The sequence below is a fragment of the Streptomyces sp. NPDC058240 genome (genome assembly GCF_042882135.1).
Lineage (GTDB): Bacteria > Actinomycetota > Actinomycetes > Streptomycetales > Streptomycetaceae > Streptomyces.
In genome coordinates, this window is the sequence record NZ_JBHVWT010000013.1 from 151,874 (window position 1) to 195,096 (window position 43,223).

Here is a 43,223-nt window from a genome sequence, read left to right on the forward strand (position 1 = left end):
AGAAGGGGGGGGGGGGGAAAAGCTTGGGGGGGCAACGCTGGCGCCAAACACCCCGGTTTGTGGGGGCCTCCCCCCGGTACCCCCCCCGCGCGACTGGTCCCCCCCGAGTCCCCCCCCGGCCGGACTCAGGCCTCCAGCGCCGCGGAGACCACGGCCCTGGCCTCCTCCTGCACCCGGCCGAGATGGTCGGTGCCCAGGAAGGACTCCGCGTAGATCTTGTACACGTCCTCGGTGCCCGAGGGGCGGGCGGCGAACCAGGCGTTCTCGGTGGTCACCTTGATGCCGCCGATCGGCGCGCCGTTGCCGGGCGCCCGGGTCAGCACGGCCGTGACCGGTTCACCGGCCAGGGTGTCGGCCGTGACCTGCTCGGGGGAGAGTCGCGCGAGCACCGCCTTCTGCTCGCGGTCGGCGGGGGCGTCGATCCGGGCGTACGCCGGCTCGCCGAACCGGGCGGTGAGCGCGGCGTAGTGCTCGGACGGGGTCTTGCCCGTCACCGCGAGGATCTCCGAGGCGAGCAGCGCCAGGATGATGCCGTCCTTGTCGGTCGTCCACACCGATCCGTCGCGGCGCAGGAACGAGGCCCCGGCGGACTCCTCGCCGCCGAACCCGAGCGAGCCGTCGACCAGGCCGTCCACGAACCACTTGAAGCCGACCGGCACTTCGACCAGCTCACGGCCCAGACCGGCGGCGACCCGGTCGATCATCCCCGACGAGACCAGCGTCTTGCCGACCCCCGCGGAGGCCGGCCACTGCTCGCGGTGCGCGTAAAGGTAGTCGATGGCGACGGCGAGGTAGTGGTTCGGGTTCATCAGCCCGGCGTCCGGTGTCACGATGCCGTGCCGGTCGGCGTCGGCGTCGTTCCCGGTCGCGATCTGAAAGCGGTCGCGCTGCCCGATCAGCGAGGCCATCGCGTACGGCGACGAGCAGTCCATCCGGATCTTTCCGTCCCAGTCCAGCGTCATGAACCGCCAGGTGGGGTCGGTCAGCGGATTGACCACCGTCAGATCGAGCCGGTGCTGTTCGGCGATCCGGCCCCAGTACGCGACCGACGCGCCGCCCAACGGGTCGGCGCCGATGCGCACTCCGGCCGTGCGGACCGCGTCCAGGTCGAGCACGGACGGCAGGTCGGCCACATAGGTGCCGAGGAAGTCGTACGTCCCGGTGGTCGACGCCGCCCGTGCGCGGGCGTACGGCAGCCGGCGTACGTCCTTCATCCCGGCGGCGATGATCTCGTTGGCCCGCTCCTGGATCCAGCCGGTGGCATCGGACCCGGCTGGGCCGCCGTTCGGCGGGTTGTACTTGAACCCGCCGTCGCCGGGCGGGTTGTGGGACGGAGTGACCACCACACCGTCGGCGAGCCGCGCCGTCCGGCCCCGGTTGTGGCCGAGGACGGCGTGCGAGACCGCCGGGGTCGGGGTGTAGCCGTCGGCCGGATCGATGAGCACGGTCACGTCGTTGGCGGCGAACACCTCGACGGCGGTGATCCGGGCCGGCTCCGACAGCGCATGGGTGTCGGCACCGAGGAAGAGCGGCCCGTCCGTGCCCTGGCGCGCCCGGTACTCGCTGATCGCCTGGCTGGTGGCGGCGATGTGGTCCTCGTTGAACGCGGTGGCCGTGGACGACCCGCGGTGACCGGAGGTACCGAACGCCACCCGCTGGTCCGGCTCGGCCGGGTCCGGGTGCAGCGCGTAATACGCCGTCACCAGCCGGGCCACATCGATGAGATCCTCCGGCCGGGCCGGCTGTCCAGCTCGTTCGTGCGGCATCTGCCCACTCCTCCGTATCGGTCGGTCGCTTCGGTCTTCCCCCGCCACATTTTCGCGGGTGGCCCGCGCCGCCCCGCGACTGCCCCGCCCGGACGGACCGGCCGAAACCCGCTGGCGGCCGCGACGGGGCCCGGCATAGGTTCGTCCACGATCATGAGCAGTCCACCGCGGACTGCGCGAAGCGGCGGGTTTCCGGCCGGACCAGGAGAGACGAGATGGCACCGAACGATCTTGCACCGGACAGCCGGGTGGAGCTGCGCGGGGCCACCGCCGAGGACGCCGGGCCGCTGACCCGGCTCTTCCTCGCCTCGCGCGCCGCGTCCATGCCGTACCTGCCCAAGGTGCACAGCGACGAGGACACCCTTGCCTGGATGACCCATGTCGTCCTGCCCGGAACGACGGTGCGGATCGCCGAGACCGGTGCCGGGGAACCGCTGGGCTTCGCCTCCCTCGACGGAACCGAGCTGGAACACCTCTACCTGCGCCCCGACGCACGGCGCCGGGGCATCGGCTCACTGCTCCTGGCCGAGGTGCGTGAGCTCTCGCCCGAGGAGCTCACGCTGTACGTCTTCCAGCGCAACACGGACGCCCGTGCCTTCTACGAGCGGCACGGGTTCACCGCGGTCGGGTTCGACGACGGCAGTCGCAACGAGGAGCAGGAACCGGACGTCAGGTACCGGTGGACGGCGCACGGCTGACACGGTCCGCCGTCCGGGACGAGGATCCGGCCGAAGGACGAGGTGTTGATCTCCTCAGTGCGTGGTGGTTGAGTGTGCCGCGTCCCGGCGGAGCCCCTGCCGAGGGCGCTGTGTCAGCTCCCCGCGAGAGGAACACGTACGTGGCAGTCGGCCCCGCGCCCCGGGACACCGTGGACTGGTGGCGGGACGCCGCCATCTATCAGATCTACGTACGCAGCTTCGCCGACGGCGACGGGGACGGAACCGGCGATCTCGCGGGCGTACGCGCCAAGTTGCCCCACCTCGTCGAACTGGGCGTGGATGCGATCTGGTTCACGCCCTGGTATCTGTCGCCGCTCGCCGACGGCGGATACGACGTGGCCGACTACCGCACCATCGACCCCGCGTTCGGCAGTCTCACCGAGGCCGAGGGACTGATCGCGGACGCCCGTGAGCTGGGCATCCGTACGATCGTCGACATCGTCCCCAACCACGTCTCCGACCAGCACGCGTGGTTCCGCGCCGCCCTGGCCGCCGGGCCGGGCAGCCCCGAGCGGGAACTCTTCCACTTCCGGCCCGGTCGCGGCCCGGACGGCGAACTCCCGCCCAACGACTGGGTCTCCGAATTCGGCGGCGTCCCCTGGACCCGGCTCGCGGACGGCGAGTGGTACCTCCACCTGTTCGCCGCCCAGCAGCCCGACCTCAACTGGGCACATCCGGCGGTCCGCCAGGAGCACGAGGACGTGCTCCGCTTCTGGTTCGAACGGGGCGTGTCGGGCATCCGGATCGACTCGGCGGCCCTGCTCGCCAAGGACCCCGCACTGCCCGACTTCGTCGCGGGCCGCGACCCCCATCCGTTCAGCGACCGTGACGAACTCCATGACGTCTACCGCTCATGGCGGGCCATCGCCGACGAGTACGGGGCCGTCTTCGTCGGTGAGGTCTGGCTCCCGGACAGCGAGCGCTTCGCCCGCTATCTGCGCGCCGACGAACTGCACACCGCCTTCAACCTCAACTTCCTGGCCTGCCCCTGGGACGCCGGGCGGCTGCGCGCCACGATCGACGACACGCTCGCCGAGCACGCCGCGGTCGGCGCCCCCGCCACCTGGGTCCTGTGCAACCACGACGTGACCCGGACCGCCACCAGGTACGGCCGCGAGGACACCGGATTCGCCTTCGGCGCCAAGACCTTCGGCACGCCGACGGACCTGGCACTGGGCAGCCGACGGGCCCGCGCCGCGGCCCTGCTGTCGCTCGCCCTGCCCGGCGCGGTCTACCTCTACCAGGGCGAGGAACTGGGACTTCCGGAAGCCGACGTCCCGCGCGACCGGATCCAGGACCCGATGCACCTGCGCTCGGGCGGCACCGACCCGGGACGCGACGGCTGCCGGGTACCGCTTCCGTGGTCGGCGCAGGCACCGTACGCCGGATTCGGCTCCACCACGGAGCCATGGCTTCCGCAGCCGGCCGGCTGGTCCTCGTACGCCGCCGACCGGCAGAGCACCGACCCGGAGTCGATGCTCAGCCTCTACCGCGAGGCGCTGCGGCTGCGCCGGACCGAGCCCGGCTTCCGTGCGGCGGGGGCCAGGGGCCGGCAGCTGACCTGGCTGCCCTCCGCACCCGGCGTGCTCGCCTTCACCCGCACCGGCGGACCGGCCTGTGTGGTCAATCTGGGGGAGGAACCCGTGGAGCTGCCCGAGGACACGGACACCCTCCTCCTCAGCGGCCCGCTGGACGAGCAGGGTCGGCTCCCGCGGGACACCGCGGCCTGGCTGCGGCCGTACGACCGCCCCTCCGGGCAGGCGGACGGATGATCCGCGCGGCAGGGCGGGCGGCAGGATCGCGGGGGGACGGGCACTGCGGCAGAGTGGGCACATGGACGATCTCAATGCCCTCGCCGACGAGCATCTGGCCGCGGCCCGCGCCTCCGCGCACGGCCGCAGCGCCCACCGCCTGCTGCACGAGGAACCCCTGAGGCAGACCGTCATCGCCCTCACCTCGGGTTCCGCCCTCGACGAGCACAACGCCCCCGCCGCGGCCTCCCTCCAGGTGCTCCGCGGCAGGGTCCGTCTCACGGCGGCCTCCGGCGATGTGGAGCTGAGCGCCGGAGAACTCCAGCCGATCCCGCAGGAACGGCACGGGCTGCTGGCACTGGAGGACGCCGTGGTGCTGCTGACCGCTGTCAACGACTGACGGTGACGGCGCCGGGACGTGCGGCGGAGGCCGCCCGTACGCGCTCCAGGATCCACAGCACCAGGCTGCCCGCGGCGAGCGCACCGCCCAGGAGGCAGATGCCGCTCCAGCCCGCCCGGGACCAGACCACCGAGGCGAGTGCCGCTCCGGCCGCCCCGCCCATGAAGAAGAGCGTCATGAACGCGGAGTTGATCCGGTTGCGGGCCTCCGGGCGGAGCGCGTAGATCACGTTCTGACTGCTGTTGAGTCCTGCCTGCTGGGCGATGTTCAGCAGGATCACGCCGACCGTCAGCCACAGCAGGGACGACTCACCGGCCAGCAGCGGCAGCCAGGCGAGCGTGAGGAGCGCGGCCGCCGTTCCCGATACGGCCTGCACCCGGCCGCGGTCGCTCAACCGGGCCGCGATGTTCATGCCCACCACACCGATGACGCCCACCAGACCGAAGAGCCCGATGGCGGCCGCGTTCCAGTGGAAGGGCGGCCGGGTCAGCAGGAACGTCAGCGCGGTCAGCTGCACGCTGTACGAGGCCATGGAGAACGCGCCGACGGCCGCCCGGCGGCGCAGCAGGGGTTCCTCCCGCAGCAGGGCCAGGGTGGAGCGCAGAAGCCCGGTGTACGACATCGTGGACGTGGAGCGCGGCCGGGGCAGGCGGGGGAGCCGGTTGTGCAGAAGTATCGCCATGGCTGCCATCAGCAGCGCGTTCACCCAGTACACGGTCCGCCAGCCGCCGAGCTCGGACAGCGCGCCGGCGGCCAGCCGTCCGAACAGCCCGCCGAGCAGCACGCCGGACATGACGACGCCGACGATCCTGCCGCGCTCGGCCGGAGCCGCGAGGGCCGCCGCGAAGGGCACCACGACCTGGGCACCGACGGAGGTCAGCGCGGTCAGCAGCGTGCCCGCGATCAGCCACGGGCCGGTGGGAGCGGCGGCCGTGACCAGGAGGAAGAACGCGGTGAGCGCGAACAGGCCCACGGCGAGCCGTCGTCGGTCCATGACGTCCCCGAGCGGGACGAGCAGGATCAGCCCCAGCGCGTATCCGGCCTGGGCAGCGGTGACGATCAGCCCCGCCGCGGTGACACCGATGTGCAGATTCACCTCGATGATGTCGAGGAGCGGCTGCGCGAAGTAGTTCCCGGCGCAGGAGAGGGCGGCGGCGAGAGCCATCAGCAGAACCAGACCGCGCCCGAGCGACGGCGGCTCGGAGAGTGCGGCGCGGGGCACGGCCCGGCTGCGGGTTTCGTGAGTGGAGTGAGCCATGTGCCCCAGCGTCCGGGATCGACCATCCATGAGTCCAACACATGTTTTTCATTTCATCGATCGTGGTTCACGATGGATGGATGGAACTTCAGCAGATGCGGTACGTCGTCGCGGTGGCGGAACTGGGCAGCTTCACGCGCGCCGCGAAGCGGTGCCTGGTCGTCCAGTCGGCCCTGAGCCATCAGATCGCCCGGCTGGAGAAGGACCTGGGGGCCAGGCTCTTCGACCGCACCAGCCGTCAGGTACGGCTCACCGCGGCGGGCGAGGCCTTCCTGCCGGAGGCCCGGCAGGCGCTGGACGCGGCGGAGCGGGCCCGCGCCGAGGTCGCCGCGACGGCGGGGGAGGTCCGCGGGCGCCTCGCGGTGGGAGCCATTCCTACCGTGGCCTCGGTCGACATCCCGGCGGCGCTGCGGGTGTTCCACCTCCGCTATCCGAAGGTGCACATCGTCCTGCGGGACGGGGCGAGCAAGGACCTCGTCCAGGAGGTGCGGGACGGGACGCTCGACGTGGCGTTCCTGGGCGTGCTGCCCAGCTACCGGCCGAAGGGCGTGAGCGATCACGAGCTCGCCACGGGCGAACTGGTCGCCGTCGTGGCGCCCACCCACTCCCTGGCCGGGCAGGCGGAGGCGGGTCTCGACCGGCTGGCGCAGGAGATGTTCGTCGACTACCCCGACGGCACCGCGGCACGGGCGCAGTCGGAGGAGGCGTTCGCGGCGGTGGGCCTCACCCGCGAGGTGGCGTTCGAGGTCAGCGGCACCGACTTCATCGTCCGGCTGGTACGCAGTGGGCTCGGCATCGCCATGCTGCCGGCCGCCTTCGCGGCGGAACTGACCGGCGTGCACGTGCTGCCCGTCCGCGACGCCCCCGCACGCACGGAGCGCCTGGTCTGGAGCCGCTTCCGCCCCACCCCGGCCGCCGCGGCGTTCCTGACCGGACTCGGTGTCGACCCCGGTGCCGGGACCGGCTGACGGGCCCTGTCCCGGTGACCGGAGCACGGCTCAGTGGCGGGGAGCCGCCGGATGCGGGAGCAGGCGCAGGGGAGCCGAGACGGCGACGGCCGCTGCGAGGTCGAGGACCAGGGCAGCGGTCAGGGCGTGCCCGTAGGCCGCGACACCCGTGTGGACGCCCTCGCCCAGCGTGCCGTAGAAGATCACGCCGAGGAGGGCCACCCCGACCGAACCGCCGATCTGCTGTCCGGTCGACAGCACGCCCGAGGCGATGCCGATCTCGGCCGGGCGTACGCGCGAGAGCACGGTGTTCAGCAGTGGCGTGACCAGTACGCCGGTGCCCATGCCGGTCAGTACCAGCGGCACGGCGAGGTGCCAGGCCGTCAGCGAGCCACCGGACGCCGCCCGCACTGGCATGGCTCTCCGAGCAGATGGCGCTCCCGCGGTGAAGAGAGCCGACCCGGCACCCGGAGCCCGGGACGCCGCGCCGCCGCAGGGTGTCGCGGCGCGGGCGGGGCGGCGCACGGCTGAGCCACCGGTGCTCAACCGCGGAGTCGTACGGGACCGGACCGGCCTATCCCTGGAGCGCCGCGCGCAAGCGCTCGCCCATTGCCGCGGCTTCCTCGTCCGTGGGGGACAGCACGCCGTTCTCGGCCATCAAAGCGTGAAACTGCTGTTGCTGGTACGGAGTTCCCGCAGGGAGGCCGGCGATGTGCCAATGGAGATGCGAGTTTCCCTGCTGGCTTCCGAGGGACATCAGGTACGTGCGCTCGGGCTTCACCACCGCTTCCACCGCCAGGGCCACCTTCCGGACCACGGACATCAGCCGCAGGTATGCGGACTCGTCCAGATCGCGGACGGCGTGCTCGATGTGGGCCTTCGGGGCCACGAGCACCTTGCCCGGCACCGTCGGATACCGGTCGAGGAACGCGATGTGCTGGTCGTCCTCGTACACCGTGACGTGCGCGGAACCAGGGGCACCCGCCACGAACTCGCAGACGAAGCAAGGGCCGTTGCGCACCCGGGCCTCGTAGGCTTCGAGGTCATGGGATCGCTGTTCCGGTGACACGCTCTTCCTCTCTGCCGGTCCGCTGGCACCGCAAGGTGCAGGTGGCCAAGCATAGGTTCCACGGGCAACGCCACCGCGCCCGACGCGATCAGGCCCGGCATGCGCCGGGGTGCCGGCCGGGCCGACAGGTGGGGTGTGGCCGGAGTCTGGTGGGCAGGTACTGGTGTACGACCCCGGAAAGCGGGGCGCAGTGACCGGTGGCGAGAGGCGTGTGACGTGAGCGAGCGGACCGTGTGGCAGTTCTCCGACGATCGTGGACAGTTGTCGACCGCCGGGCGGCGCCCGGAGCGGGTGCTCGCCTATGTCCAGGCCGGAGCGACCCTGTGGGACCACGGGATTCGCCCGAGCGCGATATTCGGCTCCGATCACGACGACCGGGCCGTACCGGACGCGGCGAAGACCGGTTCGCTTCCGTTGGCCGAGGTCGGCTACCTCGGTGCGGGCAGCACCCTGGACGTGGCAACCCTGCTGAGCGGTGAGCCGGATCTCGTCGTGGCGGTCAGCTACGGCGGCGGCCATGTCTACGGGATCGCCGCGGAGACCGCCAAGCATCTGGAGGAGCACGTCCCGGTCGTCGTCATCGACGTGGGGCAGGCGCGCACCCTCGCCGAGATCGGTGACCGGTTTGCCTTGCTCGCCCGCTCGCTCGGTGCCGAGGAGCCCGAGACGGCGACACAGGACCTGGACGCCGCGCGGCACCGGCTGCGCACGCTCGTGGCCGGTGGGGGCGGGCCCCGGGTCGTCGCCCTCTCCCCGGCCGGGCAGGAACAGACGCATCTCGCCCGCCCCCGGATGTGGCCCGAGCTGCGTGTGCTGGCCGAGCTGGGCGTCGGCATCGTCGAGCCGGCCGAGGGGCCCGGCCTGAACTGGTCCACGGTCGGCTGGGCGGAAGCGGTGGCCCTGCGCCCCGCGGTGGTTCTCGCCGATGTCCGGGCCAACGCCACGCCGCTCGGCGAGCTGCGGACGAACGCGGACTGGTCGGCGATCGAGGAGGCCGCCCGGGTTGTGCCGTGGAACCCGGAGCCGGTGTGCAGTTCGCGGGCCCACGCACGGTTCCTGACGCTCGTGGCCGAGGCGCTGGAGGCGGCCGGGCGCTGAGAGGCTGTCGGTCGGCGTACGCCCGTACGCGTGCACGGCGACGCCCCCGTACGGACGTGTCCGATCGCGCGGGCCGCACGGGTTCGCGAGGCTGGACACGACCGCCCCGCGCCGACCCCGTACGTCCCCAGGAGCAGGCATGCAGCAGGACAAGCACCCTTCCTACCGTCCCGTCGTCTTCCGTGACCGTTCGGCGGGCTACGCCTTTCTGACCCGGTCCACCGCGTCGAGCGAGCAGACGATCGACTGGGACGACGGCAACAGCTACCCCGTCATCGACGTGGAGATCTCCGCCGAGAGCCACCCCTTCTTCACCGGGAAGGCGCGCGTCGTCGACTCGGAGGGGCAGGTCGCCAAGTTCGAGCGCCGGTACGGGGGCGAGGACGCCTCCTGACCTGCTTGCGGACCCGAGTCCCCCGGCCCCGTCGAAGGGGCGGGGGACTCGGTCCGTCACAGCTCCTGACACCGCCGGCCAAACCCTCGTAACTTGCCTGCAACATCGAACTAACGCGCGTTACTAAAGCGCGGCGCCAACCCGCTCTCGGCACTGAGCGGCCGGTCCTACGAGATCCGGGCCGAGATCGCCCTGCCGGGCACGGGCGCCGCCACCGAATTCGGCTTCCGGCTCCGCACCGGCGGAGACCGGCGGACGCTCGTCGGCTACGACGTCGGCACCGGCAAGCTCTTCGTGGACCGCGGCGCCTCGGGTGCCGGCGACTTCACCGAACACTTCGCCGGACGGACCTCGGCAGCCCTGCCCCTCGCCACCGCCGACGGTGAACGGCGGCTGCGGGTAAGGCTGTTCATGGACACCTCCTCCGTCGAGGTGTTCGGCGGCGACGGCCTGGTCACCATCAGCAGCCTCCTCTTCCCCGAACCGGACGACCGGGGCATGGCCTTCTACGCCACCGGAGGCGCGGCCCGCATCGTGACGCTGACCGTCCACCGGCTCCGCGACGTCTTCCGGGTGACGGACATCGGCCCCGAGCCGCCTCCGGGCCCGCGGGGCGGCGTGTTCCGCAGCGGTGGACTCGGCGACCTCACCGCCGTGCCGGTCGGGCACTGGACGACTACCGGCGCCGGCCGTACCGGAGTCTTCGACCGGGACTCGACCGCCGTCTCCAGCACCGAGTACGGCGATCTGGAACTGACCTCGGTCGTCCGCTTCGGCGGCCCGGACGGGACCGGCGGCGCCGGATCGGTGCTGCTGCGCGCCACGCCCGACACGGCCGACGGATACGCCCTCAACCTCGACCCGAACCTGCGGACGGTCAGGCTCTTCGGCAAGGACGGCGGACGGACGACCGTGCTCGCCGAGGCACCCCTGCTGGTCCGCGCGGGGGTGAGCCTCCCGCTGCGGATCAGGGCCCGCGGCGGGCGGATCGAGGCGTTCGTCGACGGCCGGCAGGTCATCGATGTGACCGACACCCACCACACACGCGGCAGGATCGGGCTCAATGTGTTCGGGGGCCGCGCCGCCTACCAGGACACGTTCGTCACCGCACTGTAGGAGACTCCATTCCCATGCTCGAAAGACTCGACCTGCTGGTCATCGGTGAATGCGTCGCCGACGTCGTCCGGCTGCCGGATGCGGCCGATCAGGTCCACCCGGGCGGCAGCCCGGCCAACGTGGCGTACGGTCTGGCCCGGCTCGGGCACGGCGCCACCCTGCTCACCCAACTCGGCCCCGACGACAACGGCCGGCTGATCAGGGACCATCTCGCCGGCGCCGGCGTCGAGGTCCGCACGGACGAGGCCACGGCCCCCACCCCGTCCGCCGCCGTCACCCTGGACGGCGCCGGCCGGGCCGCGTACACCTTCGAGATCGGCTGGACGCTCGGCCCGGTCGCCCTGGACCGGCCACCGCACCACGTCCACACCGGCTCCATCGCGGCGGTGATGGAACCGGGGGCGGCCACTGTCCTCGGCGCCGTCGAATCGCTGCGGACGGCCGCGACCGTCAGCTACGACCCCAATGTGCGGCCGGAGCTGATGGGGGACCGTGCGTCCGCCGTCCGCCGGGTCGAACGATGCGTCGCGCTCAGCGATGTGGTGAAGGCCAGCGACGAGGACCTGGAATGGCTGTACCCGGGCCAGGAGCCGGAACAGGTCGCCGAGCGCTGGCTGGCCACCGGTCCGGCGGTCGTCCTCGTCACCCGGGGCGGCGACGGCGCGCTGGCCGTGCTGCCCGGCGGGCGGGTGACGGTCGACGCGCTGCCCACCGAGGTCGTCGACACGGTGGGGGCGGGCGACGCCTTCATGTCGGGCACCCTGCACGCCCTCGCCGCGCACGGGCTGCTCGGCGCGGACGGCCGGGAGCGGCTGCGCTCGCTGGACCGGGCCGGGACGGCCGACGTCCTGCGGCACGCGGCGGCCTCCGCCGCGGTCACCGTCGCACGGGCAGGCGCCAACCCGCCGTCCGAGGCGGAGCTGGAGGCGGCACTCGCCCGGAGCTGAACACGCCCCGGTCGGGGGAGGGGGCGCCCGGGAGCCCTTGCTCACCCGGGCGCCACCAGGTGCGGGCGGCTGTCGTCGTCGAGGAAATCGACGACGGCGAGAACGAACAGCGCGCACAGCGCGATCCACACGGTGACCAGACCGGTCGGCCGGTCCCACACCACCAGGACCGCGGCGGCCACCACGACCACCGTCCAGTTCAGCGGGCGCCTGGCGCGGTGCACCCACCGGCCGACCGGGCCGCCGGTGAAACCGGCCGCGTCCCGTACCGCACCGATGCCGCCGCTCCACATCGCCATCACGCGGGTGGCGGCGCGGCCGTCACCGGTGAGCCACGCGGCGAGGGCCACCACGATGCCGAGCGTGACGACCATACGGACCAGGGCACGCATCCGGCCGACCAGGACGTCGAAGACCGAACCGGCCGCCGGCTGCGACACCCCGGACGGCAGGCTGTCCAGATAGAACCCGCGGCCCACCCACAGGGCCAGGCCGAGCACCGCGGCACCGGCCGCGACCGCGAGCGCCGTCGTGACCAGGGCGCGGCGGCGGCGCACCGCGAGGAGCACCCCGCCCGCGGCCAGCACCAGAGTGACCAACGGCAGCCAGAACCCGATGATCTGGAGGGCCCGGAACCACTTCTTGGCCTTGCCCACCGAGTCGGAGGTCAGCACCGTGAAATCGGTGTGGATCTCGGGGAGTTTCGCCGCGACGCCCAGTCCTCGGTCGACGAGGCGTTGCTTCACCCGGTCGATGACCGGTGCGAGGTCGATGGTGACGGTGTCGTCCGTGAGCTTCACCGCCCCGCCGCCGCTTCCGGACAGCGCCTTCACCGCGGCGGACTGGGCGGTCCGGTTGAGGTCGGTCCAGATCCTCGCGAAGGCGTCGCCGGCGACGAACTTCTCCACGGTCCCGTGCACGAAGTTCGAAATGCCCGTGGTGAGGGGGCCGTTCAGCTTCGACAGCGCCTTGTCGAGAACCGGCCGGTCGGCGGGGGAGACGTCGGCCAGCAGGGTCTTCACATCCAGGTGCTGCATGACGGCACCGGTGACGCGATCGGTCACCGCGGTCTGCACATCTGGGTCGGAGGCGAGCGGCGCCATCATCGCCACGTAGTTGTCGGTGTCGCCGATCTGGTTCTTCGCCCAGGTGGAGACGATGCTCAGTGGCGTGAGGACGGCCGCGACGAGGACGAGCAGCACGGCGAGGAAGGAACGGGCCCGCGGCCGGTGCCGCGCCGGGGCACGGGCCTCCAGCACGGCCACCCTGGCGCGCAGCGCCTCCAGCTCGGCACTTTCCTCCGGGGGCTTCGGCTGATCACGGTCCGCTTCCATCCCCCCAGGGGACGGCCTGCCGCCGCGCACGGCACGGCGGACTGCTGTGGACGGGTGAACACGGTCACCGTGACGTGCGGCACCGTTCGGCCCGCCGGAGGTATCGATGACCCTTTCGGCTCATTGGCCGCATCCTCGCCGGGGCCACTGCCGTTCGACAACCGGTAGGCGTGATCGATTACGGAGGAGGGGGCGGACATGACGCGGGTCGACAGGGACGTCGCGGTGACGGGACTGGGCATGGTGACTGCCGCGGGCGCGGACGAGCACACCTTCTGGGAGGGGCTGTGCGCCGGCGTGTCCATGGCCCGCAGCTGCGAGGAACTGGCCGGACTGCCGGTCGACTTCGGCTGTCCGGTGGACGGGATCGACCTGGACGAGGCGGTCGGCGGGCGTGCGGTGTGGCGGATGGCGCGGTTCGTGAAGATGGCACTGGTCGCCGCCCGCCGGGCAGTGGCGGACGCCGGGCTGTCGCCGGAGCGGTGGGACGGTGACCGGGTCGCGGTGGTGCTCGGCGTCGGGGTGGGCGGGGTGTCCGTGCTCGTCGACAACGTACGCAGGCTCGACGACGGCGGAGCGGAGGCGGTGTCGCCGCTTCTGGTCCCGATGATGATGCCCAACGCGGCGGCCGGGGAGGTGGCCATCGCCCTGCGGGCCCACGGCCCCAGTCTGGCCCCGGCGACCGCCTGCGCGTCCGGGGCGACGGCCCTCGCCGTCGCCCGCGACCTGCTGCTGAGCGGCCGGTGCGATGTGGTGGTGGCGGGCGGTGCGGAGGCCGTACTGACCCCGCTGGTGGTGAGCGCCTTCGCCGGAATGGGCGCGCTCTCGCTGCGCAACGGCGATCCGACGGGGGCGTCGCGGCCGTTCGCCGCGGACCGGGACGGGTTCGTGATCGGCGAGGGCGCCGCCGTGCTCGTACTGGAACGGACGACCGATGCGCTCGCCCGGGGCGGACGGCCGCGCGCCCTGCTGACCGGTGCGGGTTCCGCCACCGATGCCCATCACCCCACGGCCCCGGACCCGGACGGCGGCGGCGCGCGCAAGGCCGTCGAGGCCGCGCTGCGCGAGGCGGGCTGGGCGGCCCACGAGGTCGACCACATCAACGCGCACGGCACGTCGACCCCGCTGAACGACGCGATGGAGACCGCACTGATCTCCGGGCTCTTCCCCCACCGGCCGTCGGTGACCGCCCCGAAAGGCGTGCTCGGGCACACCCTCGCGGCGTCCGGGGCGATCGAGGCGGTCGCCACCGTACTGACCCTGGAGCACGGCCTCGTCCCGCCGATTGCCAACCTGGACTCGCTGCCGGACGGGTTCGACCTCGACTGCGTGGTCAAGGAGCCCCGGATCCAGCAGGTCGAGCGGGTGCTGAGCCACTCCTTCGGCTTCGGCGGACACAACGTCGTACTCGCTTTCCAACGCGTCGACGCGGACGGCCCGCCACCCGCGGACCCGGGTGTCCTCGTCGTTGCTTGATCGTTATATTTTCATGACCGCAACGATCGACAGCCCTTCCACGGAACGGTCCACGGACCTCCTCACCGGTGTGCTCCTCGGCGACAACTTCCGCCGCGAGCACGGTTTCTGGCGGCGGCTGATCAGCAGCGAACCCTTCCGCCGCCCGGACCGCAGCACGACCGAGGAACGCCTGACTCTCACGTACGAGCGGCTGCGCGTCCTCAACGACTGCCTGGACAGCGGAGCCCGGCTGGCCGCCGACCACCGAGCCCTCGCGGCCCTGCACGAATGGCTGGGCCCGGTGGACCCGGCGCTGACCACGGTGGCGGGCGTCCACTACAACCTCTTTCTCGGCAGCCTCCTCGACCACGGCGGCGACCGCGATCTGTCGGACTTCCTGAGGCTGCGGCGCATCGGCACCTTTCTCTGTACGGAGGTGGCACACGGCAACGACGCCGCGGCCGTCGAGACCACGGCCGAGTACGACCGCGAGCGCGACGGATTCGTGCTCCGCACACCGCACGCCGGGGCCCAGAAATTCATGCCCAACACCAGTCCGGCGGGCGGCCCCAAGACCGGGCTCGTGGCCGCGCGGCTGCTCGTCGACGGCGCCGATCAGGGGGTCTTCCTCTTTCTCGTACCGCTCACCGACGGCGTACAGGCTCTGCCCGGCGTACGGATCCGCAGGCTCCCCACCCGCACCGGCAGCCCGGTGGACCACTGCCTGACCTCCTTCGACCAGGTCTTCGTGGGACGCGCCGCGCTGCTCGGCGGCGACCACGGACGGATCGGTGCGGACGGCGAGTTCAGCAGCACCGTCGACAACCGAAGGCGTCGCTTCCTCGCCTCGATCGGGCGGGTCACCTCCGGCAAGATCTCGATGACGGCCTGCGCGGTCGGCTGCGCGCGGGCCACACTCGCCGTCGCCGTCCGCTACGGCGGCCACCGGTACGTCTCGGGCCCCCGGGGCTCGCGGCAGGTGCCGGTGATCGCCCACCGCAGCCACCACGGACCGCTCGCGTCCGCCACGGCCACCGTCTTCGCGATGAGCCTGCTGCACCGCAGGGCCTTGGACCGCTGGGAAGAGGGCGGGCAGCGGGAGGAGGCGGAGCGGCTGGTCGCCGTCGCCAAGGGGTGGGTCACCTGGCAGGCCAGGTCCGTGATCGTCGAATGCCGTGAACGCTGCGGCGCCCAGGCGCTCCTGGAGAACAACGGCATGAGCGAACTCCTCACCGGAGTGGAGGGCGCCATCACCGCCGAGGGCGACAATATGGCCATCCACGCCAAGGCGGCCGCGGAGATGCTCTTCGCCACCGCACCGGGCGGGCCCGAGGCTTCCTCCGGCGGCGGACCCGGCGAACTCGACGACCCCAGGTTCCTCGGGAGGCTGCTCGCGGAACTGGAGCGGATCTGGTTCGGCAGGGCCCGGGAGCGGATGCGCCTCGCACCGCACGGTGACCCGCTCGCGCGGTGGAACGTGGCGTCCGGGCCCGCCCTGCGCGGCGTCGAGGCCCACGCCCAGTGGCAGGCGGCCGAGGCGTACGAGGAAGCGGTGGCCGCGCTGCCCGAGGGGCCCGCCCGCGAACGGCTCGGCGAGCTGCAACGGCTCTTCGCGCTCGACCGGATCGCCCGCAACAGCGGTGATCTGCTGGCAGCGGGCCTGTTGACCGCCGACCAGGTCAACGGACTGCCGGACCGGGTGGAAGAGCTCATCACCATGGTCGCCGCCCAACTGCCCGACCTCGTCGAGTCCTTCGCGCTGCCGCCGGAGCTGCTCGCCGACTGGCCCATCGCCGGAGCCGACTACGTGGCCGCCTACGACGATCCGGGAGCCGCTTGGAGGACGGGCGGGGACCGGGCGACGGTTCAGGACGAGCGGTGAGGGCCATGACGAGGAGGGGAACAGCTGTACGGGGTCACCGGATCAGGGAGGCGGCCGGGGCCCTCGGAGTCCGTGTTGTCCTGCTGGCCTACTGGGGTACGGCGTCCGTCCTGGCCCGGTGGTGCGGGGAGGACGGTGCCGAATCGGTTCGGCACAAGGCGTAACTGGAGGCACTCCACCCAGTTGATTCGGCGTCGGGACGGTGTCACCGCCGGCCCGACAGCCGGACCGAATGATGGAGAGAAAGCTCATGAGTGCGATTCATCCCAAGATCACCGAGGTTCTGACACACACCTTCAAAGTGCCCGTTGCCGAGATCCACCCGGGCTCCACGATGGACAGCCTGGAGATGGACTCCCTCGCCGTCGCCGAGTTCGCCGTCCTCATCAGGGAGACGGCCGGCGGCAACCGGGACTTCGACCAGCTCCCCAAGGACGCGACGCTGGCCGACATCACACGGTTCATCGACCCGGCAGCCGGCCGCGGTGCGCGGGTGGGCGGCGGGACCGCGATGAGCAACGCCCGATGAACAGGCCGGCCGTCGCCGTCACCGGCCTGGGCATGATCACCCCGGTCGGCAACGACACCGAATCCACCTGGCGGGGCGTGTGCGCGGGAGTGTCACCGGCCCGCACCGTCGCCGAGCTCGAAGGGTGCGCGATCGACTTCGCGTGCATGGTCGACGGCATCGACCTGGACGCCGCGATCGGCGGCCGTGCGTCCTTCCGCATGGGGAAGTACGTGAAACTCGCCGTGCTCGCCGCCCGGGAGGCGGTCGCCGACGCCGGGCTGGACCCGGCCCGGTGGGAGGGCACCCGGGTCGCGGTGGTCGTCGGCACCAGCAGTGGGGGTTCCGCCTCGCTGACCGAGCAGGCCGTCGTGCTCGACCGGTTCGGAGCAGGGGCCACCTCGCCCTCGGGCATCCTGCTCACCATTCCCAACATGCCCGCCGCCGAGATCGCGATCCAGCTGCGGGCCACCGGCCCCAGCATGGCCCCGTGCACCGCCTGTTCGTCCGGCGCCACCGCGCTGTCCGTCGCCCGCGACCTCCTGGTCACCGGGCAGTGCGACATCGCTGTCGCCGGAGCCACCGAGTCGATCGTCTACCCGGCCGCCATGGCCGGGTTCGCCAGGTCCGGAGCCGGGGCCCGGACGGACGGCGACCCGGCCAGGCTGTGCCGTCCCTTCGCAGCCGACCGGGCCGGTCTGGTGATGGGCGAGGGCGCGGCCGTCATGGTGCTGGAACGGGTGGACGACGCCGATGCCCGGGGCGCGGCCCCACGGGCGCTGCTCGCCGGTACCGGCGCCACCACCGACGCCTACCACCCCATTAGTCCGCATCCGTCCGGCACGGTCGCCCAGGCGGCGGTGGAGGCCGCGCTGCGCGACGCGGGCTGGACTGCCGAGGACGTCGAGCACGTCAACGCACACGGCACGGCGACCCCGGTCAACGATGCCACCGAGGCCGCCCTCATCGCCCGGGTCTACCCGCACCGGCCGCCCGTCACCGCCCCCAAGGGCGTACTGGGGCACTGCATGGGGGCGGCCGGCGCGATCGAGGCCGGACTCACCGTCCTCACGCTCCAACGCGGAGTCGTACCACCGATCGCCAACCTGGACGCCCCGGCGCCCGAGTTCGACATCGACTGCGTCACCGAACAACCGCGGCGGCAGCCCATCCGGCGCGCCGTCAGCCATTCCTTCGGCTTCGGCGGACACAACGCCGTCATCGCTCTTCAGCGTCCGTAGGCATCCGGCAGGTGGTGCGACGGGACACACACCGACGTACCACCGGCCACACCCCCCATGAGCTGCGCAGAGCCTCGTGATAGCTTGCCGGAGCCAGTCGAACTCCACGTCATGGGGTCAGGGAATCCGGTGAGAATCCGGAACTGACGCGCAGCGGTGAGGGGGACGGGCGGGGCCACGGCCACTGGGACCACCCTCGGGTGTCCTGGGAAGGCGTCCCGTCCGAAGGAACCCGAGTCCGAAGACCTGCTGGCGCCCGCGACCCGGCACCGGGCCGCGGAACTCCGTACAGCGGGCTCCGCGCATGAGCCCAGAGACGCAGAGGGACTCCGTGCCGTCCATAGCCAGCCCCGTCCGCACCATGGCCCTGCTCTCGGCGGGACTGGTCCTGCTGACCGCCTGCGGAGGCGGAGCCGACGACTCCGCCGCGAAGCCGGGCTCCGCGGACGGATACCCGGTGACGCTGAAGAACTGCGGACGCACCGTCACCGTCGAGGCCGCGCCACGGCACGCCGTCCCGGTGGACCAGGGATCGACGGAGATCCTGCTCTCCCTCGGCCTCGCCGACCGGATGGCCGCCACCGCGACCTGGACCGACCCGGTGATGAAGGGCCTGGAGAAGGCCAACGCCGAAGTGCCCAGGATCGCGGACAACCGGCCGTCGTCGGAGAAGGTCCTCGACCGCGAGCCCGACTTCGTCAGCGCGTCGTTCGAATCGACGCTCGCCAAGGGCGGCGTTGCACCGCGCGAACAGTTCGAATCGCTCGGCGTCCCCACCTATGTCTCGCCCGCCGACTGCACCGGCAAGGACAACAGCGGCGGCGGCGACGGCGCCCGTACCGCCCCGTTGACCATGGACAGCGTCTACGGCGAGGTGCACGACCTGGCCGAGGTGTTCGGCGTACCGGAGCGCGGTGACGCGCTCGTGGCGCAGTTGCGGGCCCGGGTGAAGAAGGCGACCGAGGGCATCGACGCCTCCGACGCGACCCTCCTGTACTGGTTCTCCGACTCCAAGGCCCCGTACCTGGCCGGCTGCTGCGGAGCACCCGGGATCATCACCGAAGAGCTCGGCGCGAAGAACGTCTTCGACGACACCCATGAGGAATGGCCCCAGATCAGCTGGGAGACCGTCGCCGACCGCAACCCCGACGTCCTGGTCGTCGGCGACCTGACCCGCAAGGCCCAGACCGCCGAGAGCGCCGCGAAGAAGATCGAATTCCTGGAGTCCAACCCCGTCACGAAGAACATGGATGCCGTCAGGCACAAGCGGTACGTGCTGCTGAGCGGCCAGTCCATGAACCCGTCCATCCGGACGGTCGAGGGCATCGAACGCGTGGCAGCCGGACTGCGCAGGTTCGGGCTCGCCGGGTGACGGGGACCGAACGGGGCACGGCGGTGGCCGCGCCGCCTGCCCCCGCCACCTCCCTCCGCGCCACGACTGGCGTACGGAGACTGCGCGGCGGGGCCCTGTGGGTCTGCGGCGCCGCGTTGCTCGTCATCTCCGTCGCGGTCGCCGTCACCATCGGCCCCGCCCGGATCTCCGTGGCCGACGTCTGGTCCGCGGTGGCTTCCCACCTGGGCTGGGGCCGTTCACGGCTCTCCCCGATCCGGGACGGCATCATCTGGAACCTGCGCATGCCGCGCACCCTGCTCGCCGCGGTGTGCGGTGCCGGGCTCGCGGTGTGCGGCACCGTCATGCAGTCGCTGCTCCGCAATCCGCTCGCCGACCCGTTCGTCCTCGGTGTCTCCTCCGGAGCGTCCACCGGCGCGGTCGTGGTCGTCGTCCTCGGCGTCGGCGGGGGAGCGGTGTCGATCTCGACCGGCGCGTTCGTCGGAGCGCTGTGCTCGTTCGCCCTCGTGCTGCTGCTCAGCCACACCCTGGGTGGCACGACCGACCGGGTCGTGCTCTCCGGTGTCGCGGCCATGCAGCTGTTCTCCGCGCTCACCTCCTTCGTCGTGATGACCGCCGCCGACGCCGAGCAGACCCGCGGGGTGCTGTTCTGGCTGCTCGGCTCGCTCAGCGGGGTCGGCTGGACCGATGTGTGGATCTGCTCCGCCGTTCTCGTCGTGACACTGCTGATCTGCCTGGGGCACGCCCGTACGCTCGACGCCTTCGCGTTCGGGCAGGACGCCGCAGCCACGCTCGGCGTCCATGTCGCGCGCACCCGGATCGTGCTGCTGTGCACGACCGCACTGCTGACCGCCGCACTCGTCAGCTCGGCCGGTGCCATCGGCTTCGTCGGTCTGGTGCTGCCGCACGCCGCCCGTGCCCTCGCGGGTTCCGGGCACCGGCGGCTGCTGCCGGTCACGGCCCTGGCCGGGGCCGTGTTCCTGGTCTGGGTCGACACCCTCGCCAGGACGGTCCTCGACCCGCAGGAGGTGCCCGTGGGCGTGGTCACCGCGCTGATCGGCGTACCCGCGTTCGTCCTGGTCCTGTACCGCACCCGGAGGACCACGTGACGGGGGCGGCCACCTCGGGACTGCGTGCCGAACGGGTCGGCCGGGCGGCGGGCGGCCGCCTCATCCTCGACGGGGTCGACCTCGCCCCGCCGCCCGGCGCCACCGTGGGGCTGATCGGACCGAACGGATCCGGCAAATCGACCCTGCTGCGGGTGCTTGCGGGAGTCCTCGCTCCGGAGACCGGTGTGGTCACCCTCGACGGACAGCGGCTCGCCGGGATCGGCCGCCGCACCGTGGCCCAGCGGATCGCCGTGGTCGACCAGCACGCCGTCACCCAGGTCGAGCTGAGCGTGCTGGACGTCGTACGGCTCGGGCGCATCCCGCACCGCAGGGCCTGGTCGGCACCGACTGCGGAGGACGACGAAGCGGTGCGCGAAGCACTCTCGCGGACCGGCCTCGCCGACCGCGGCGACCAGTCCTGGCACACCCTTTCCGGCGGCGAACGCCAACGCGTACAGATCGCGCGGGCACTGGCCCAGCAGCCGCGCGAGCTGCTGCTCGACGAACCGACTAACCACCTCGACATCCAGCACCAGCTGGAACTCCTCGCGCTGATCGCCTCCCTGCCGCTGACCGGTGTGATCGCCCTGCACGACCTCAATCTGGCCGCGATGTTCTGTGACCGGATCGTCGTGCTGAAGGAGGGGCGGGTGGTGGCCGCCGGCACCCCCTCGGAAGTGATCACCGAGGAGCTGATCGCCGACGTCTACCGGGTCACGGCACGCGTCACGCCGGACGGGCCGGACGGGCGGCCCTCGGTGCGTTTCCTGCCGGAGCGTCCTGCGGGGACGTAGGGCCTTTCGTTCTGGACCATGGATCATGCCGGGCGCGTGGGTCGTGCCGGGCTGGTGGAGCATGCCGGGACCGCCGCCGTGGCGGGGACCCCGACGGCGAGAGGGCGGACCCCGGCACGACACGGGTCCGCCCTCATTCTCCGGGCGCGGCTGTCCGCCGCGGTGCGCGGGACGGGGTCAGCGGCGGCGTCCCTGGCCGAATTCGCCGCCGGTGTCCTTGCCGCCGATGTCCGCGCCGTCCGCGTAGTCGATCTGCTCCTTGCGGAGTTCGGCGGAGACCTCCTTCTGCTCGGTCACCTTCTTGGTCTCCATCCGCACCCGCTCGACGGGCACGGTCTCCTTGCGCGTGGTCGCACGTTCCGCGTGCAGGGTGACCTCGACGTCCTGCTCGCGGATGGCGGCACGCTCCGCCGCCTTCGCGCCGGGCTCCAGCGGCTCACGGATCAGGCGCACCTCTTCGTGTGTCACGGGCACGGTCCTGGTGACGTTCTCGGTGACGACGTACTTGTGCAGCCGTGCCGTTCCGCTCTCGTACTCCTCGGTGCCGACGAGCAGCTGCTCCTCGGAACGGATCATCTCCTCCTTGCCGCCCAGGTCGGCGGAGGACCGCTCGGAGCCCGCCCCGGCGCCGACGAGGGGACGCGAGGTGCCGGCCGCCCCGGTGTCTCGGTGCCTGCCCTGGCCCATGCCGGTCCCGCCTGCTGCCGTGCCGGACGAGGTGGTGCGGGCCGTGCCCGTACCGGAGGCGGTGGTGCCGGTCATGGCCGTCTTGTCGGACCCGGTGGTGGGTCCGGCGCCGGACGCCCCCATGGCCCCGGTTCCGGCGGCTCCCGCCGCCCCCATGGCCGTGGTGCCCTTCCCGGACGCCGTCGTGGTTCCCGTGTCCGTACGGCCGCCGAGCTTGGAGGTGGTGTTCCTGGCGAGGCCGTAGTGCTTGTAGAGCTCTTCCTCCTCCGCCACGGACAGATGCGCGTCCGCGTCCACCCGAGGGGCTTCCTTGACACGGTCCTTCGGATGCGAGATGTGCAGATCGGATCCCACGCGGCGGGCTCCGGCAAGCGGAACGAAACTCTCCTTCATGCCGAACAGGCCGGTCTTCACCGTGATCCAGTCCGGTCGGCCGGTGTTGTCGTCGACATACACCCGGCCCACACTGCCGACCTTCTCGCCGTCGGTGTCGTACACCGTCAGACCGTCGAGCTCTCCGGAATCCGTGAAACCGTCAGCGGCTCCCATGACCGATTCCTCCTCGTCCGGGCGCGTCCTGTGGCTGGGGCCATCAGAGGAGGCGCGTCCGCATTCCATCGCGCCTCACCCGGATGGACGCTGCAACCTCCCGGGCCGCGGCGGCCGGCTGCGGCATGCTCGACGGTTGGGCGGTGACCGCCTGCCACGGCGGTGTGCGCCCTGTTCCCGCGTTAGGCCATTCGGGTGAGGTGCGGAGGCTGCGCGCCGGGCATTCGGGCCTGGGGCGAGGCCGGGGCCGGGCGGGCGGGGTGGCGCGGGGCCGGTCCTTTCCGGAGATGCCGGAACGGCAGGGTGCCGCCGGGCATGCCACCGCGCCACGAAACCGGGGGATCCGCCCGGCGTTGTACCCGGCATGAACACGCTGCGTGGCACATTCGACAAAGACGCGGAGCTCTACGACCGGATGCGCCCGCGCTGTCCGTCGGAGCTGGTCGCCGGGATCGTGAAGCCGGCCGGACGCACCCAACAGCGCGGTGAACTGCTGGCCCGTCACGAGGACGGTGCGGACCTGCACCATCTGGTGTGGCGGCTCGGGCCGGGGTGGCGGGTCTGCGGCAGCGCCGTGCTCGGCGGCGGCATCGGTCCGCGTGACTGGATCCTCAACGCCCAGGTGCCCGGCGGCTATCCGCGCCTGGACCCCGACCGCCACCTCGCCGAGATCGCCGCCGCCGAACACCTCACCGGACCCGGTGCCGGGCTGATGACGGCCGCGGACGTGACCGCGTACACGGTCGCGGCCGACGAGGGCGTGACGGCGACCGCCACCTGCGGACTCGGCGTACGCGGCTGGGCCGCCGACCCGGCGGAGGGCACCGGGGGGCCGCCGCGTCCGGGCACGATCAACATCGTCGTCACCCTCCCCGTGCCGCTCTCCGACGCCGCACTCGTCAACGCCGTCGCCACGGCCACCGAGGCCAAGGTCCAGGCGCTCCTGGACGCGGGTCTCGACTGCTCGGGCACCCCCACGGACGCCGTCTGCATCGCCGCGCCGTCCCCGGGACCCACCCCCGCCGAGGCCTTCGCGGGACCGCGCTCCCGCTGGGGCGCGCGACTCGCCAGGGCTGTGCACGCTGCCGTCCTCGAAGGCGCGCTCCGGCAATCCTGAGAACTCACAGCGCCGCGGGCCGGCCCGGGGCGCGGCCGACGCAAGGGAGTCCCCTCATGACATCGAGCGCTGCCGACACCACCCCAAAGCGGCCGGTCGTCGCCGTTCTCGGCACCGGAATCATGGGATCGGGAATGGCCCGCAGCCTGCTCCGGGCCGGACTCGTGGTCCGTGCCTGGAACCGTACGCGGTCCAAGGCGGACCCGCTCGCCGCCGACGGCGCCACCGTCACGGAGACGGCGGAGGAGGCGGTACGCGGTGCGGATGTCGTCCTCACCATGCTCAACGACGGCCCCTCCGTCGCCGCCGCGCTCGCCGCCGCGTCCGGGGGACTGCACGCCGGCCAGGTCCTGCTCCAGAGCACGACGGTCGGGCCCGACGCCACCGCCGATCTCGCCCAGCGCGCCGCGGACCTGGGCCCGGTCTATCTCGACGCACCGGTCTCCGGTACCAGACAGCCCGCGGAACAAGGCGCGTTGACGGTCCTCGTCGCCGGTCCCTCCGCCGTCCGCGCGACGGTCGAACCCGTGCTGGACGCGATCGGGCAGCGCACGGTCTGGGTCGGTGAGGCCCCGGGAGCGGCCTCGCGACTGAAGCTCGTGGTCAACACCTGGGTGATCACCATGGTCAACAACATCGCGGAATGCCTCAACCTCGCGGAAGGGCTGGGCATCGATCCGCAGATCTTCCTCGACGTCATGAAGGGCGGCCCGCTGGACTCGGCGTATCTGCAGGGCAAGTCCGCCGCGGTCCTGTCCGGCGATCTCACCCCGAGCTTCGCCCTGTCCACCGCGCTCAAGGACACCCGCCTCATCCTGGACGCCGCGCGGTCCTCGGGGGTGCGGCTGGACCTGGTCGCGGCGTCGGCCGACCGTTTCCTGCGCGCCGAGGCGGCGGGACACGGCGGCGAGGACATGATCGCCACCTACTACGCGGGCCGCGCCCCGGAGAAGGACGGCGGCTGAGCCTCCCCACCGGCCGGCCCGAGGACGCCGGGGCGAACCGCTCCGGGCCTGCGTGACGGGCCGGCCCGGTGGCCGCGGACCGGGACGGCCGGGGTCACTCCTCGACGAGCATTCCGCTGCGGAGCTTCCGCAGAATCCTGCTGATCAGCCGTGACACATGCATCTGCGAGATGCCGAGTTCCGCGCCGATCCGGGACTGTGTCATCTCCTGGCCGAAACGCATGTCGATGATGCGACGTTCGCGAGCGTCGAGACAGCCCAGCAGCGGCGCGAGCGCATGCAGATTCTCGACCGTCTCCAGGGCGGGATCCGGACCGCCCAGGACATCGGCGAAGGTGCGCCCCGGCGCGTGGCGCCGCCCCGCCTCCGAGGGATCGGCCGGCATGTCCAGCGAGCCCGCCGCGTACCCGTTGGCCGCCACGATGCCCTCGGTGACCTCGTCCTCGCTCAGCCCCAGCTGCTCGGCCAGCTCCGGGACCGTGGGGTCACGGTCGAGCTCCGTGACGAGCGACTCCTTGGTCCTGGCGATGTCGACCCGCAACTCCTGCAGCCGGCGCGGGACATGCACGGCCCAGGTGGTGTCGCGGAAGAATCGTTTGATCTCCCCGGTGATGTACGGGACCGCGAAGGAGGTGAACTCGACCTCGCGGGACAGTTCGAACCGGTCGATGGCCTTGATCAGCCCGATGGTGCCGACCTGGACGATGTCCTCCATGTCGCCGCCGCCCCGGTTGCGGAACCGTCCCGCGGCGAACCGTACGAGAGAGAGGTTCATCTCGATGAGGGTGTTCCGCGCGTACTGATGGGCGGGGGTCCCCTCCTCCAGGACCTGGAGGCGGCCGAAGAACAGCCTGGACAGCTCGCGCGCGTCACAAGGAGCGATCTTCCCCGCGTCCTCGATCCACGGCAGGCCGCCGATGTCCCCGGCCGGCACGTCCGCCGGTGTCGGGCGGGCACTCTCCGTTCGCTCCGTACCGGCGGTCCGCGCAGTGTGCGCCGTCATCCCGTCACGCTCCCCTGGTCGTAGCCCATGAGGTGTATGCACCTGCCCCCGGACGGAAAACCCATGCGGAAAAGCGGAAGTTGATCAGGTCACACGGCACCTATGGCCGGGAATCGTCGTGACTGCCCGTCATATCCTCACGGCTCGGGGGCGGGACAGCAGAACCGCCCCACCGGTACGGGGGAGCCCGGTGGGACGGTCGCTCAACAGACTGCCACAGCCGACGGGGCAATGGGGACCGACCGGCGCATATCCAGCGGTAGTTGAGTCGAAATCGACGGTGTTCCGACTTCGGTGGTGCAGGTTCGGGAGAAAGACGGCAACTTCGGCCGGCGGACCGTCGCCGTCGCTCCGCCGCCTCACACCGGGTCGGCGGTACCGAGGCGCGCGGCCGCGATGGAACGGCTGCGCGCCGCTGTGACGGCACCCACCACCGGCATGGCCAGTACGGGCCAGGACGACGGGTCCGAAGCCGCCCTCGGACGACACATCCATCACCACCACCTCGCCCGCGGACAGCGTGGTCCCCACCAGGAAACAGGCCAGGCCGCGCAGGGGAGCGGAGGCGAGCACGCGTGACGGCACGACAGCCAGCACCACGCCCGTCACCAGGCCCAGCCCCGCCCCCACGGCGAGGGAACCCAGCACGGCGACGGAGCCCGCCGCGGGCTTCTCGAACGTGCTTCCCACCGGCCCTCCGAACAGCCCCGCCAGCGCGATCACCGCCCACAGCGCGGCGCACATCCCGGCCGGGACCGCCCCTGCCCGGATGCCGAACAACAGCCCACGCCGCACCACGGCACCCGACGCTCCCATGTGTGTCCCCCCGCCCGTGCACCGCGCGTCCGCTGTCTCCCGAAGCCCGGCCCCAGGCGATGCGTTTCAGTGGGGCCGCGACATCTTCGCAGGTCCACCGGTCCCGTGGTCATCGCGTGGGCCATCATGTGGTGGACGGATGGCGTGGCCGAGGGGGGCACAGGTGATCTCCGAGCCGGAGATGGTGGGCGAGTTCGGTGCGGTCGGGGCGGGCGAGGTGGTGGGCGACTTCGACCGGAAGCCCACGGGAGGTCCCCGGACGCGCCGCCCGTGGTTGTGGGCGCTGGGCGGAGCCGTCGTGGCTTCGGCCGTGTGGGCAGGTGCGGTGTACCTGCATCCCTTCGGCGACCGGAAGCCGGACATGCACGGATACCGGCTGAAGGAGGACCCGTGCCCGACCGTGCGGCTGAGGGCGATAGGCGCGGCGATAGCGCCGAAGGACGAGACGCCCAGGCTCAAGCCGGAGCTCCTGAACGACCCGGCCCTGGACCGGGCGGAGTGCTTCATCTCCCTTCGGTCACCGGCCGCGAAGAAGTCGCTCGGGAACCGCTGGTACACCGACTACTCCGTCGGGATCACGGTGGCACTGCACAAGAGATCCGACCCCGCAGCCGAATTCGAGGCGATGCGCGGGGTGACCGATGCCGGTGTCGATGCCGATGTGAAGGTGGAGAAGGTCCCGAACCTCGGCGACAGCGCGTACGTGCTGACGCAGGACGACGGCATTGCGGAACTGCGGGTGCTGGAGGGCGGCGCGGTCCTCTCGCTGAGTCTCGCCGCCTACGCGCAGTACAACAGTGACGGGGGCGAAGTCCCGTCCGACGAGGGGCCGGACACCTCGGACCTGTCCCCGTACCAGTCCGCGATGATCAGCGACATGCGTGACCTGATGAGGAGCCTCAAGCGCTGACCCCGGCTTCCGGTGCCGGTGCCGGCACCGGTCCGGCGAGTCTCGTGGACCCGGTCGCGGGCGGCCTCCGCCGAATCATTGCGGGCCGGTGAACACTCCGCCGAGAGGGAATACGTGCCCGGACGAGGGCCTTCCTGCTGCTGTGGCGATCGGTGACCGGCCCGGCCGCCGGTGCCGTGAACAGGAGAGAGGAAGCTCATGCCCAAGGCGTACGTGTTCACCCGCAACGGCGGACCGGAGGTGGAGGCCCTCATCGAGCAGGACGTGCCGGTGCCGGGCCCGGGTGAGCTGCTCGTCGCGGTCCGGGCGGCCGGGGCCAACCCGGTCGACTGGAAGCTGCGCACGGGGTACATCAGGCCCGGCAGCGCGTCGCAGCCCTTTCCCGTCGTCTTCGGCAGCGAGGCCGCCGGGGTCGTCGCGGGGATCGGCCCGGACGTCGAAGGGTTCGCGATCGGGGACGAGGTCTTCGGCAACCCGGTGACCGGCGGGTACGCCGAATACACGCTGCTGCCCGTCGCCGTGACCGCGCACAGGCCGGCCGGGCTGTCGTTCACCGACGCGGCGGTACTGCCGGTCGCGGCCGCCACCGCGTACGACGGCGTCCGTCAGCTGGGCCTCGCCCCCGGCTCGACCCTGCTGATCACCGGGGCCGGGGGCGGTGTGGGAACCGCGGCCGTACAGCTCGCCCGGCACGGCGGCGTCCACGTCATCGGCGCCGCGAGCGCGGCCAAGAAGGACTTCGTCGAGTCGCTCGGCGCGGTGCACGTCGAATCCGGCCCCGGACTCGCCGACCGGGTGCGGGCAGCGGCCCCCGACGGCGTGGACGCGGTCTTCGACCTGGTCGGCGGCGACACCTTGAGGGCCGCGGCCGCACTGCTCGCGGACCCGGCCGCACTGATCAGCGCCGGGGGCAAGCCGCTGGCCGTGGAGCTCGGCGGGGCGGCCGTCGAGCGGGCCCGCACCGCGGCGGTCCTCGACAAGGTGGCGAACCTCGTCGTCACCGGCGCCCTGCACACCCATGTGAACCGGGCCTTCCCGCTCGCCGGGGCGGGGGACGCGCTGCGCGCCGTGGAGAACGGACACACGCTCGGCAAGATCGTGATCGAGGTGGTCGCGTGAGCACGCCCCATACCGCTGTCGGCACCGTGCACCCGCTGGACAACCCGGTCCGCTCCGCACTGACCGGCCCGCACGCCCACTTCGCCGAGCGCCGCGGCCGAATCCTGCGCTACCAGGCGGACGTGGCCCCATGGGTCGCGATCCCGGACGCCCCGGAGGCCGAGGACTGGGACGACGCGGCGGCGCTGGCCGGACCCGGCGGCGCCGTCACCATCACCGCCTTCCGCGAGCCGCCGCCGGACGACTGGGAGATCGTCTTCCGGGCCGAGGGCGTCCAGCTCGTCGACGCCGGGGTCGCGACGGCACCCTTCGCCGAGGCCGTACGGCTCGGCCCCGCCGATGTGCCCGACATGCTCGCCCTGGTCGAGCGCACCCGGCCGGGCCCGTTCCTGCCCCGCACCGTCGAGCTCGGCACCTACCTCGGGGTACGGCGCGAGGGGGTGCTCGTCGCCATGGCCGGCGAACGGCTGCATCTGCCGGGCTGGTCCGAGATCAGCGCCGTCTGCACCGACGAGTCCGTACGCGGTCAGGGGCTCGGCACCGGACTCGTGCGCGCCGTCGCCCACGAGATCGGGCAGCGCGGCGAAGCCTCGTTCCTGCACGCCGCCGCCTCCAACACCAACGCCGTCCGGCTCTACGAATCCCTGGGATTCGTGCTCCGCCGCCGGACGGCCTTCCTCTCGGCGCTCGTCCCGCAACCGCTGCCGACGCGTCTGCCCGCTCCCGTCGGCGGTGAGCGCGAGGCCCGCACGGCAGCCGTGCGCTGACCCGTGATTCGGGACCTTCGGCCCACCGGCGGAGGGCCGAAGGTCACTGCCGCCTCCCGTCTCGGGACCTTCGGCGCGGCCCGAGAGGCCGTAAGCCCCGTGTGCCACGCCTTCGGAGCCGGGTGAACTGGGACGGAACGCTGGCGCCGGGCCGGCAGATCCCGGGAGGAGTCGGCCGTGACGATCGGGCTTCAGCGCCTGCTTGCCACACGTGGAGAGGCGCTCCCGGGGACGGACGCGGGGGAGGCGGCCGTTCACGCGCCACGGGTCGGGAACCCCGCGCTGTTCGGCGGTCTGGTCCTGCTGACGGCCCTGGTCGTCCTGCTGGACATCCGGACCGGTGAGGACCTGCGCCTCGTACCGCTGCTGGTGGTCGTGCCCGCACTCGTGTCGGTCTTCGGAACGATCCGGCAGACCGTTGGCGTCTCCACCCTGATCATGATCGTCGTCGTCGGCTCGCACCTGGTGCCCGGCGGCACGTTCTGGGACATCACCACCGGCGTGATCGTCACCGTGCTGGCCTGCTGCCTGGGCATCGGCGCCTGCGCGCTGCGGATCCGCCACGCCACGCAGATTGCCCGGCTGCGCTCCGCCGCCGTCGCGCTCCAGCGCCAGATCCTGCGCCCGTTGCCCATCCTGACCGACCAGGTCCTCGCCCACGGCATCTATACGCCGATCGAGGAGGACCGCCTGGTCGGCGGCGACATCTACGAGGTCGTCCAGTCGCCCTACGGAACCCGGGTGATCATCGGGGATGTCCAGGGCAAGGGCCTCGCCGCGATCGGGGCGGGCTTCGCCGTGCTCGGAGCGTTCCGGGAAGCGGCCATTCGCGAGCCCGCCCTGACGGGTGTGGTCGATGCCCTGGAGGACGCGGTCGCCCGGCACAACGTGTTCTCCGCCCAGACCGGGGAGACCGAACGCTTCGTCACCGCTCTGGTGCTCGGCTTCGACGGGAGCGACCGGGTCCAGGCCGTCAACTGCGGCCATCTGCCGCCCCGGCTGCTGCACGACGGCGTGGCCGGTGCCGTTCCGCTGCGCCGCACCTCCGTCCCGCTGGGCATGGCGGAACTCAGCCGCGAGGCGAGGGCCGCCGAGTGGCTGGACTTCCCACCAGGTGCCACGCTGCTGCTCTGCACGGACGGGGTCACCGAGGCGCGCGACGCGTCCGGCGCCTTCTATCCGCTGGATGCCCGGCTGGGCCGCTGGGCCGACCGGGCGCCGTACGAGGTGCTGGAGGCGCTCGACGCGGACCTCGCGGCCTTCTCCGGAGGCGTGCGGCGCGACGACATCGCCGCGCTCGCCCTGCACCGGACAGCGGCCGGCAGCGTCGACCGGCCCATGGCCGCCGACCACGGCGCCCGCCGGGCGGCCGCGGTGTTCAGTGGCCGGTAGCGAGGCACGGAAGGCACCTCTCGCGTCGATCAAATGTCCCGACGAGACTCATGTCGCGACGGGACATTTTTGGGTGTACGGTGCACGTATGGATCCGGAACGGAAGGCCCCGGAGCGGCGGAGCCGCAAGGCCCGCAGGACCCGGGACGCGCTGGCGCAGGCCGCGTTCGAGCTCGTACTCGACCGGGGTCTGAAGAATGTGACGGTCGAGGAGATCGCGGAACGCGCGGACGTCGACCGGCGCACCTTCAGCCGGTACTTCACGAGCAAGGAAGCCGCGGTCCTGGACTCGCTCCGGGGCGACGGCGACCGGATCAACGACGCCCTGCGGGCCCGCCCTGCAGACGAGCCCCCGCTCACCGCCTACCGCAGGGCCGTCCACGACTGGCTCGAAGGCCCCGGCACGCAGGCCTGGCACCGGCGCGAGCGGATCTTCGACCTGCTGGTCCTCGCCGAACAGGAGCCGACTCTCTACGCGGCCTTCCACCACATCCGGGTGGACGCCCAGGAGGACTCGGTCGCCATCGTCGCGGACCGGCTCGGGGTCGACCCGCGACGGGACATCCGCCCCGCCGTCACGGTCGCCGCGGGCGCCGGAGCACTCCTCGCGGCCCAGGCCGCCTGGGCACGCGCCGGGCAACCGGACGACCTGCCCCGACTCATCGGGCAGGCCTTCGACGCCCTCGCCGGGGAACTGCTCGCGCAGCCTCCCGCCGGGCAGGCGCCGCACAGCACCACGGAAGGAAGCACAGACTCATGAGCACCACCCCCACCTCCGCCGACCAGGAGTTCGCCGGCAGGACCGCCCTCATCACCGGCGGAGCCTCCGGCATCGGACTGGCCCTCGCCCACCGACTGGCCGCGGGCGGCGCGTCCGTCGTCGTCGCCGACTACGACGAGGCCAGTGCCCGCAAGGCGGTCGCCGAACTGGAGAGCGCCGGCGCCAAGGCCGCCGCCGTGGCCATGGACGTGACCGACCCCGCCTCCGTCGAAGCGGGTGTGCGCTTCGCCGTCGACACCTTCGGCGCCCTGCACCTCGCCGTCAACAACGCGGGAATCGGCGGCCCCAGCAGCCCCACCGGCGAGTACGGGATCGAGGACTGGAACCGGGTCGTCGCCACCAACCTCAGCGGTGTCTTCTACTCGATGCGCTACGAGCTTCCGGCCATCGTCGCGGCGGGCGGCGGCGCTGTCGTCAACATGTCGTCGATCCTCGGCACCAACGGCTTCGCCGGATCGCCCGCCTACGTGGCCGCCAAGCACGGCGTCGTCGGCCTCACCAAGACGGCGGCCCTCGAGTACGCGGCCCAGAACGTCCGGGTCAACGCCGTCGGCCCCGGCTTCATCGACACGCCGCTGCTGCGCAACACCGACAGCGTGGCCCGCGACCACCTGATCTCGCTGCACCCGGCCGGCCGCCTCGGCAAGGCGGAGGAAGTCGCCGAACTCACCGCCTTCCTGCTCTCCGACCGCGCCTCCTTCATCCACGGCAGCTACCACCTGGTGGACGGCGGCTACTCCGCCTCCTGAGTGGCGAACGGGGGAACGGGGGCGAGCAACGGAACAAAGAACGTGAGGAGAATTCCATGAAGGCCGTTCAGTACCGCACCGTGGGCGCAGCACCCGAGGTCGTCACCGTGCCCGACCCGGAGCCCGGCCCCGGCCAGGTGATGCTGAAGGTCACCGCCGCGGGTGTCTGCCACTCCGACATCGCCGTGATGAGCCGGCCCGCGGAGCAGATCCCGTTCCCGCTGCCGCTCACCCTCGGCCATGAGGGCGTGGGCACCGTCGCCGCCCTCGGCGACGGAGTGAGCGGGCTCTCGGTCGGCGATGCCGTCGCGGTCTACGGCCCCTGGGGCTGCGGCACGTGCGTCAAGTGCGCCGAGGGCAAGGAGAACTACTGCCTGCGCGCCAAGGAGCTCGGCATCACGCCCCCGGGACTCGGCTCGCCCGGCGCCATGGCCGAGTACATGATCGTCGACGACCCGCGCCACCTGGTGCCGCTCGGCGGCCTCGACCCGGTCCAGGCCGTGCCGCTCACCGACGCGGGCCTGACCCCGTACCACGCGATCAAGCGGTCGCTGCCCAAGCTGGTCCCGGGCGCCACCGCCGTGGTCATCGGCACCGGCGGTCTGGGCCATGTCGCGATCCAGCTGCTGCGCGCCATGACGGCCGTCCGGGTCATCGCCCTCGACGTCGCCGAGGACAAGCTCGCCCTCGCCCGAGCCGTCGGCGCCCACGAGACCGTCCTGTCCGACAAGGACGCCGCGGCGAAGGTCCGGGAACTCACCGGCGGGATCGGCGCGCAGGTCGTCCTCGACTTCGTCGGAGCGCCGCCCACCGTCGCCACCGCCGGGGCCGCGGCCGCCATCGACTCCGACGTCACGATCGTCGGCCTCGGCGGGGGTGCCCTGCCGGTGGGCTTCGGCTTCCTGCCGTACAACACGACGGTGACCTCCCCGTACTGGGGATCGCGCTCCGAGCTCGCCGAGGTGCTCGACCTGGCACGTGCCGGAGCGGTCGAGGTCCATGTGGAGACGTACACCCTGGACGAGGCGCCGCTGGCGTACGAGCGGCTGCACCACGGCAAGATCAACGGTCGCGCGGTCATCCTTCCCAACGGCTGACCGGATCCTCGACGGCCGATCGGATCCCGACGGCCGACCGGCCGGGAGCTCCTTCTCACGGCCCCGCGGGCCGTCGCACGGTGCGGCGGCCCGCATCGTCATACCCGCGACCGATGCGCACCGTGCCGCCCGAGGAGAGACTGGGCGGATGGAATTCGTCGCGCTGATGACATTGCCCGGACTGGTGATCGGGCTGACCGTGGTCGCCTTTCTCGATCAGCTGATGCTGCGCGCGGGGCGGGCCGGTCTGCTGCCCTGGCGCAACAGCGCGCGGCAGGGGCAGGTGTCGGCGACGGGGTTCGAGCAGCTGCACGCGAGCTTCTCGCCCGGCAAGCAGAGCGAGCTCAAGAAGCGCCAGAGCGCCCTGCTGATGCGCGACGACGAGGAGGACGGCGCGCCGCCCCACCGCTCCACCGTCGACCTCGACGGCGGCCGGGCCGTCATCCGCCTGCCAGGCAGCGCCACCCAGTAGGGCTCCGTCCCTTGTGCGCCGCTCGCGGCCTCGCCGCGAGGCCGCGAGCGGCGGGCCCGGTCAGGAGCCCGGCCGCCCGAGCCCTCGGGTCACCGTGTCGCGACCAGGGGGCGCAGCGGGGTGTCGCGCAGCCGGATCACCGCCGGGGCGCAGCGCCGTGCCGCGAGCGTCAGGAGCCAGGCGACGAGCGTGCCGGTCACCAGCCCGATCAGCACATCGTGCGGGTAGTGCACACCGATCCACACCCGGGACGCGGCCATCAGCACGGCGGCGGGCACCGCGACGGCGCCGAGCCGGCGGTCGGCCAGCCAGATCGCCGTCGCCGCGGCCGCCGCGATGGCGGCGTGGTTGCTGGGGAAGGACCAGTCGCCGAGTGCCGGACACGCCTCCACCGTCACGACATGGAGGGTCTGGCACGGCCGCTGCTCGTGGAAGACCGATTTCACCAGATCGTTGGCGAGATACGCGGCCACCACGACGAGCGGGGTGCAGAGCGCCATCGCGGTGCGAGCGGGATCGGTGGAGCGGGAGCGCCACCAGGAAGCGAGCATCAGCAGGGCGAACAGGGCGAGCCCGTAGTCCGACCAGATACGGATGACGGAATCCAGGGCAGTGGGGGAGCGCTGGGCCAGCTCGGTGATCCAGGTGTACAGGCCACCGTCGATCGAGGTGGCGGTGGAGGCGAGCGGCATCAGCTGTTTTCCCCTTCGGCGGTGCGCCGGCCCCGGGAACGGAGCAGTTCGGCGGCGAGCGGGACGAGGGAGACCACGACCACGAGGGCGACGATCGGCAGCAGATAGCGGTCGACGTTCGGCACCGAGGACCCCAGTGCGTAGCCCGCCAGGACCAGCCCGACGGTCCAGACCACCCCGCCGACGGCCTGCCACAGGGTGAACAGCCGGGACGGGACGTTGAGCGCCCCGGCCAGCGGGTTGAGCACCGTGCGTACGACGGGTACGAAGCGGGCCAGCACGATCGCCCGCGCGTGGCCGTATCTGCCGAGGAGCTCCTCGGCGCGGGCGGCGCCCTCGTGCAGCCGTTTGGCGCGGCTGCGGGCGAGCAGGGCCCGGCCGCCCCGTCGGCCGATCCAGTAGCCTGCCTGGGCGCCCAGCAGTGCACCGGCCACGGCGGCGATCAGGACCTGCGGCAACGACAGCCGCACCGGACCGTGGGCGCCGGACACGCAGAGAAGGCCCGCCGTGAACAGCAGGGAATCGCCGGGCAGGAAGAAGCCGACGAGCAGTCCCGTCTCGGCGAAGAGCACGACGGCGATGCCGAGCGCACCGAATGCTCCGAGCAGTGACCCCGCGTCCAGGAGGTTCACCGCCTGTGGCGCGGACGCCAGTGAGAATACGGACACGGTGGAGGGTCTCCCATAATGGTGAGTGGGCGGACCGACGGAACGCCCGGACTGACTACAGTGATGTAGACGGTCTACATCACTGTAGACGCCCGAAGGGGGAGGAGAGTTCCCATGTCCCAGGTGAAGGGGATATCGAGCGGAGAATCCCGCCCCCGCACGCACGGCGAACCGGCTTCCGGGCCGGCGCCGGAAGTCGCCCCGCAGCATCCGTCACCGCCTCCCGCCACATCGGAACGCCGGCCCGCCGGCGAGCTGGAGTCCACGATTCTGGCGGCGCTATGGGCAGCCGGAGCCCCGCTCACCCCCGGTCAGGTCCAGGGCGCGATCGGTGCGGAACTCGCCCGCACCACCGTCGCGACGATCCTGTCGCGCCTGTACGAGAAGGGCACGGTCGCCCGCACCAGGGCCGGTCGCGGATTCGCCTACACCCCCACTGAGGACGCGCCCGGCCTGACCGCCCGCCGGATGCACAGCGAGCTGCGGAAGCAGGAGGACCGCAGCACCGTCCTGGCCCGCTTCGTCTCGCAGCTCACCGACGAGGACGAGCAATTGCTCCGGGACCTGCTCGACGGAGAAGCCCCATGATCTACGCCGTGTGGGTTCCGCTGCTGATGCCGTTCCTGGCGGTGCCCGCGGCCCGCCGTCTGGCGGACGCGCTGTCGCCGGTGCGTGCCGTACGGCTGCTCGCCGCGACGGGCGTCGGCCTCGCCCTGTGCAGCGTCCTCGCCCTGGTCCTGCTCGTGGTGCCCGGCGCGACCCGGTTCTCCGCGGTCTCCGCCGTGGGTGAACTCGTCAGACCGCTCTCCGACTCCGCCCCGGCCGTCACCGTGTCCCTGGCGGCCGCCGCACTGGCTCTCCTCGTGGGCTGCGCCGCCGCCGTCGCCCGTGCGGCCCGCTGCCACTGGGCCGAGCTGTGCCGGGCCGGACGGTTCGACGGGCGCGCCGCCGGTGAGCTGGCCGTCCTGCGCGACAGCCGCCCCGACGCCTACGCGCTGCCGGGCCGCCCCGGGACTCCCGGCCGGATCGTCGTCACCACGGGAATGCTGCGCGCACTCGACCCCGCCGAACGCGATGCCCTGCTGGCACACGAACGCGCCCATCTCGTGGGCCGCCACCACCTCTTCATCGCCGCAGCCGAAGCCGCCGCACTCTGCCACCCCGCGCTGCGCTCCCTGCGTGCCCCCATGGGCTACGCCCTGGAGCGCTGCGCCGACGAAGCGGCCGCCTCCGCCGTCGGCGACCGACGGATCGCCGCCCGCGCCATCGGCCGGGCCGCCCTCGCCGCCCGCGCCGCCGAAGGCGCTCCGCAGCCCCGTCCACGGGTGGCGCTGGCCGCCGCGGCCGGGCCCGTACCGCGCCGCGTCGCCGCGCTGCTCGGCCGGAATACGGCACGGCCCCGCGTCGGCCGTGCCGCGGCGGCGGCGCTGCTGGCCTGCCTGGTCGTCTCCGGAGCCGCCGCGCTCGACGCGACGAGCGACCTGCACAGCAGCATCGAGGCGGCACAGGGTGAGAGCGCGCACCACTGACCCGTCCGCCCCCTTCCGCCCGGTCGTCGAACGGCCCGGTCAGGAACCACCCTGATCGGGCGTCACCCGTCCGTCCGCCAGGTGCTCCCGCAGTCGGTCGAGGAAGACCCGCTGTCCCGTGACGAGCCGCTCCGCCGCGTCCCCGGGCGTGCACCAGGCGAACCGGTCGACCTCCGGGAACTCCCGCAGCACGCCCGACCCCCTCGGCCACTCCATGGTGAACGTCCCGGGGACCGCCGTCGCGGCATCGAGATCCGCCTCCAGCGCCCACACCGTCACCGTCTTGCCGCCGGACTGACGTGCCGCACCCAGCGCCACCCACTCACCGTCCGGCGCCGGACGTCCGAACTCCTCCTCGAACTCCCGGCGGGCGGCGGCCTCGGGTTCCTCCTCGGGGCCGTACTCCCCCTTGGGGATCGACCAGGCCGCGCTCTCGCGGCCCGCCCAGAACGGGCCGCCCATGTGCCCGATGAGCACCTCGAACCCGGCGCCGTCGTCCACGGCCGTGACGTCCACGGTCGCTTCGTCCACGGCCGTATCGTCCATGGTCGCTTCGTCCACGGCCCCGTCCGGCCGGCGGAACAGGAGAAGGCCCGCACTGCGCCTGACGCGCTTCTGGGTTGGCATGCCGTCAAGTCTGCGTCCCGGCCGGGGCACACCGCCGCGGACGACACCCCTTTCCCGGTGATCACTGCCGTCATCGAGCCGACGCGTCCTGTTCGCCGCGAGGTTCCCGATGCCCCCTGGTGCGCGGTTGCGCGCGCGGCCATGCTGTCCGCCGACAGCGCCTTTGCCCGGACCGGGCCGCGCAACCATCGGGATTCCAGGAGGACTTGTGGGCCTTGGCATAGTCGGCAGGACAACCGGACCGCGCGGGAGGGCGGCGCGAGGACACGGGACGGTCGCGCGCCCGCTCGTGCTGCTCGTGACGGTGTCCGCCATGACCATCGGCGCGATCTCTCCCGCACTCGCCGATTCGAACCCCGACCCGCGTCCCCGCACCCCCGCCGAGATCCTCAGACCGGTCGCTCCGCCGCCCGCGAGCAACGCGGCGGGGGCGCTCCGATCGGTCGCGGACGGCGACGGCATCGAGACCGCGCGTACGTCCCGCCCGATCGCCCCGGGGGTCCGCCTCAGTTCGTACGACCGGCTCGAGTCCGACAAGTGGCTGCGGGTCGACAACCTCTCCGTCGACCTCACCGGCAGCGGCGTACGCGCCGACTACCTCTCCTCCGGCAAGGTCTCCGAGCGGCACACCGTCTCCGAACTGGCCGCCGGACACGACGCGGGCCGCGGCCGTCGCACCGTCGCCGCGATCAACGCCGATTTCTTCGACATCAACCAGACCGGCGCGCCCGAGGGGATCGGCATCGAGGACGGGGCCACCGTCCAGTCGCCCGCCCCCGGGATCAACCGGGCCGTCGGCATCGGTCCCGACAGCGCGGGCCGCATCCTGAACCTGTACTTCGAGGGGACACTCACCCTGCCCGCCGGGCAGCGGCCGCTCGCCGCGTACAACGCCGCCAATGTGCCGGCCGGCGGAGTCGGCGCGTACACCTCGGCCTGGGGAACCGCCGACCGTGCCCTGACCGTTGACAACGCGACCCCGGTCGCCGAAGCGGTCGTACGGGACGGCAAGATCGTCTCCGTCTCGCACGCACCCGGATCGGGGGCCGTCCCCGACGGCACCACCGTCCTGGTCGGCCGTGAAGCCGGAGCCGGCGCACTCGACGCCCTGAAGCCCGGCGACCCGGTGTCCCTGACCTACCGGGCACGCACCGACGGCGGGGCCGTGCCGCGCACCGCCGTCGGCGGCAGGGAACTCCTCGTCGTCGACGGAGTCGCGCAGAACCACGACGGCGAGGGCAACAACACCGCCGCACCCCGCACCGCCGTCGGCTTCTCCAAGGACGGCCGGACCATGCAGATCCTCACCGTCGACGGGCGGCAGGCGGACAGCGGCGGCGTCACCCTCACCGAACTCGCCCTGATGATGCGGCGCGCCGGCTCGTACAGCGCACTCAACCTGGACGGCGGCGGATCGTCGACCCTCGTCGCCCGCGCACCCGGCAGCGACGCGCTCCAGGTGGAGAACAGCCCCTCCGACGGCAGCGAACGCACCGTCCCCAACGGCCTAGCCCTGACCGCCCCCGACGGCAGCGGACGACTGAAGGGCTACTGGGTCCAGCCCCGTACCCCCGCCGGCTCCGCCCCGGGCGTCGACCCCGTCAAGGGCGGCCACCCCGACCGGGTCTTCCCCGGCCTCACCCGGCGCCTCACCGCGACCGGGTACGACGAGACATACGGCCCTGCGCAGGGGACCCCGCGCTGGCACACCGCACGCGGCACCGTCGGCACGGTCGACGGCAACGGGCTCTTCACCGCACGCCGCAGCGGCACCACCGACGTACGGGCCGAACGCGGGCCGGCGCACGGCAGCACCTCCCTGACCGTCCTCGACCAGCTGGCCCGGATCCAGCCCACCACCCAGCGGGTGGGCCTCGCCGACGCCGGGGCCACCGGCACCTTCGGCATCGTCGGGCTCGACGCCCACGGCACCAACGCCCCCGTCGAGCCGCGCGACATCGCGCTCGAGTACGACCGCGCCCTCTTCGACATCCGTGACGACGGACAGGGCTCCTTCACCGTCGCCTCGCGCACCGGCTCCGGCGCCGGACAGATCAGGGCGACCGTCGCGGGCACCACCACCGTCCTCGCCGTCAGCGTCGGCCTCACCGAACAGGCCGTCTCCTCCTTCGACGACGCCGGGTCCTGGAAGTTCAGCCAGGCCCGTGCGGACGGATCGCTGGCGGCCACACCCGACGGCCACACCGGCACCGGACTGAAGCTCGGCTACGACTTCACCCTGTCCACCGCGACCCGTGCCGCCTACGCCGCCCCGCCCCAGTCGGTCACCGTGCCCGGCCAGCCCCAGTCGTTCAAGCTGTGGATCAAGGGAGACGGCCAGGGCGCCTGGCCGACCCTGCACCTCAAGGACGCGGCGGGCTCCGACCAACTGCTGCGCGGACCGTACGTCACCTGGAACGGCTGGCGGCAGGTCACCTTCGCCGTGCCCCCGGGAGCCGCCATGCCGCTCTCCGTCTCCCGCTTCTACCTCGCGGAGACCGGGGCGGCCAAGCAGTACACGGGTGAGATCGTGATCGACGACCTCACCACCCAGGTGCCACCCACCGTCGACCTGCCCGAACAGGCCGCTCCCGCCGACCCGCTGATCGACCCGGCGGCCGTGACCGGGCGCAGGGACTGGCAGTTCGCGGTGATGTCCGACGCCCAGTTCGTCGCCCGCGACCCGGACAGCGCGATCGTCGCCCAGGCACGGCGCACCCTGCGCGAGATCAAGGCGGCGGCCCCGGACTTCCTGGTCGTCAACGGGGACCTCGTCGACGAAGGATCACCCGCGGACCTGGCCTTCGCCCGCCGCATCCTCACCGAGGAACTCGGCGACTCGCTGCCCTGGTACTACGTACCGGGCAACCACGAGGTGATGGGCGGCAGGATCGACAACTTCGTCACCGAATTCGGTCCCGCCCAGCGGACGTTCGACCACAAGGGCACCCGCTTCGTCACGCTCGACACATCCAGCCTCAGCCTGCGCGGCGGGGGCTTCGCCCAGATCGAGCAGCTCCGTGCCCAGCTGGACGCGGCGGCGAAGGACCGTGACGTCGATTCGCTCATGCTGATCGAGCACGTGCCGCCGCGCGATCCGACCGTGCAGAAGGGCAGCCAGCTCGGGGACCGCAAGGAGGCGGCCCTGGTCGAACAGTGGCTCGCCGACTTCCGCCGTACGACGGGCAAGGGCGCGGCCTTCATCGGCAGCCACGTGGGGGTCTTCCACGCCTCGCACGTCGACGGCGTGCCGTACCTCATCAATGGGAACTCCGGCAAGGCACCGGCCGGGCCCGCGGACGACGGCGGTTTCACCGGCTGGTCGCTGGTCGGCGCCGACCGCGTCAGCCACGGAGCACAGGCCGCCGCGCGGCAAGGGCCGTGGCGGGGCGGGCCGGACTGGGTATCCGTGCAGACCCGCGCGCACGTGGACGCGCTGAGGATCGACGCGCCCGCGGTGCTCGGCACCGGAAGCCGCACGAAGGTCACCGCGACCGTCACCCAGGGGACCCGGAGCGTCCCGGTCGGCTTCCCGCTGGCCGCGGACTGGACCGGCTCCCCGAACGTCCACATCGGCGACCGGAGCGGCGCCCGGCACCGCCACACGGCGGTACTCGACCCGTCGACCGGCACCCTCACCGCGCTGCGGCCGGGGACGATCACGCTCGCCGTGACGGTCAACGGCACGACACAGAAGGCGCAGATCAGGATCGCGGCAGCCGGGTCCGCGCCGGCGGCCTGACGAACCGAAGGCCGGTCCGCCCCGCACCCGCCTGACAGGAGGCCGCCCCGCACCACGACACGGTGCGGGGCGGCCCCGCGCGCCTACAGCTTGCGGTACCCGTACGCCTCCGACGCCGCAGCCGCCACCGCCGCGATGTCGCCGCCCGCCGACGCCGTGACCACGGCCGCCACGGCGCCCTCCACGAACGGCGCGTCCACCAGTCGGGAGCCGTCCGGCAGCTCGTCGCCCTCGGCCAGCATCGACTTGACCGTGAGCACCGCGCTCCCCAGATCGACCAGCAGCGCGACGCCCGCGCCGCAGTCCACCGACCTGGCGGCCTCGGCGATCAGCTCCGCACTCGTCCCGAGACCTCCCGCCGGGGTGCCGCCGGCGGCGGCCACCGGAGCCGTGGCGCCACCCGCGGCAAGGCCCTTGGCCAGCTCGGCGACCGACTCGGCCACCGGGCCGCTGTGCGAGACCAGCACGATCCCGACCTGCTTCCCGTCACTCATGCGTCGCTCCCGTCCGCCGCCCCGGTATCGGCCAGCGCGGCGATCAGCAGGGCCGAGGACGTCGCCCCGGGATCCTGATGACCGATGCTGCGCTCACCCAGGTAGCTCGCCCTGCCCTTGCGGGCCTGCATCGGCACCGTCGCCAGCGCCCCCGCCTCGGCCGCGTCCCGGGCCGCCGCGAACGACGTGCCGAGCGCCTCGGCGGCCGGCAGCAGCGCATCGAGCATCGTCTTGTCCCCGGCCTGCGCCCCACCGAGCTGCGCCACGGCCGCGACGCCCACCCCGAGCGCCTCCGCCAACTGCTGCGGTGTCACGGCGGGGGCGTCGCCCAGGGCCTTTCCCGTACGCCGCAGCAGCGTCCCGTACAACGGGCCCGAAGCACCGCCGACCGTCGAGATCAACTGCCTGCCGGCCAGCATCAGTACGGCCCCCGGAGTCTGCGGCGGCTCCTTGTCCAGGACCGAGGTCACCGCGGCGAACCCGCGCTGCATATTGCTGCCGTGATCGGCGTCCCCGATCGCGGAGTCGAGGTCGGTGAGGCGGTCCGCCTCACGGCTCACCAGAGCCGCGGCCGCGGCCATCCAACGGTGGAAGAAGTCGGCGTCGAGCACATGATCTCCTTGTCGCTCCAGCAGGACGGGGTGCGGTACCGGCGGATCAACGGCCCCAGCGCAGCGCAGGCGTCTCCACCGGCGCGTCCCAGAGCCGCAGCAGCTCCTCGTCCACCTGGCAGAGCGTCACCGAACAGCCCGCCATGTCGAGCGAGGTCACATAGTTCCCCACGAGCGTACGAGCTGTCACGACGCCCCGCTCGGACAGCACCCGCTGGACCTCGGCATTGAACCCGTACAGCTCCAGCAACGGCGTCGCGCCCATCCCGTTGACCAGCACGATCACCGGTCCGGTCGGCCGCAGGTCGTCCAGCACCGCGTCCACCGCGAAGTCCGCGATCTCCCGCGAGGTCATCATCGGCCGCCGCTCCCGCCCCGGCTCGCCGTGAATGCCGATGCCGAGCTCCAGCTCACCCGGCGGCAGATCGAAGGTGGGGGAGCCCTTGGCCGGCGTGGTGACGGCGCTGAGCGCCACCCCGAAACTCCGCGACGCCTCGTTCACCCGCCGGGCGACGGCCGCCACCCGCTCCAGCGGCGCACCCTCGTCGGCCGCCGCCCCGGCGATCTTCTCGACGAACAGGGTGGCGCCCGTACCCCGGCGCCCCGCCGTGAAGAGACTGTCGGTCACCGCCACGTCGTCATTGACCAGTACCTGGGTGACCTGTACGCCCTCGTCCTCGGCGAGCTCCGCGGCCATCTCGAAGTTCAGCACGTCACCCGTGTAGTTCTTGACGACGAAGAGCACCCCCGCCCCGCTGTCGACCGCGGCGGCGGCCCGCACCATCTGATCCGGCACGGGCGAGGTGAACACCTCTCCGGGGCAGGCCGCGGACAGCATCCCGGGCCCGACGAACCCCGCATGCAACGGCTCGTGCCCGGAACCGCCGCCGGAGACCAGCGCCACCTTCCCGGCCACGGGGGCGTCGCGTCGTACGACGACACGGTTCTCGACATCCACGGTCAGCTCGGGGTGGGCGGCAGCCATACCGCGCAGTGCGTCCGCGACAACGGTTTCGGGGACGTTGATCAGCATCCTCAACGGTATCTCCTAGCGAGGTGGGAAGGTCCGGCACCGAGCAGGGTGCACTCGGGCCGGGCTGGATTCGCCTGGTCGCTGCCGACTCTACTGATGGGGCATCACGTTGTGCCGGAGGAGGCTGAACGGATGTGCGGCCGGGCAGCGCCGGGACCGGGGGAGGCTCTACCGCTCTTCGATCTCGACGAGCGGCGCGTGCTGGTACCAGGTGTGGAAGACCGAGATCTCGCGGTCGTCCCGGGTGACCTTCACCCGGGA

42 protein-coding genes and 1 riboswitch are annotated in these 43,223 nt (G+C 72.4%); of the genes, 28 read left to right on the plus strand and 14 right to left on the minus strand.

All coding sequences use genetic code 11. The features are described 5' to 3' along the window. Positions 1 to 125: 125 nt before the first annotated feature. Positions 126 to 1,766, minus strand: a complete 1,641-nt coding sequence (pgm, locus tag ACFVX4_RS21980; protein WP_389979910.1) for a phosphoglucomutase (alpha-D-glucose-1,6-bisphosphate-dependent) — start codon at positions 1,764 to 1,766, stop codon at positions 126 to 128. A gap of 215 nt (positions 1,767 to 1,981) precedes the next feature. Between pgm and ACFVX4_RS21985 the strand changes: the two genes are divergently transcribed. The 3 genes from ACFVX4_RS21985 to ACFVX4_RS21995 all read left to right on the plus strand — a co-directional run bounded on the left by ACFVX4_RS21985 (position 1,982) and on the right by ACFVX4_RS21995 (position 4,636). After that, positions 1,982 to 2,464 (plus strand): GNAT family N-acetyltransferase, encoded by a 483-nt coding sequence (locus ACFVX4_RS21985; protein WP_389979913.1) that lies wholly within the window; start codon positions 1,982 to 1,984, stop codon positions 2,462 to 2,464. Positions 2,465 to 2,604: 140 nt separating this feature from the next. Next, complete coding sequence (locus ACFVX4_RS21990; RefSeq protein WP_389979916.1) at positions 2,605 to 4,257, plus strand: glycoside hydrolase family 13 protein; 1,653 nt, start codon at positions 2,605 to 2,607, stop codon at positions 4,255 to 4,257. 61 nt (positions 4,258 to 4,318) lie between these two features. Next, complete coding sequence (locus ACFVX4_RS21995; RefSeq protein WP_389979919.1) at positions 4,319 to 4,636, plus strand: cupin; 318 nt, start codon at positions 4,319 to 4,321, stop codon at positions 4,634 to 4,636. On the opposite strand, the gene ACFVX4_RS22000 is transcribed toward ACFVX4_RS21995, so the two are convergent. Next, on the minus strand, positions 4,626 to 5,894 hold the full coding sequence (locus ACFVX4_RS22000; RefSeq protein ID WP_389979922.1) for an MFS transporter: 1,269 nt from the start codon (positions 5,892 to 5,894) through the stop codon (positions 4,626 to 4,628). The genes ACFVX4_RS21995 and ACFVX4_RS22000 overlap by 11 nt on opposite strands. An 80-nt stretch (positions 5,895 to 5,974) precedes the next feature. Between ACFVX4_RS22000 and ACFVX4_RS22005 the strand changes: the two genes are divergently transcribed. Then, the gene (locus tag ACFVX4_RS22005; RefSeq protein WP_389979925.1) at positions 5,975 to 6,862 is read left to right on the plus strand and encodes a LysR family transcriptional regulator; all 888 of its coding nucleotides are present in this window, start codon (positions 5,975 to 5,977) and stop codon (positions 6,860 to 6,862) included. Between the two features lie 30 nt (positions 6,863 to 6,892). Here ACFVX4_RS22005 and ACFVX4_RS22010 read toward each other — a convergent pair whose 3' ends face one another. Together ACFVX4_RS22010 and ACFVX4_RS22015 are read right to left on the minus strand one after the other, a co-directional pair. Next, a complete protein-coding gene (locus tag ACFVX4_RS22010; protein ID WP_389979927.1) occupies positions 6,893 to 7,258 on the minus strand; it encodes a hypothetical protein in 366 nt (121 codons plus the stop codon). A gap of 157 nt (positions 7,259 to 7,415) precedes the next feature. Continuing rightward, entirely contained in the window at positions 7,416 to 7,910 is a 495-nt protein-coding gene (locus ACFVX4_RS22015) for an HIT family protein (RefSeq protein WP_389979930.1), read from the minus strand. 216 nt (positions 7,911 to 8,126) lie between these two features. Between ACFVX4_RS22015 and ACFVX4_RS22020 the strand changes: the two genes are divergently transcribed. The 4 genes from ACFVX4_RS22020 (at position 8,127) to ACFVX4_RS22035 (ending at position 11,465) form a co-directional block, all read left to right on the plus strand. Continuing rightward, entirely contained in the window at positions 8,127 to 9,008 is an 882-nt protein-coding gene (locus tag ACFVX4_RS22020) for an ABC transporter substrate-binding protein (protein ID WP_389979932.1), read from the plus strand. 139 nt (positions 9,009 to 9,147) lie between these two features. After that, positions 9,148 to 9,402: a type B 50S ribosomal protein L31 gene (locus ACFVX4_RS22025; protein WP_093540855.1), complete on the plus strand. Its 255-nt coding sequence runs from the start codon at positions 9,148 to 9,150 to the stop codon at positions 9,400 to 9,402. 153 nt (positions 9,403 to 9,555) lie between these two features. Beyond that, the gene (locus ACFVX4_RS22030; protein ID WP_389980021.1) at positions 9,556 to 10,518 is read left to right on the plus strand and encodes a GH32 C-terminal domain-containing protein; all 963 of its coding nucleotides are present in this window, start codon (positions 9,556 to 9,558) and stop codon (positions 10,516 to 10,518) included. A 14-nt stretch (positions 10,519 to 10,532) separates the two neighbouring features. Next, complete coding sequence (locus ACFVX4_RS22035) at positions 10,533 to 11,465, plus strand: carbohydrate kinase (RefSeq protein WP_389979935.1); 933 nt, start codon at positions 10,533 to 10,535, stop codon at positions 11,463 to 11,465. 41 nt (positions 11,466 to 11,506) lie between these two features. Here the strand turns inward: ACFVX4_RS22035 and ACFVX4_RS22040 are convergent, their stop codons facing one another. After that, positions 11,507 to 12,799 (minus strand): hypothetical protein, encoded by a 1,293-nt coding sequence (locus ACFVX4_RS22040; RefSeq protein ID WP_389979938.1) that lies wholly within the window; start codon positions 12,797 to 12,799, stop codon positions 11,507 to 11,509. A 198-nt stretch (positions 12,800 to 12,997) separates the two neighbouring features. On the opposite strand from ACFVX4_RS22040, the gene ACFVX4_RS22045 reads away from it, so the two are divergent. The 7 genes from ACFVX4_RS22045 to ACFVX4_RS22075 all read left to right on the plus strand — a co-directional run bounded on the left by ACFVX4_RS22045 (position 12,998) and on the right by ACFVX4_RS22075 (position 21,142). Next, positions 12,998 to 14,275 carry a beta-ketoacyl-[acyl-carrier-protein] synthase family protein gene (locus ACFVX4_RS22045; protein ID WP_389979941.1) on the plus strand — a complete coding sequence of 426 codons (1,278 nt, stop codon included), beginning with the start codon at positions 12,998 to 13,000 and terminating at the stop codon, positions 14,273 to 14,275. Positions 14,276 to 14,288: 13 nt separating this feature from the next. Then, a complete protein-coding gene (locus tag ACFVX4_RS22050; RefSeq protein WP_389979944.1) occupies positions 14,289 to 16,139 on the plus strand; it encodes an acyl-CoA dehydrogenase in 1,851 nt (616 codons plus the stop codon). Between the two features lie 250 nt (positions 16,140 to 16,389). Next, positions 16,390 to 16,668, plus strand: coding sequence for an acyl carrier protein (locus tag ACFVX4_RS22055; protein ID WP_266423764.1), 279 nt, complete (start codon positions 16,390 to 16,392; stop codon positions 16,666 to 16,668). Further along, entirely contained in the window at positions 16,665 to 17,888 is a 1,224-nt protein-coding gene (locus ACFVX4_RS22060) for a beta-ketoacyl-[acyl-carrier-protein] synthase family protein (RefSeq protein ID WP_389979947.1), read from the plus strand. Before ACFVX4_RS22055 ends, ACFVX4_RS22060 begins: the two co-directional genes overlap by 4 nt. Before the next feature lie 77 nt (positions 17,889 to 17,965). Next, a riboswitch (cobalamin riboswitch) is annotated at positions 17,966 to 18,157 on the plus strand. A gap of 35 nt (positions 18,158 to 18,192) precedes the next feature. Next, complete coding sequence (locus tag ACFVX4_RS22065; protein ID WP_389979950.1) at positions 18,193 to 19,260, plus strand: ABC transporter substrate-binding protein; 1,068 nt, start codon at positions 18,193 to 18,195, stop codon at positions 19,258 to 19,260. After that, positions 19,257 to 20,348, plus strand: a complete 1,092-nt coding sequence (locus tag ACFVX4_RS22070) for a FecCD family ABC transporter permease (RefSeq protein WP_389979953.1) — start codon at positions 19,257 to 19,259, stop codon at positions 20,346 to 20,348. Before ACFVX4_RS22065 ends, ACFVX4_RS22070 begins: the two co-directional genes overlap by 4 nt. Further along, the gene (locus tag ACFVX4_RS22075; RefSeq protein WP_389979956.1) at positions 20,345 to 21,142 is read left to right on the plus strand and encodes an ABC transporter ATP-binding protein; all 798 of its coding nucleotides are present in this window, start codon (positions 20,345 to 20,347) and stop codon (positions 21,140 to 21,142) included. The genes ACFVX4_RS22070 and ACFVX4_RS22075 overlap by 4 nt, the downstream gene beginning before the upstream one ends. A 177-nt stretch (positions 21,143 to 21,319) precedes the next feature. Here the strand turns inward: ACFVX4_RS22075 and ACFVX4_RS22080 are convergent, their stop codons facing one another. Continuing rightward, positions 21,320 to 22,378: a DUF2382 domain-containing protein gene (locus ACFVX4_RS22080; protein ID WP_389979959.1), complete on the minus strand. Its 1,059-nt coding sequence runs from the start codon at positions 22,376 to 22,378 to the stop codon at positions 21,320 to 21,322. A gap of 415 nt (positions 22,379 to 22,793) precedes the next feature. Between ACFVX4_RS22080 and ACFVX4_RS22085 the strand changes: the two genes are divergently transcribed. Both ACFVX4_RS22085 and ACFVX4_RS22090 read left to right on the plus strand, forming a co-directional pair. Beyond that, the gene (locus tag ACFVX4_RS22085; protein ID WP_389980024.1) at positions 22,794 to 23,495 is read left to right on the plus strand and encodes an adenosylcobinamide amidohydrolase; all 702 of its coding nucleotides are present in this window, start codon (positions 22,794 to 22,796) and stop codon (positions 23,493 to 23,495) included. Between the two features lie 56 nt (positions 23,496 to 23,551). Then, a complete protein-coding gene (locus ACFVX4_RS22090; protein WP_389979962.1) occupies positions 23,552 to 24,460 on the plus strand; it encodes an NAD(P)-dependent oxidoreductase in 909 nt (302 codons plus the stop codon). A gap of 94 nt (positions 24,461 to 24,554) precedes the next feature. Here ACFVX4_RS22090 and ACFVX4_RS22095 read toward each other — a convergent pair whose 3' ends face one another. Next, complete coding sequence (locus ACFVX4_RS22095) at positions 24,555 to 25,463, minus strand: RNA polymerase sigma factor SigF (protein ID WP_389979965.1); 909 nt, start codon at positions 25,461 to 25,463, stop codon at positions 24,555 to 24,557. Positions 25,464 to 25,592: 129 nt separating this feature from the next. Then, a complete protein-coding gene (locus tag ACFVX4_RS22100) occupies positions 25,593 to 26,279 on the minus strand; it encodes a hypothetical protein (RefSeq protein ID WP_389979968.1) in 687 nt (228 codons plus the stop codon). Positions 26,280 to 26,442: 163 nt separating this feature from the next. Between ACFVX4_RS22100 and ACFVX4_RS22105 the strand changes: the two genes are divergently transcribed. The 8 genes from ACFVX4_RS22105 (at position 26,443) to ACFVX4_RS22140 (ending at position 33,566) form a co-directional block, all read left to right on the plus strand. Then, a complete protein-coding gene (locus ACFVX4_RS22105) occupies positions 26,443 to 27,189 on the plus strand; it encodes a hypothetical protein (RefSeq protein ID WP_389979971.1) in 747 nt (248 codons plus the stop codon). A 198-nt stretch (positions 27,190 to 27,387) separates the two neighbouring features. Beyond that, a complete protein-coding gene (locus ACFVX4_RS22110; protein ID WP_389979974.1) occupies positions 27,388 to 28,308 on the plus strand; it encodes an NADP-dependent oxidoreductase in 921 nt (306 codons plus the stop codon). Then, positions 28,305 to 29,075 carry a GNAT family N-acetyltransferase gene (locus ACFVX4_RS22115; RefSeq protein WP_389979977.1) on the plus strand — a complete coding sequence of 257 codons (771 nt, stop codon included), beginning with the start codon at positions 28,305 to 28,307 and terminating at the stop codon, positions 29,073 to 29,075. The genes ACFVX4_RS22110 and ACFVX4_RS22115 overlap by 4 nt, the downstream gene beginning before the upstream one ends. A 177-nt stretch (positions 29,076 to 29,252) precedes the next feature. Further along, entirely contained in the window at positions 29,253 to 30,467 is a 1,215-nt protein-coding gene (locus tag ACFVX4_RS22120; protein ID WP_389979980.1) for a PP2C family protein-serine/threonine phosphatase, read from the plus strand. A gap of 88 nt (positions 30,468 to 30,555) precedes the next feature. Continuing rightward, on the plus strand, positions 30,556 to 31,227 hold the full coding sequence (locus ACFVX4_RS22125; protein WP_389979983.1) for a TetR family transcriptional regulator: 672 nt from the start codon (positions 30,556 to 30,558) through the stop codon (positions 31,225 to 31,227). Beyond that, positions 31,224 to 31,997 (plus strand): SDR family NAD(P)-dependent oxidoreductase, encoded by a 774-nt coding sequence (locus ACFVX4_RS22130; RefSeq protein ID WP_389979986.1) that lies wholly within the window; start codon positions 31,224 to 31,226, stop codon positions 31,995 to 31,997. Before ACFVX4_RS22125 ends, ACFVX4_RS22130 begins: the two co-directional genes overlap by 4 nt. Positions 31,998 to 32,053: 56 nt before the next feature. Then, positions 32,054 to 33,094, plus strand: coding sequence for an NAD(P)-dependent alcohol dehydrogenase (locus tag ACFVX4_RS22135; RefSeq protein WP_389979988.1), 1,041 nt, complete (start codon positions 32,054 to 32,056; stop codon positions 33,092 to 33,094). Between the two features lie 148 nt (positions 33,095 to 33,242). Continuing rightward, positions 33,243 to 33,566, plus strand: a complete 324-nt coding sequence (locus tag ACFVX4_RS22140) for a DUF6191 domain-containing protein (protein ID WP_389979991.1) — start codon at positions 33,243 to 33,245, stop codon at positions 33,564 to 33,566. Positions 33,567 to 33,655: 89 nt separating this feature from the next. Here ACFVX4_RS22140 and ACFVX4_RS22145 read toward each other — a convergent pair whose 3' ends face one another. After that, the gene (locus ACFVX4_RS22145; protein ID WP_389979994.1) at positions 33,656 to 34,258 is read right to left on the minus strand and encodes a phosphatase PAP2 family protein; all 603 of its coding nucleotides are present in this window, start codon (positions 34,256 to 34,258) and stop codon (positions 33,656 to 33,658) included. Continuing rightward, positions 34,258 to 34,926: a DedA family protein gene (locus ACFVX4_RS22150; protein WP_389979997.1), complete on the minus strand. Its 669-nt coding sequence runs from the start codon at positions 34,924 to 34,926 to the stop codon at positions 34,258 to 34,260. Before ACFVX4_RS22150 ends, ACFVX4_RS22145 begins: the two co-directional genes overlap by 1 nt. A 255-nt stretch (positions 34,927 to 35,181) precedes the next feature. Here ACFVX4_RS22150 and ACFVX4_RS22155 point away from each other — a divergent pair, with 255 nt between their 5' ends. Next, entirely contained in the window at positions 35,182 to 35,514 is a 333-nt protein-coding gene (locus tag ACFVX4_RS22155; protein WP_385327900.1) for a BlaI/MecI/CopY family transcriptional regulator, read from the plus strand. Continuing rightward, entirely contained in the window at positions 35,511 to 36,455 is a 945-nt protein-coding gene (locus ACFVX4_RS22160; protein ID WP_389980000.1) for a M48 family metalloprotease, read from the plus strand. The genes ACFVX4_RS22155 and ACFVX4_RS22160 overlap by 4 nt, the downstream gene beginning before the upstream one ends. A gap of 39 nt (positions 36,456 to 36,494) precedes the next feature. Here the strand turns inward: ACFVX4_RS22160 and ACFVX4_RS22165 are convergent, their stop codons facing one another. Beyond that, positions 36,495 to 37,082 carry an NUDIX domain-containing protein gene (locus ACFVX4_RS22165; protein ID WP_389980003.1) on the minus strand — a complete coding sequence of 196 codons (588 nt, stop codon included), beginning with the start codon at positions 37,080 to 37,082 and terminating at the stop codon, positions 36,495 to 36,497. Between the two features lie 313 nt (positions 37,083 to 37,395). Here ACFVX4_RS22165 and ACFVX4_RS22170 point away from each other — a divergent pair, with 313 nt between their 5' ends. Beyond that, a complete protein-coding gene (locus tag ACFVX4_RS22170; protein ID WP_389980006.1) occupies positions 37,396 to 40,824 on the plus strand; it encodes a phosphodiester glycosidase family protein in 3,429 nt (1,142 codons plus the stop codon). A gap of 83 nt (positions 40,825 to 40,907) precedes the next feature. Here the strand turns inward: ACFVX4_RS22170 and ACFVX4_RS22175 are convergent, their stop codons facing one another. From ACFVX4_RS22175 to dhaK, 3 genes are read right to left on the minus strand one after another with little or no spacing between them, the layout of a single operon-like run. Continuing rightward, positions 40,908 to 41,318, minus strand: coding sequence for a PTS-dependent dihydroxyacetone kinase phosphotransferase subunit DhaM (locus tag ACFVX4_RS22175; protein ID WP_389980009.1), 411 nt, complete (start codon positions 41,316 to 41,318; stop codon positions 40,908 to 40,910). Continuing rightward, positions 41,315 to 41,929: a dihydroxyacetone kinase subunit DhaL gene (gene dhaL, locus ACFVX4_RS22180; RefSeq protein WP_385549422.1), complete on the minus strand. Its 615-nt coding sequence runs from the start codon at positions 41,927 to 41,929 to the stop codon at positions 41,315 to 41,317. The genes ACFVX4_RS22175 and dhaL overlap by 4 nt, the downstream gene beginning before the upstream one ends. Positions 41,930 to 41,975: 46 nt before the next feature. Continuing rightward, positions 41,976 to 42,968: a dihydroxyacetone kinase subunit DhaK gene (dhaK, locus tag ACFVX4_RS22185; RefSeq protein WP_389980012.1), complete on the minus strand. Its 993-nt coding sequence runs from the start codon at positions 42,966 to 42,968 to the stop codon at positions 41,976 to 41,978. Positions 42,969 to 43,223 lie beyond the last annotated feature (255 nt).

Bases quoted from the DNA above. Each gene is read 5' to 3' on its own strand.
- ACFVX4_RS22135 (WP_389979988.1), top strand. From the start codon at position 32,054: ATGAAGGCCGTTCAGTACCGCACCGTGGGCGCAGCACCCGAGGTCGTC.
- ACFVX4_RS21985 (WP_389979913.1), top strand. From the start codon at position 1,982: ATGGCACCGAACGATCTTGCACCGGACAGCCGGGTGGAGCTGCGCGGG.
- ACFVX4_RS22005 (WP_389979925.1), top strand. From the start codon at position 5,975: ATGGAACTTCAGCAGATGCGGTACGTCGTCGCGGTGGCGGAACTGGGC.
- ACFVX4_RS22060 (WP_389979947.1), top strand. From the start codon at position 16,665: ATGAACAGGCCGGCCGTCGCCGTCACCGGCCTGGGCATGATCACCCCG.
- ACFVX4_RS22145 (WP_389979994.1), bottom strand. From the start codon at position 34,258: ATGCCGCTCGCCTCCACCGCCACCTCGATCGACGGTGGCCTGTACACC.
- ACFVX4_RS22080 (WP_389979959.1), bottom strand. From the start codon at position 22,378: ATGGGAGCCGCTGACGGTTTCACGGATTCCGGAGAGCTCGACGGTCTG.
- ACFVX4_RS22035 (WP_389979935.1), top strand. From the start codon at position 10,533: ATGCTCGAAAGACTCGACCTGCTGGTCATCGGTGAATGCGTCGCCGAC.
- ACFVX4_RS22125 (WP_389979983.1), top strand. From the start codon at position 30,556: ATGGATCCGGAACGGAAGGCCCCGGAGCGGCGGAGCCGCAAGGCCCGC.
- ACFVX4_RS22100 (WP_389979968.1), bottom strand. From the start codon at position 26,279: ATGGGAGCGTCGGGTGCCGTGGTGCGGCGTGGGCTGTTGTTCGGCATC.
- ACFVX4_RS22165 (WP_389980003.1), bottom strand. From the start codon at position 37,082: ATGCCAACCCAGAAGCGCGTCAGGCGCAGTGCGGGCCTTCTCCTGTTC.
- ACFVX4_RS22025 (WP_093540855.1), top strand. From the start codon at position 9,148: ATGCAGCAGGACAAGCACCCTTCCTACCGTCCCGTCGTCTTCCGTGAC.
- ACFVX4_RS21995 (WP_389979919.1), top strand. From the start codon at position 4,319: ATGGACGATCTCAATGCCCTCGCCGACGAGCATCTGGCCGCGGCCCGC.
- pgm (WP_389979910.1), bottom strand. From the start codon at position 1,766: ATGCCGCACGAACGAGCTGGACAGCCGGCCCGGCCGGAGGATCTCATC.
- ACFVX4_RS22050 (WP_389979944.1), top strand. From the start codon at position 14,289: ATGACCGCAACGATCGACAGCCCTTCCACGGAACGGTCCACGGACCTC.
- ACFVX4_RS22010 (WP_389979927.1), bottom strand. From the start codon at position 7,258: ATGCCAGTGCGGGCGGCGTCCGGTGGCTCGCTGACGGCCTGGCACCTC.
- ACFVX4_RS22040 (WP_389979938.1), bottom strand. From the start codon at position 12,799: ATGGAAGCGGACCGTGATCAGCCGAAGCCCCCGGAGGAAAGTGCCGAG.
- ACFVX4_RS22160 (WP_389980000.1), top strand. From the start codon at position 35,511: ATGATCTACGCCGTGTGGGTTCCGCTGCTGATGCCGTTCCTGGCGGTG.
- ACFVX4_RS22085 (WP_389980024.1), top strand. From the start codon at position 22,794: ATGCGCCCGCGCTGTCCGTCGGAGCTGGTCGCCGGGATCGTGAAGCCG.
- ACFVX4_RS22095 (WP_389979965.1), bottom strand. From the start codon at position 25,463: ATGACGGCGCACACTGCGCGGACCGCCGGTACGGAGCGAACGGAGAGT.
- ACFVX4_RS22000 (WP_389979922.1), bottom strand. From the start codon at position 5,894: ATGGCTCACTCCACTCACGAAACCCGCAGCCGGGCCGTGCCCCGCGCC.
- ACFVX4_RS22110 (WP_389979974.1), top strand. From the start codon at position 27,388: ATGCCCAAGGCGTACGTGTTCACCCGCAACGGCGGACCGGAGGTGGAG.
- ACFVX4_RS22090 (WP_389979962.1), top strand. From the start codon at position 23,552: ATGACATCGAGCGCTGCCGACACCACCCCAAAGCGGCCGGTCGTCGCC.
- ACFVX4_RS22130 (WP_389979986.1), top strand. From the start codon at position 31,224: ATGAGCACCACCCCCACCTCCGCCGACCAGGAGTTCGCCGGCAGGACC.
- ACFVX4_RS22065 (WP_389979950.1), top strand. From the start codon at position 18,193: ATGAGCCCAGAGACGCAGAGGGACTCCGTGCCGTCCATAGCCAGCCCC.
- ACFVX4_RS22140 (WP_389979991.1), top strand. From the start codon at position 33,243: ATGGAATTCGTCGCGCTGATGACATTGCCCGGACTGGTGATCGGGCTG.
- ACFVX4_RS22055 (WP_266423764.1), top strand. From the start codon at position 16,390: ATGAGTGCGATTCATCCCAAGATCACCGAGGTTCTGACACACACCTTC.
- ACFVX4_RS22170 (WP_389980006.1), top strand. From the start codon at position 37,396: ATGACCATCGGCGCGATCTCTCCCGCACTCGCCGATTCGAACCCCGAC.
- ACFVX4_RS22045 (WP_389979941.1), top strand. From the start codon at position 12,998: ATGACGCGGGTCGACAGGGACGTCGCGGTGACGGGACTGGGCATGGTG.
- ACFVX4_RS22175 (WP_389980009.1), bottom strand. From the start codon at position 41,318: ATGAGTGACGGGAAGCAGGTCGGGATCGTGCTGGTCTCGCACAGCGGC.